At 60.1% G+C, this 55027-nt stretch carries 59 protein-coding genes (2 of these 59 cut by a window edge); 35 read left to right on the top strand and 24 right to left on the bottom strand.

Features of this window, described 5'->3' with window-relative positions:
- From L8K08_RS10415 to L8K08_RS10405, 3 genes are all read right to left on the bottom strand, one after another.
- Nucleotides 1-355: the 5' portion of a translation initiation factor 2 gene (locus L8K08_RS10415; RefSeq protein WP_145159560.1), read on the bottom strand. 53 nt of this gene lie to the left of the window's left edge; the window shows 355 of its 408 coding nt (coding positions 1-355); its start codon is at nucleotides 353-355; its stop codon lies off the left edge, out of view.
- 120 nt (nucleotides 356-475) lie between these two features.
- Nucleotides 476-775: a YciI family protein gene (locus L8K08_RS10410; protein WP_015885584.1), complete on the bottom strand. Its 300-nt coding sequence runs from the start codon at nucleotides 773-775 to the stop codon at nucleotides 476-478.
- A 1-nt stretch (nucleotide 776) separates the two neighbouring features.
- Nucleotides 777-1373 (bottom strand): septation protein A, encoded by a 597-nt coding sequence (locus L8K08_RS10405; protein WP_106578415.1) that lies wholly within the window; start codon nucleotides 1371-1373, stop codon nucleotides 777-779.
- An 87-nt stretch (nucleotides 1374-1460) separates the two neighbouring features.
- Between L8K08_RS10405 and L8K08_RS10400 the strand changes: the two genes are divergently transcribed.
- The 6 genes from L8K08_RS10400 (at nucleotide 1461) to rluB (ending at nucleotide 6473) form a co-directional block, all read left to right on the top strand.
- Nucleotides 1461-2324 carry a PHP domain-containing protein gene (locus L8K08_RS10400; RefSeq protein ID WP_242196373.1) on the top strand — a complete coding sequence of 288 codons (864 nt, stop codon included), beginning with the start codon at nucleotides 1461-1463 and terminating at the stop codon, nucleotides 2322-2324.
- Between the two features lie 13 nt (nucleotides 2325-2337).
- Nucleotides 2338-2967, top strand: coding sequence for an L-threonylcarbamoyladenylate synthase (locus tag L8K08_RS10395; RefSeq protein WP_106578417.1), 630 nt, complete (start codon nucleotides 2338-2340; stop codon nucleotides 2965-2967).
- 120 nt (nucleotides 2968-3087) lie between these two features.
- Entirely contained in the window at nucleotides 3088-3786 is a 699-nt protein-coding gene (locus tag L8K08_RS10390; protein WP_242196412.1) for a ScpA family protein, read from the top strand.
- 12 nt (nucleotides 3787-3798) lie between these two features.
- Entirely contained in the window at nucleotides 3799-4758 is a 960-nt protein-coding gene (gene scpB / locus L8K08_RS10385; protein WP_242196370.1) for an SMC-Scp complex subunit ScpB, read from the top strand.
- A 134-nt stretch (nucleotides 4759-4892) separates the two neighbouring features.
- Complete coding sequence (locus L8K08_RS10380) at nucleotides 4893-5084, top strand: DUF1289 domain-containing protein (RefSeq protein WP_242196366.1); 192 nt, start codon at nucleotides 4893-4895, stop codon at nucleotides 5082-5084.
- A 144-nt stretch (nucleotides 5085-5228) separates the two neighbouring features.
- A complete protein-coding gene (gene rluB, locus L8K08_RS10375) occupies nucleotides 5229-6473 on the top strand; it encodes a 23S rRNA pseudouridine(2605) synthase RluB (protein ID WP_106578420.1) in 1245 nt (414 codons plus the stop codon).
- Between the two features lie 192 nt (nucleotides 6474-6665).
- On the opposite strand, the gene L8K08_RS10370 is transcribed toward rluB, so the two are convergent.
- Both L8K08_RS10370 and L8K08_RS10365 read right to left on the bottom strand, forming a co-directional pair.
- On the bottom strand, nucleotides 6666-7625 hold the full coding sequence (locus L8K08_RS10370; protein WP_145159546.1) for a leucyl aminopeptidase: 960 nt from the start codon (nucleotides 7623-7625) through the stop codon (nucleotides 6666-6668).
- Between the two features lie 73 nt (nucleotides 7626-7698).
- Nucleotides 7699-7836: a hypothetical protein gene (locus L8K08_RS10365; RefSeq protein WP_003237751.1), complete on the bottom strand. Its 138-nt coding sequence runs from the start codon at nucleotides 7834-7836 to the stop codon at nucleotides 7699-7701.
- Nucleotides 7837-8483: 647 nt separating this feature from the next.
- On the opposite strand from L8K08_RS10365, the gene L8K08_RS10360 reads away from it, so the two are divergent.
- The 3 genes from L8K08_RS10360 to arfB all read left to right on the top strand — a co-directional run bounded on the left by L8K08_RS10360 (nucleotide 8484) and on the right by arfB (nucleotide 11120).
- Nucleotides 8484-9905 (top strand): amino acid permease, encoded by a 1422-nt coding sequence (locus tag L8K08_RS10360; protein WP_242196363.1) that lies wholly within the window; start codon nucleotides 8484-8486, stop codon nucleotides 9903-9905.
- A gap of 105 nt (nucleotides 9906-10010) precedes the next feature.
- A complete protein-coding gene (locus L8K08_RS10355; RefSeq protein WP_242196360.1) occupies nucleotides 10011-10694 on the top strand; it encodes a pentapeptide repeat-containing protein in 684 nt (227 codons plus the stop codon).
- Nucleotides 10695-10706: 12 nt separating this feature from the next.
- Nucleotides 10707-11120: an alternative ribosome rescue aminoacyl-tRNA hydrolase ArfB gene (arfB, locus tag L8K08_RS10350; protein WP_034109044.1), complete on the top strand. Its 414-nt coding sequence runs from the start codon at nucleotides 10707-10709 to the stop codon at nucleotides 11118-11120.
- Here arfB and L8K08_RS10345 read toward each other — a convergent pair.
- The 3 genes from L8K08_RS10345 to L8K08_RS10335 all read right to left on the bottom strand — a co-directional run bounded on the left by L8K08_RS10345 (nucleotide 11117) and on the right by L8K08_RS10335 (nucleotide 13321).
- Nucleotides 11117-12313 carry an MFS transporter gene (locus L8K08_RS10345; RefSeq protein ID WP_145159540.1) on the bottom strand — a complete coding sequence of 399 codons (1197 nt, stop codon included), beginning with the start codon at nucleotides 12311-12313 and terminating at the stop codon, nucleotides 11117-11119. The genes arfB and L8K08_RS10345 overlap by 4 nt on opposite strands.
- A gap of 103 nt (nucleotides 12314-12416) precedes the next feature.
- Nucleotides 12417-12599, bottom strand: coding sequence for a hypothetical protein (locus tag L8K08_RS10340; protein WP_242196357.1), 183 nt, complete (start codon nucleotides 12597-12599; stop codon nucleotides 12417-12419).
- Nucleotides 12600-13009: 410 nt separating this feature from the next.
- The gene (locus tag L8K08_RS10335) at nucleotides 13010-13321 is read right to left on the bottom strand and encodes a DUF962 domain-containing protein (protein ID WP_124418341.1); all 312 of its coding nucleotides are present in this window, start codon (nucleotides 13319-13321) and stop codon (nucleotides 13010-13012) included.
- A gap of 159 nt (nucleotides 13322-13480) precedes the next feature.
- Here L8K08_RS10335 and L8K08_RS10330 point away from each other — a divergent pair, with 159 nt between their 5' ends.
- Nucleotides 13481-14539 (top strand): AraC family transcriptional regulator, encoded by a 1059-nt coding sequence (locus tag L8K08_RS10330; protein WP_242196354.1) that lies wholly within the window; start codon nucleotides 13481-13483, stop codon nucleotides 14537-14539.
- On the opposite strand, the gene L8K08_RS10325 is transcribed toward L8K08_RS10330, so the two are convergent.
- The 7 genes from L8K08_RS10325 to L8K08_RS10295 all read right to left on the bottom strand — a co-directional run bounded on the left by L8K08_RS10325 (nucleotide 14496) and on the right by L8K08_RS10295 (nucleotide 22016).
- A complete protein-coding gene (locus L8K08_RS10325) occupies nucleotides 14496-15950 on the bottom strand; it encodes a TrkH family potassium uptake protein (RefSeq protein ID WP_106578429.1) in 1455 nt (484 codons plus the stop codon). The two genes, L8K08_RS10330 and L8K08_RS10325, sit on opposite strands and share 44 nt — an antisense overlap.
- A gap of 173 nt (nucleotides 15951-16123) precedes the next feature.
- Nucleotides 16124-17467 (bottom strand): imelysin family protein, encoded by a 1344-nt coding sequence (locus L8K08_RS10320; RefSeq protein WP_145159538.1) that lies wholly within the window; start codon nucleotides 17465-17467, stop codon nucleotides 16124-16126.
- Between the two features lie 126 nt (nucleotides 17468-17593).
- A complete protein-coding gene (locus tag L8K08_RS10315; RefSeq protein ID WP_145159537.1) occupies nucleotides 17594-19645 on the bottom strand; it encodes a GGDEF domain-containing phosphodiesterase in 2052 nt (683 codons plus the stop codon).
- A gap of 200 nt (nucleotides 19646-19845) precedes the next feature.
- On the bottom strand, nucleotides 19846-20085 hold the full coding sequence (locus L8K08_RS10310; protein WP_145159536.1) for a hypothetical protein: 240 nt from the start codon (nucleotides 20083-20085) through the stop codon (nucleotides 19846-19848).
- A 149-nt stretch (nucleotides 20086-20234) separates the two neighbouring features.
- Entirely contained in the window at nucleotides 20235-20831 is a 597-nt protein-coding gene (locus L8K08_RS10305) for a Fe-Mn family superoxide dismutase (RefSeq protein WP_003212997.1), read from the bottom strand.
- Nucleotides 20832-21009: 178 nt separating this feature from the next.
- The gene (locus L8K08_RS10300; RefSeq protein ID WP_145159534.1) at nucleotides 21010-21609 is read right to left on the bottom strand and encodes a LysE/ArgO family amino acid transporter; all 600 of its coding nucleotides are present in this window, start codon (nucleotides 21607-21609) and stop codon (nucleotides 21010-21012) included.
- A 5-nt stretch (nucleotides 21610-21614) separates the two neighbouring features.
- A complete protein-coding gene (locus L8K08_RS10295) occupies nucleotides 21615-22016 on the bottom strand; it encodes an ACT domain-containing protein (RefSeq protein WP_242196351.1) in 402 nt (133 codons plus the stop codon).
- Nucleotides 22017-22116: 100 nt separating this feature from the next.
- Here L8K08_RS10295 and L8K08_RS10290 point away from each other — a divergent pair, with 100 nt between their 5' ends.
- The 10 genes from L8K08_RS10290 to L8K08_RS10245 all read left to right on the top strand — a co-directional run bounded on the left by L8K08_RS10290 (nucleotide 22117) and on the right by L8K08_RS10245 (nucleotide 33365).
- The gene (locus tag L8K08_RS10290; RefSeq protein WP_242196349.1) at nucleotides 22117-23013 is read left to right on the top strand and encodes a LysR family transcriptional regulator ArgP; all 897 of its coding nucleotides are present in this window, start codon (nucleotides 22117-22119) and stop codon (nucleotides 23011-23013) included.
- 97 nt (nucleotides 23014-23110) lie between these two features.
- Nucleotides 23111-24109 carry an NAD-dependent epimerase/dehydratase family protein gene (locus L8K08_RS10285; protein ID WP_145159528.1) on the top strand — a complete coding sequence of 333 codons (999 nt, stop codon included), beginning with the start codon at nucleotides 23111-23113 and terminating at the stop codon, nucleotides 24107-24109.
- A gap of 127 nt (nucleotides 24110-24236) precedes the next feature.
- Nucleotides 24237-25064, top strand: coding sequence for an ATPase (locus L8K08_RS10280; RefSeq protein WP_242196346.1), 828 nt, complete (start codon nucleotides 24237-24239; stop codon nucleotides 25062-25064).
- A 255-nt stretch (nucleotides 25065-25319) separates the two neighbouring features.
- Nucleotides 25320-26579 carry an AGE family epimerase/isomerase gene (locus L8K08_RS10275; RefSeq protein ID WP_242196342.1) on the top strand — a complete coding sequence of 420 codons (1260 nt, stop codon included), beginning with the start codon at nucleotides 25320-25322 and terminating at the stop codon, nucleotides 26577-26579.
- 104 nt (nucleotides 26580-26683) lie between these two features.
- Complete coding sequence (locus tag L8K08_RS10270; RefSeq protein ID WP_106578439.1) at nucleotides 26684-27970, top strand: ABC transporter substrate-binding protein; 1287 nt, start codon at nucleotides 26684-26686, stop codon at nucleotides 27968-27970.
- A 92-nt stretch (nucleotides 27971-28062) separates the two neighbouring features.
- Nucleotides 28063-28971 (top strand): sugar ABC transporter permease, encoded by a 909-nt coding sequence (locus L8K08_RS10265; RefSeq protein WP_053257700.1) that lies wholly within the window; start codon nucleotides 28063-28065, stop codon nucleotides 28969-28971.
- On the top strand, nucleotides 28964-29809 hold the full coding sequence (locus L8K08_RS10260; RefSeq protein WP_106578440.1) for a carbohydrate ABC transporter permease: 846 nt from the start codon (nucleotides 28964-28966) through the stop codon (nucleotides 29807-29809). Before L8K08_RS10265 ends, L8K08_RS10260 begins: the two co-directional genes overlap by 8 nt.
- A gap of 2 nt (nucleotides 29810-29811) precedes the next feature.
- Nucleotides 29812-30972, top strand: a complete 1161-nt coding sequence (ugpC, locus tag L8K08_RS10255) for a sn-glycerol-3-phosphate ABC transporter ATP-binding protein UgpC (RefSeq protein WP_242196339.1) — start codon at nucleotides 29812-29814, stop codon at nucleotides 30970-30972.
- 97 nt (nucleotides 30973-31069) lie between these two features.
- Complete coding sequence (locus L8K08_RS10250) at nucleotides 31070-32416, top strand: carbohydrate porin (RefSeq protein ID WP_145159521.1); 1347 nt, start codon at nucleotides 31070-31072, stop codon at nucleotides 32414-32416.
- Between the two features lie 103 nt (nucleotides 32417-32519).
- On the top strand, nucleotides 32520-33365 hold the full coding sequence (locus L8K08_RS10245) for a D-hexose-6-phosphate mutarotase (RefSeq protein ID WP_124418336.1): 846 nt from the start codon (nucleotides 32520-32522) through the stop codon (nucleotides 33363-33365).
- Between the two features lie 43 nt (nucleotides 33366-33408).
- Here L8K08_RS10245 and L8K08_RS10240 read toward each other — a convergent pair whose 3' ends face one another.
- Nucleotides 33409-34269, bottom strand: coding sequence for a MurR/RpiR family transcriptional regulator (locus L8K08_RS10240; RefSeq protein ID WP_170039859.1), 861 nt, complete (start codon nucleotides 34267-34269; stop codon nucleotides 33409-33411).
- A 219-nt stretch (nucleotides 34270-34488) separates the two neighbouring features.
- Between L8K08_RS10240 and zwf the strand changes: the two genes are divergently transcribed.
- Genes zwf through L8K08_RS10225 form a run of 3 tightly spaced genes read left to right on the top strand, consistent with a single transcriptional unit; the run spans nucleotide 34489 to nucleotide 37338 of the window.
- Nucleotides 34489-35955, top strand: coding sequence for a glucose-6-phosphate dehydrogenase (gene zwf / locus L8K08_RS10235; protein ID WP_106578444.1), 1467 nt, complete (start codon nucleotides 34489-34491; stop codon nucleotides 35953-35955).
- On the top strand, nucleotides 35942-36655 hold the full coding sequence (gene pgl, locus L8K08_RS10230) for a 6-phosphogluconolactonase (protein ID WP_145159519.1): 714 nt from the start codon (nucleotides 35942-35944) through the stop codon (nucleotides 36653-36655). Before zwf ends, pgl begins: the two co-directional genes overlap by 14 nt.
- Nucleotides 36656-36672: 17 nt before the next feature.
- On the top strand, nucleotides 36673-37338 hold the full coding sequence (locus L8K08_RS10225) for a bifunctional 4-hydroxy-2-oxoglutarate aldolase/2-dehydro-3-deoxy-phosphogluconate aldolase (RefSeq protein ID WP_106578446.1): 666 nt from the start codon (nucleotides 36673-36675) through the stop codon (nucleotides 37336-37338).
- A 202-nt stretch (nucleotides 37339-37540) separates the two neighbouring features.
- Here the strand turns inward: L8K08_RS10225 and L8K08_RS10220 are convergent, their stop codons facing one another.
- Nucleotides 37541-38716, bottom strand: coding sequence for an aminotransferase class V-fold PLP-dependent enzyme (locus tag L8K08_RS10220; RefSeq protein WP_242196336.1), 1176 nt, complete (start codon nucleotides 38714-38716; stop codon nucleotides 37541-37543).
- Between the two features lie 10 nt (nucleotides 38717-38726).
- Nucleotides 38727-38963, bottom strand: coding sequence for a DUF3820 family protein (locus L8K08_RS10215; protein ID WP_017139191.1), 237 nt, complete (start codon nucleotides 38961-38963; stop codon nucleotides 38727-38729).
- A 205-nt stretch (nucleotides 38964-39168) separates the two neighbouring features.
- Here L8K08_RS10215 and L8K08_RS10210 point away from each other — a divergent pair, with 205 nt between their 5' ends.
- On the top strand, nucleotides 39169-39636 hold the full coding sequence (locus tag L8K08_RS10210; protein ID WP_145159513.1) for a PA2169 family four-helix-bundle protein: 468 nt from the start codon (nucleotides 39169-39171) through the stop codon (nucleotides 39634-39636).
- 68 nt (nucleotides 39637-39704) lie between these two features.
- On the opposite strand, the gene L8K08_RS10205 is transcribed toward L8K08_RS10210, so the two are convergent.
- Entirely contained in the window at nucleotides 39705-40175 is a 471-nt protein-coding gene (locus L8K08_RS10205; protein WP_003175719.1) for a MaoC family dehydratase, read from the bottom strand.
- 71 nt (nucleotides 40176-40246) lie between these two features.
- Nucleotides 40247-41191 carry an alpha/beta hydrolase gene (locus tag L8K08_RS10200; RefSeq protein ID WP_145159511.1) on the bottom strand — a complete coding sequence of 315 codons (945 nt, stop codon included), beginning with the start codon at nucleotides 41189-41191 and terminating at the stop codon, nucleotides 40247-40249.
- A gap of 222 nt (nucleotides 41192-41413) precedes the next feature.
- On the opposite strand from L8K08_RS10200, the gene fadD2 reads away from it, so the two are divergent.
- A complete protein-coding gene (fadD2, locus tag L8K08_RS10195) occupies nucleotides 41414-43102 on the top strand; it encodes a long-chain-fatty-acid--CoA ligase FadD2 (protein ID WP_242196333.1) in 1689 nt (562 codons plus the stop codon).
- Nucleotides 43103-43491: 389 nt separating this feature from the next.
- On the top strand, nucleotides 43492-45183 hold the full coding sequence (gene fadD1, locus L8K08_RS10190; protein ID WP_242196330.1) for a long-chain-fatty-acid--CoA ligase FadD1: 1692 nt from the start codon (nucleotides 43492-43494) through the stop codon (nucleotides 45181-45183).
- 166 nt (nucleotides 45184-45349) lie between these two features.
- Here fadD1 and L8K08_RS10185 read toward each other — a convergent pair whose 3' ends face one another.
- Complete coding sequence (locus L8K08_RS10185; protein WP_106578452.1) at nucleotides 45350-45727, bottom strand: hypothetical protein; 378 nt, start codon at nucleotides 45725-45727, stop codon at nucleotides 45350-45352.
- Nucleotides 45728-45925: 198 nt separating this feature from the next.
- On the opposite strand from L8K08_RS10185, the gene L8K08_RS10180 reads away from it, so the two are divergent.
- From L8K08_RS10180 to def, 3 genes are all read left to right on the top strand, one after another.
- Nucleotides 45926-46111: a CsbD family protein gene (locus L8K08_RS10180; RefSeq protein ID WP_076015848.1), complete on the top strand. Its 186-nt coding sequence runs from the start codon at nucleotides 45926-45928 to the stop codon at nucleotides 46109-46111.
- Between the two features lie 181 nt (nucleotides 46112-46292).
- Nucleotides 46293-47261: a YihY/virulence factor BrkB family protein gene (locus L8K08_RS10175; RefSeq protein WP_242196327.1), complete on the top strand. Its 969-nt coding sequence runs from the start codon at nucleotides 46293-46295 to the stop codon at nucleotides 47259-47261.
- Nucleotides 47258-47797 (top strand): peptide deformylase, encoded by a 540-nt coding sequence (gene def / locus L8K08_RS10170; RefSeq protein ID WP_145159503.1) that lies wholly within the window; start codon nucleotides 47258-47260, stop codon nucleotides 47795-47797. The genes L8K08_RS10175 and def overlap by 4 nt, the downstream gene beginning before the upstream one ends.
- A 136-nt stretch (nucleotides 47798-47933) precedes the next feature.
- Here def and L8K08_RS10165 read toward each other — a convergent pair whose 3' ends face one another.
- Together L8K08_RS10165 and L8K08_RS10160 are read right to left on the bottom strand one after the other, a co-directional pair.
- Nucleotides 47934-48752 (bottom strand): methyltransferase, encoded by an 819-nt coding sequence (locus L8K08_RS10165; RefSeq protein WP_242196324.1) that lies wholly within the window; start codon nucleotides 48750-48752, stop codon nucleotides 47934-47936.
- Between the two features lie 65 nt (nucleotides 48753-48817).
- Complete coding sequence (locus L8K08_RS10160) at nucleotides 48818-49249, bottom strand: GNAT family N-acetyltransferase (protein WP_145159499.1); 432 nt, start codon at nucleotides 49247-49249, stop codon at nucleotides 48818-48820.
- Nucleotides 49250-49550: 301 nt separating this feature from the next.
- Between L8K08_RS10160 and L8K08_RS10155 the strand changes: the two genes are divergently transcribed.
- The 6 genes from L8K08_RS10155 (at nucleotide 49551) to L8K08_RS10130 (ending at nucleotide 54858) form a co-directional block, all read left to right on the top strand.
- Nucleotides 49551-50480 (top strand): fatty acid desaturase, encoded by a 930-nt coding sequence (locus tag L8K08_RS10155; RefSeq protein WP_242196321.1) that lies wholly within the window; start codon nucleotides 49551-49553, stop codon nucleotides 50478-50480.
- A 9-nt stretch (nucleotides 50481-50489) separates the two neighbouring features.
- Nucleotides 50490-51281: a PhnD/SsuA/transferrin family substrate-binding protein gene (locus tag L8K08_RS10150; protein WP_242196318.1), complete on the top strand. Its 792-nt coding sequence runs from the start codon at nucleotides 50490-50492 to the stop codon at nucleotides 51279-51281.
- Between the two features lie 108 nt (nucleotides 51282-51389).
- The gene (locus L8K08_RS10145) at nucleotides 51390-52193 is read left to right on the top strand and encodes a sigma-70 family RNA polymerase sigma factor (protein WP_242196315.1); all 804 of its coding nucleotides are present in this window, start codon (nucleotides 51390-51392) and stop codon (nucleotides 52191-52193) included.
- A 65-nt stretch (nucleotides 52194-52258) separates the two neighbouring features.
- Entirely contained in the window at nucleotides 52259-53263 is a 1005-nt protein-coding gene (locus L8K08_RS10140) for an ABC transporter substrate-binding protein (RefSeq protein WP_242196312.1), read from the top strand.
- Nucleotides 53263-54189, top strand: a complete 927-nt coding sequence (locus L8K08_RS10135) for an aliphatic sulfonate ABC transporter substrate-binding protein (RefSeq protein ID WP_242196309.1) — start codon at nucleotides 53263-53265, stop codon at nucleotides 54187-54189. Before L8K08_RS10140 ends, L8K08_RS10135 begins: the two co-directional genes overlap by 1 nt.
- A gap of 282 nt (nucleotides 54190-54471) precedes the next feature.
- Complete coding sequence (locus L8K08_RS10130; protein ID WP_242196306.1) at nucleotides 54472-54858, top strand: hypothetical protein; 387 nt, start codon at nucleotides 54472-54474, stop codon at nucleotides 54856-54858.
- Nucleotides 54859-55024: 166 nt separating this feature from the next.
- Here the strand turns inward: L8K08_RS10130 and gstA are convergent, their stop codons facing one another.
- Nucleotides 55025-55027, bottom strand: partial view of a glutathione transferase GstA gene (gstA, locus tag L8K08_RS10125; RefSeq protein ID WP_242196303.1) — the end only. The gene runs 600 nt beyond the window's last position; the window shows 3 of its 603 coding nt (coding positions 601-603); the start codon falls outside the window, past its right edge; it ends in the stop codon at nucleotides 55025-55027.

Genomic DNA, 55027 nt, shown 5'->3' with positions numbered 1-55027 from the left:
ACAGCAGGGCGATCAGTGCGACGGCCCCGCCGGTGACAAACCACTGTTGTTGCTCGGTCAGCCAGCGGGTCAAGGCGCCGCCTTGTGATTCTTTGAGTTGCTGGGCCAGGCGTTGGTTCTCTTGGCGCAAGCGATTCAGTTGGGCACTTTCGCGGGCAGTGTCTGCGCTTTGCAGTTGCTTGCTCAGTTCTTCACGCAGCCGTTCGCTTTCTTTCAAACGTTGCTGCAACTCGGTGATCTGGCTGGCGGCACTCACGGACAGGGGCGTGGAACTGCCGGTGTTCGAGGTTTCTTCAGCGTGGGCCGTAGCCCCGATCGTTAACACTGCCAACAGACACAACTGAGGTAAGCGCATCGGAACTCCTGATTCCACACGAATATTCAGAACGTTGTCGGCAGGTTACCGAGAATAATGAGCCATTAGGAGCGCGCCGAACCGATTAGGTTCGGCCCAGCTTTATTAAACAAAGCGGGTTCAAGGCAGGACTTGCTTGAACGGCTTGATCACCACATCGGCGTAGACGCCTGCTGCTACATACGGGTCGGCCTTGGCCCAGGCTTGGGCGTCGGCCAACGAGGCGAACTCGGCGACGATCAGGCTGCCGGTGAAGCCGGCGTCGCCCGGGTCGTTGCTGTCCACTGCCGGGTGTGGGCCGGCCAGCACGATGCGGCCTTCGGCTTGCAGCTGTTTCAGGCGTTCGACGTGGGCCGGGCGCACGGACAGGCGTTTTTCCAGCGAGTTGGCGACGTCGGTAGCAATGATGGCGTAGAGCATGTCAGTCCTCGGTTTTCGGCGTGGTAGGGGCGGTGTCATGCAGGTGGCGCGACAGGTAGATACCCTGGCCGATCAGGAACAATACGGTCATGCCCAGGCTGCCGAAGACCTTGAAGTCGACCCAGTAGGCCTGGAAGGTAAAGGCCACGAACAGGTTGGCGGCGCCGCAGAACAGGAAAAACACGATCCAGGCCACGTTCAAGCGTGTCCACACCGGGTCCGGCAGGGTCAGTGCATGGCCCATGATGCGCTTGATCAGCAGGCGATCACCGATGAAGTGGCTGCCGATAAAGACCAGGGCGAACAGCCAGTTCACCACGGGGGCTTTCCATTTAAGGAAGGTTTCGCTGTGAAAGGCCAGGGTCAGGCCACCGAATACCAGGCAGGCAATCAGGGTCAGCCATTGGCTTTTTTCCAGCTTGCGCTGGGAGATGAAGATGGCGCCGTAGACCACGATCGAGCTGATGATCAGCACGGCGGTGGCGCTGTAGATGCCCCCGAATGTCAGCTCGTGACCGGCGATATCAATGACCCTGGGGTCGAGTTTGGTAACGATGAAAAACAGCAACAGCGGGATGAAGTCGATGAATTGTTTCACAGTAAGAGCCAGAAGCTGGATGTGGCGGCATAATAACAAACATCCTTGGTTGCGATAGCGCCAGCTGACTTGAGGTTACACACCCCCGTGAATGTTGATTTGCACTGCCACAGCACGGCCTCCGACGGCGCCCTGGCGCCCGCGGTACTGGTTGCGCGTGCGTTTGAAAAAGGCGTGCGAGTCCTGTCTTTGACCGACCACGACACCCTCGAAGGCCTCGACGAAGCCCGTACGACCGCGCATGCGCTGGGCATGCAACTGGTCAACGGCGTGGAATTGTCCTGCACCTGGGGCGGCGCCACCATTCATGTGCTCGGTTACGGTTTTGATCAGAACGCCGCGCCGTTGGTCGAGGCCATTGCCCAATTGCACGATGGCCGCTGGCTGCGGTCCGAAGAAATAAGCCGCAAGCTCAGCCTTAAAGGCATGCCCAACGGCCTGGAAGGCGCCCGCGCCATCCAGCAGGAACTGGGCGACAGCGGCAACGCACCGGCCCGTCCGCACTTTGCCGACTGGATGGTGCGTGAAGGTTTTGTAAAGGATCGCGCCGAGGCGTTCCGCAAATGGCTGGGCGCCGGCAAGTTGGGTGACGTCAAGCAACACTGGCCGACCCTGGAAGACACCGTCGGCACGCTGCGGGCCGCTGGGGCCTGGGTCAGCCTGGCGCATCCGTGGCATTACGATTTCACCCGCAGCAAGCGCCGCAAGCTGATTGCCGACTATATTGGAGCGGGCGGCCACGCTATCGAAGTGGTTAACGGGCACCAACCCGCCGATCAGGTGGGCAGCCTGGCGATACTTGCTCGCGAATTTGGTCTGCTGGTCAGCGCCGGCAGTGACTTTCATGGCCCAGGCGGCTGGTCCGAGATTGGCGAGTATCGCCAAGTACCGGAAGATCTGCCGCTGTTGTGGGGGCGATTCAAGCATGACCCCATTATTGCCACCGTCTGAACAGGTAGAACACGTGAGTCAATTCTTCCAGATTCATCCGGAAAACCCTCAAGCGCGCCTGATTAAACAGGCCGTGGAGATCATCCGCGCCGGCGGCGTGGTGATCTACCCAACCGACTCGTCCTACGCCATTGGTTGCCAGATCGGCGACAAGAACGCGGTTGAACGGGTCAGACGCCTGCGTGACCTGGACAAGAATCACAACTTCGCACTGATTTGCAGCGACCTGTCCCAGCTTGGGCTGTTTGCGAAGGTCGACACGGGCACCTTCCGCCTTCTTAAGGCCCACACGCCTGGGCCCTACACCTTTATCCTCAACGCCACCCGCGAAGTGCCGCGCCTGTTGCTGCACCCGAAAAAGCGCACCATCGGCCTGCGTGTGCCGGAGCACCCGATTGCCCTGGCGTTGCTGGCTGAGCTGGGCGAGCCGCTGATGAGTGTGTCGTTGATCCTGCCCGGTGAAGAAGAGCCGCTGTACGACCCTTACGAAATGCGGCGCCTGCTGGAAAAACACGTCGACTTGATCATCGACGGCGGCTACGGCGGCAACAAGGCCTCCACCGTGATCAACCTGGCCGACGGCGAGCCGGAAGTGGTGCGTGTGGGTTGCGGCGATCCGACGCCGTTCATGGTCGAGGCCTGAATGTCGGTCGTCGAAACCGTCGACAGCCAGGCCGGCGCCCAGCAGGAACTGCCCTTTGCCATGGTCTATGGCCAGGCGGTCCTGGAAATGCCGCTGGACCTGTACATCCCGCCGGACGCCCTGGAAGTGTTCCTTGAAGCCTTCGAAGGCCCGCTGGACCTGCTGCTGTACCTGATCCGCAAGCAAAACATCAATATCCTCGACATCCCGGTGGCGGAAATCACCCGCCAGTACATGGGGTATGTCGAGCTGATGCAGACCGTGCGCCTGGAGCTGGCCGCCGAGTACCTGGTGATGGCCGCGATGCTCGCCGAGATCAAATCGCGCATGCTGTTGCCGCGCTCGGAGACCATCGAAGCCGAAGAGGATGACCCGCGCGCCGAACTGATCCGCCGCCTGCAAGAGTACGAACGTTTCAAGGCCGCCGCCGAAGGCATCGACAACCTGAGCCGTGTGGGCCGCGATGTGGTGGTGCCCAAGCTCGACGCCCCGGAAGCCCGGGCGCGCAAGCTGTTGCCGGATGTGAGCCTGGAAGAATTGCTGATGTCCATGGCCGAAGTGCTGCGCCGGGGCGACATGTTTGAAAGCCACCAGGTCAGTCGCGAGGCACTTTCGACCCGTGAGCGTATGAGCGATGTGCTCGAACGCCTCAAGGGCGGCGGGTTTGTACCCTTTGTCGAGTTGTTTACCAAAGAAGAAGGGCGCCTGGGGGTGGTGGTGACCTTTATGGCAATCCTTGAGCTGGTCAAGGAGTCCTTGGTCGAGCTGGTCCAGAATGAGCCTTTTGCGGCTATCCACGTGCGGGCGCGAGCCGAATAACGAGCTGAATCGATGAATTTGACTGAACCCCGCGAACTGGCGCCGCTGCTGGAAGCCTTTCTTCTGGCCTCGGGTAAACCGCAATCCCTTGAGCGCCTGTTCGAGCTCTTTGAAGAGGCCGAGCGCCCTGAGCCACCGGTGTTCAAGAAGGCATTGGAGATCCTGCGCAAGTCCTGCGATGGCCGCGCCTTTGAGCTGCGCGAAGTGGCGTCGGGTTATCGCCTGCAGATCCGTGAGAAGTTTTCCCCGTGGGTCGGCCGTCTGTGGGAAGAGCGCCCGCAGCGTTATTCGCGAGCGATGCTTGAGACCATGGCGCTGATCGCCTATCGCCAGCCGATCACCCGGGGTGAAATCGAAGACGTGCGCGGTGTGGCGGTCAACAGCCATATCGTCAAGACATTGCTTGAGCGCGAGTGGATCCGCATCGTCGGCTACCGCGACGTGCCCGGCAAACCGGCGATGTTTGCCACCACCAAGGTGTTCCTCGACCACTTCAACCTGAAAAACCTGGATGACCTGCCGCCGCTCGCCGAACTGCGCGAGATGGAGGCCGAGCCGGTATTGGATTTCGACGACGCACCAGTTCCCGCCAGCCTGCAGGAACTCGCCGACGCCACGGCCGAGCCGGAAGAGCCGAAGGACGAGACCAGTTTCCATACCTTGTTGCTCGAATTGGACGACATGGAACAGGGGATCAAGACCGATTTCGACGACTTGCTGCGTGACGGCGCGAGTGAACCGCAAACCCAGGTGAACGGTGAAACCGCGCCCGAGGTCGAAGAAGTTGAACCGGAACCGGAAGCCGAGTCAGAACCGGAGCCCGAGGAAGACATTCTTGGCGTGGCTGAAGCCCGCGAGAAACTCCTGGCCGCCGTCGCCGCCCTCGAACAACCGCCGTTGAGCGACGAGGAAGACGAAGCCCGGGCCCTGGCCGAGGCCATCGAAAACGAACGCCGCCAACTCGAAGACTGACGCAATTGGATGTGGGAGGGGGCTTGCCCCCGATAGCAGTGCCCCAGTGACAAAAATGTAGGCTGACACCCTGCATCGGGGGCAAACCCCCTCCCACATTGGATCTGCATTGTCTGGGTTGTCTGGGAGAAAACATGAGCTCCAGCAAAGACCCGTGCATCAGCATCTGCAAATTCAGCGACGATATCTGCGTCGGCTGTGGCCGCAGCAAGCGCGAAATCCGCGCCTGGAAGAAACTCGACAAGGTCGACAAACGCGCAGTGCTGGCCGAAGCCGAGCTGCGCCTGTTGGCCCTGGGCGCCACCGGTCGGCGGAAAAGCAAATGACTGCGGCTTAATCGACTAGTCTGTGATGCGTAACGCGCGCCATGCGCGTATGATTCGCGACCCTTTGGCGACGTATTCGCCCAAAGCCCCGCTTTCAACACTCTTCAGGCCACGCCTGAATCGACCCACCGGGAGGTGCTTAAGATGAACGACCAAGACCAGAACGACAGCCAGGAAATCGGCCCAGCAGGCGAAAAACTGCAAAAGGTGCTGGCGCGTATCGGCGTGGGCTCGCGCCGCGACGTCGAAGCCTGGATCACCCAGAAGCGCATCAAGGTCAACGGCGTTGAAGCCACCCTTGGCCAGCGTGTCGACCTGCACGATGCAATCACCATTGATGGCAAGGTCATCAAGCGTGAAGAGGCCGCCGAATCGGTGCGCCGCGTCATCATGTACAACAAGCCCGACGGCGAGATCTGCACCCGTGACGACCCGGAAGGCCGTCCGACCGTGTTCGACAAGATGCCCAAACCTAAAGAAGGCCGCTGGATCAACATCGGCCGTCTGGACATCAACACCACCGGTTTGCTGATGTTCACCACCGACGGCGAGCTGGCCAACCGCCTGATGCACCCGTCCTACGAAATGGACCGTGAATACGCCGTGCGTGTACGCGGTGAAGTCGATGACGAGATGATCGAGCGCTTGAAAGCGGGCGTCGTCCTTGAAGACGGCCCGGCCAAGTTCACCGACATCAAGCAGGCGCCAGGCGGCGAAGGTTTCAACCATTGGTACCACTGCGTGGTGATGGAAGGCCGTAACCGTGAAGTGCGTCGCCTGTGGGAATCCCAGGGCCTGGTGGTCAGCCGCCTGAAACGCGTGCGTTTCGGCCCGGTGTTCTTGAACTCCGACCTGCCGATGGGCCGCTGGCGCGAAATGAGCCAGTACGAGGTCGATATCCTCAGCGCTGAAGTTGGCCTGACGCCGGTTGCCATGCCGCAGATGAACGCCAAGAGCAAAGACAAGCTTGAGCGTATGCAGCGTAAATCGTCGCGTCCTGTGGCCCGTACCGAACGTGTTGCCCGCACCCTGCGCCCGGCGCTGAATGCACCGGCCACCGGCGGTCGCATTTCGCGTGAGCCACACATCGAAGGCGAACGTCGCCCAACCGCCCCGTCCCGCCAGGAAGGCGAACGTGGCCCTCGCACCCCGCGTCCTGCGCGTGGCGGCGAAGCACCAAGCGGCGGCCGCGGCAACCGTGGTGAAGGCCGTGGTGCTCCGGCATCCGACCGCCCAGCCGACAGCGCCAGCACCAAGCGTCCAGCCAAGCCGGCAGCGAACAAGCGTCCTGGGCCGAAACTGGTCGCGGACGAGCCGTCGGGCAAGCGCCGTGGCGCCCCGGCCGGTTCTGGCCAGCGTCCTGGTTTTGGTCGCAAGAAGCCGCAGTGATGTAAGTGCTGCACAAAAAAACGCCAACCCTCGGGTTGGCTTTTTTTTTGGGCATGAAATACGGTCAAAAATGTGGGAGCGGGCTTGCTCGCAAAAGCGGTGGATCAGTCAGTACATCGGGTGACTGACACTGCGCATTCGCGAGCAAGCCCGCTCCCACACTTGGATCTCCAGTGTTTCTGAATTTTGTGCTCAGAACGCAAACCTACCATCAAACACCGGCTTGTCATCCAGCGCCAACACCCCGCTGGCAAAGATCAAATCCAGGTGATGACTGCCTTTCTGCCCGCCGCCCAAGCCCAGGTGCAAGCCGCAATGGCGCTCCTCGAACCCGGCATTGCGCGCGTACAAATCCTTGACCCCTTCATTGGTGCCAATCCCCAGCTCTTCCACGCGACGGTTGGACGGGTTGGCATTCAAGTACTTGTTGAAATCGTCCGCCAGGCCCGGCACATCACTGGCCACGCTGCAAATGGTCGAGTTCTCGATCCACAGCTCCAGCGGTGATTGCAGTACGCCGTATTTGCGCGCAAACGGGATGGTGCTGAGGAAGGTGCCGACAAACCGCACCTGGCCGTTGATGGCCTCGCTGTGCGTGGCGATCTCGCCCGGCGCCAGGTCATGGTTGCCGACGCCATTGATATTGGTCCACTTCTTGATGCTGCTCATCGGCGCTTCCAGGCGCGAGCCGTGTTTGTCGGTAAAGCTCAGCACGTTGGCCTGGGACATGCGCCGGATCAGCGTGGCATTGAGGTCGGCGATGCGTTGCGGCTCGACGCTGAAGGTGTCGTAGAAATAGTCGCCGTAATCCTTGAACAGCAGGGATTTCTTCCAGTGCTCGGCCATCACCCCCTGCAGGGCGCGGATAAAGTCCGGGCCTTCGGCGCGTGGGTTGGGCAGGGTCGAGGAATCGTAGAGAAACAGATACAGGTCAGAGGTTTCGATGGCCTGGGCCAGGGTGTCGCTGGCGGCCAGGTCCAGGCGCTGCAGCTGGAAATTGAATCGGGCGGCGCTGCCGTGAGTGATTGCCTGGGCAATGGCGTCGTAGCGCTCGGTGTGGCCCAGCAGCACGGTGGGGCGGCTCAGGCCGTTGAGGGCCGGGTGATGCGCAAGGTAGTAGAGAAAATGTTCGACGGCGCGGGCCTTGTCCATGACGTGTGTCCTTCTGTGCCTGGGGTAAGGGGGCAGGTGCCGTGCACAACACCTGCCGGTTGCCTGCCGGGTGTTAGAAAGGCCACATCGCGGTGCCAAAAGGCACAACGGCATCAGCTTGCATCATTTCAACGGCGGCCTCATGGGTCGGCGCTTCAAACCAATCGTCGAGTTGCAGTTCGGTTTCCAGGTCTTTTTCCAGTGCTTGCATGGTGTATCTCCTAGAGGACGTTGTTTGAGAACGGCTTGCCAACGGGCTTCGCTGGCAAGTGAAAGAACCTAGGAGAGTGTGTTTCAGAATGCAAAATATTTATTGACACGGTCTCATTTGGATTTTTTCTTCTGTTTTTTCGCGGTGGTTTTTTATTGAGAAAAAACAACGGACTGGCGAAGCTAATTTGTAGGATTTTTCATACTGACATTTTTCCGTTTTCTGACGGATCAAGCGCGCCTGTAACGCTTATTTTCCGGGCTGTAACGATTAATTTACGCTAAAAGCGCGCTGTCATTGAGCGACCCGGCGCTGTAAGGAATGCCTGACAGATTGTCACAGGCGCTCCCCAGTGGCGGCCCGAAGCTGTCGAGCGGTGTACAATGCGCCGCGTTTTACTGTGACTCCCTTGCGTACCTACGCAAAAGGCCAAGACCTCAGGGTTTATCCACCCTGATCACTCCGCCTGGCCACGAGCCGGACGGGTTCGATTTCGTCACAGATAAAAACAAACAGGTGACGCATGACCGTTAGAAAGACGCTGTACTCCTGGTGCCTGCGCTGGGGTTTGAGCGGCGCTGCTTGAGTCGAGATTCAAGGCAGCAACGTGCATTCAACATCATCAAACCTTGCGTGAGACCCTTTTCATGAGTGGACCCCATTCCTCATCAGGCGAGCTGAAACGCGGCCTGAAAAATCGGCATATCCAGTTGATCGCCCTCGGTGGCGCCATCGGCACCGGCCTGTTCCTGGGCTCGGCCGGGGTGCTTAAATCAGCCGGGCCGTCGATGATCCTAGGCTATGCCATCTGCGGCTTCATCGCCTTCATGATCATGCGCCAGCTCGGCGAAATGATCGTCGAAGAGCCGGTCGCCGGTTCCTTCAGCCACTTTGCCCATAAGTACTGGGGCGGTTTTGCCGGCTTCCTGTCGGGCTGGAACTGCTGGATTCTGTACATTCTGGTGGGCATGTCGGAGCTGACGGCGGTCGGCAAATACGTGCACTACTGGTGGCCGGAGATCCCGACCTGGGTCTCGGCGGCAGCGTTCTTCGTGCTGATCAATATGATCAACCTGGCCAACGTCAAAGTCTTCGGTGAGGCCGAGTTCTGGTTTGCCATCATCAAGGTGGTGGCCATCGTTGGCATGATCGCCCTGGGCAGCTACCTGCTGGTCAGCGGCAGTGGCGGGCCGCAAGCCTCGGTGAGCAACCTGTGGGACCACGGCGGTTTCTTCCCGCATGGCGTCAACGGTTTGGTGATGGCCATGGCGATCATCATGTTCTCGTTCGGCGGCCTGGAAATGCTCGGTTTTACCGCGGCCGAAGCCGACCAGCCGCGCACCGTGATCCCCAAAGCGATCAATCAGGTGATCTACCGCATTCTGATTTTCTACATCGGCGCGCTGGTGGTGCTGTTGTCGCTGACGCCGTGGGACAGCTTGCTGGCAACCCTCAACGCGTCCGGCGATGCCTACAGCGGCAGCCCGTTCGTGCAGGTGTTTTCGATGCTGGGCAGCAACACTGCCGCGCACATCCTCAACTTCGTGGTGCTGACCGCAGCGCTGTCGGTGTACAACAGCGGCACCTACTGCAACAGCCGCATGCTGCTGGGCATGGCTGAGCAGGGCGATGCGCCCAAAGCCCTGGCGAAGATCGACAAGCGTGGCGTACCGGTGCGTTCGATCCTCGCGTCGGCGGCGGTCACCCTGGTGGCGGTGCTGATGAATTACCTGATCCCGCAACACGCGCTCGAGCTGTTGATGTCGCTGGTCGTGGCCACGCTGGTGATCAACTGGGCGATGATCAGCTTCTCGCACGTGAAATTCCGCCAGCACATGGACCGCACCGGCCAGGTGCCGCTGTTCAAAGCGCTGTGGTACCCGTACGGCAACTACATTTGCCTGGCGTTCGTGGCGTTTATCCTGGTGATCATGCTGATGATTCCGGGCATTCAGGTCTCGGTGTACGCGATTCCGGTATGGGTGGCGTTCATGGGGCTGTGCTACTGGATCAAGAACAAGCGCAGCGCTGAAGCGGCGTTGACCACGGCGAGTGCGGCGTTGAAGTAAGTCGTCTTGCCTCAACAGAAAACCCGGCGCCTTGCCGGGTTTTTTGTCGGCGCCGACAGGGTAGACTCGCGCCTTCTTTTTTATCGACCCTTGCCCGGAGGCTTCATGCAGCACATCGATATCGACGGCGGCAGCTTGCAGCGCGATGAGGTGCAAGACCTGATCGACCAGCACCGCGGGCCGTTGCGCTTGATCGGCGTCGATTTGAGCGGGGCAGACCTGTCGCGGAGGGTGCTGGAGCATTGGGAGTTCGAGCGCTGCACACTGGCGCAAACGTCCTTTCTCGGTGCGCGCCTGGAAGGCACGCAATGGAAAAGTTGCCGGGCCGGGCACGCCGTATTCGAGGCGGCCAACCTGCTCGAGGCGCAATTCATCAGCTGCGACCTGAACAACACCCGTTGGCAGCGCAGCAAGTTGTCCCAAGCCCATTTCACGCAGTGCAAACTGACGGGCGCCAACTTCACCCATTGCGCGTCCCTGGGCCTGAGCTTCAGCGAGACCTTGCTCAACAGTGCGTTCTTGTCCGGCCTGTCGTTTGCCCGAACCGTGCTCAATAATCTGGATTTTTCCGACAGCGACTTGTCGGATGCAGACTTTCGCAAGGCCGAACTGATCGACTGCAGCCTCGCCCACGCCCGCATCAACGGTGCCAATTTTGCCGGCGCTGACTTGCGGGGCGCGGATTTGAGCGGCTTTCGCCTCAATGATGCCAAACTGTTCAAAGGCGCCGTGATTTCCAAAGCCCAGGCGTCGATGTTGTTATCCGAGTTGGGCTTGTCCGTTGCCTAAGGTTTTTGAGTGATGCTGGTAATTTCCAACAACGTGCACCTGCCCGATGCCGAGATCGAGCTGACCGCCATTCGCGCCCAAGGCGCCGGTGGGCAGAACGTCAACAAGGTATCGAGCGCGGTGCACCTGCGGTTTGATATTCCGGCGTCGTCGTTGCCGGACTTTTACAAGGAACGGCTGCTGGCGCTGCGCGACAGCCGTATCACCAGTGAAGGCGTGCTGGTGCTCAAGGCCCAGCAATACCGGACCCAGGAACAGAATCGCGCGGATGCGCTGGAGCGCCTGGTGGAGTTGATCCTCAGCGCCACCAAGGTCGAGAAGAAGCGCCGCCCGACCAAGCCCACCCTGGGCTCGAAAAAGCGCCGCCTGGAATCCAAGACCAAGCGCGGCAGCATCAAGGCCGGGCGCGGTAAGGTCGACTTTTAAGCGTCGCGCGCCTCGCGGGCCTTGGGCGCTTGCCGGTACAGGTACAGGCTCAGCAGTAAGCCACCGGCGGCGGCGAGCGCAGCGAACAGGAAGATTGAGGCAAAGCCGAACCCCGCCGCCACCGCACCTGCCAGCGGGCCGGTGATGCCCAACGACAAGTCGATAAACAGCGAGTAAGCCCCCACCGCCGAGCCCCGGCTGGAGGCCGGCACCAGGTTGACCGCCTCCACCCCCAGCGCCGGAAACACCAGGGAAAAGCCGAACCCGCTCAACGCCGCACCGGCCAGGGCGAGGTGGGCGTCGGGCGCCAGCCACAGCAACAGCAACCCGAGGATTTCCACGGACAGGCAGGCAATCGCCACGCGAAAGCCGCCGATGCGGTTGATCAAATTGCCGAACAGCAGGCGCGCGCCGATGAAGCTGGCGCCGAACAGGCTCAATGCCCACACGGCGTTGTCCCAGTGCTGGGTGGTGTAATACAGGGTAATAAAGGTGGCGATGGTGCCAAAGCCGATCGAGCCCAGGGCCAACGCGCAGCCGTGGGGCAGCACGCGGCCCAGCACATTCATGAACGGCAGGCGCACACCGGCCACAATCGGCGCTGCGACCTTGTTCCAGGCCAGAAACACGCCGAGCACCGCCAGCAGAATGATGCTGACGCCCATGCTCCACAATCCGAAATGGCTGACCAGCACCACCCCAAGTGGTGCGCCGATGGCCAGTGCGCCGTAACTGGCGATGCCGTTCCATGAAATGACTTTGGCGGTGTTGGCCGCGCCGACCCGGCCAATGCCCCAGCCGATGGCGCCCGAACCCACCAGGCTTTCGGCGCTGCCGAGCACCAGTCGGCCGATGAGCAGGCTGATCAGGCTGACGGCCGGCAGGCTGGAAAACCACGCGGCCAGCAACATGAACACGCCACTCAGGCCGCAGCCCGCCAGGCCGATCAACACCGCGCGCTTGCTGCCCAGGTTGTCGATGATTTTGCCGGCATACGGGCGGCTCAGCAGCGTGGCCAGGTACTGCACGCTGATCACCAGGCCGGCAATCACCGCGCCGTAGCCCAGTTCACTGTGGACATAGCCCGGCAACACGGCCAGGGGAATGCCGATATTGAGGTAACCGATAAAGGTGAACAGCACGATGGAAACGACTTGCAGCGTGACCGCCATGGGGCGCTGGGTATCTGGCATGGGAGAGGTCCACTGTCGCAGCAGGTAAAGATAGGCTGCTAATGATACCGGCGCTTACGCCTCGCGGGGCGGCAAAACGTAAAAACTTCAGATTACCGACAGATCAGGGTTTGGCCGGTGCCAGCATTTGCGTGGTCACCAGGGCGGCCAGGGCGTTTTCCTGGGTGCCGAAGCGCTTGAGCAGGAGCGCCTGTTTTTCAGGGCTGAGGCGGTTCCACACGTCGATCATTTGCAGGGCTGCGTCGAGTACAGCGGCGTCGGGGGTGTCGGGGAGGGTATCAGTCATGGCGGGCATCTCGGGGTGATTCAGGCAGTGTGGAAAGCGCTCAAAGGTGCGCTTTCCACACGGTCTGGTACGGCGTCAGTCCTGGCTTTTGCTGTCGACTGGTTGTGCTTCTTTGGTCTCAGGCCGGTTGTCGCTGGCCTGCTGCGGTGTTGGCTGCTCTGTTGGGTGCAGGCTTGGGAAGGGGAGATTAGGTATCTCGTGCATCGTCGTCGCTCCTCGCAAGGTCTGTTTTATCAATCGCAGTGTGATTGCGCGCTCTCAAAAAGCCTTGGCAGGATACAGCACTGAAAATGACAAAAAGAATTTTATGTCGACGTATGTACGAATTTTCATTGTTTAGGCAAGTGACAAGAGGTCACACTTTCAAGGACGCCCCCTTAAAAGGCGCCCTGTTCAAAAAAGCGTCCTGTTTAAAAAGGGACCTTGCCCAAGATCATGTCGCGGTACATCACAAAGTCGCCCAAGAGGCTGTAGAGCGGATGTTGAAACGTCGCCGGGCGGTTCTTTTCGAAGAAGAAGTGGCCGATCCAGGCGAAGCTGTAACCGGCGATGGGCAAAGCCAGCAGCAGCCCCACCGAACCTTTGCCGATGGCGTACGCCAGGATGCCAATCACCAACGTGGTGCCGATGAAGTGCAAACGCCGGCATGTGCTATTGCCGTGTTCACTCAGGTAGTAAGGATAGAACTCGGCGAAGCTATTGAATTGTTTGACGTTTTCCACGTTGGCCGGCCCTTGGGTGGTTGTACCGCCTAACAGATGTTCGGCGGGGAGCTTATTTGAGTCTAGAGTGATCAGTGGTAACAGCCAGTGACAATAGATGCCACTTTAGTATCCTTGGCTTCCTGGCTGCCGTTAAGCCTGCTTTTTTAAGAAGACGCCATGAGCGAACGAACAACTTCTGCAAGCTGGGCGATGGGGATAGTCAAGGCGTTGGAAATGGACGGCCTGGACTGCCGTGTGCTGTTCAAGCAATTGGGCCTGGACTACGCCGCCCTCAGTGACCCTGACGCGCGTTTTCCTCAGGACTCGATGACGCGGCTTTGGCAACGGGCAGTTGAGCTGTCGGGCAACCCGGCGATCGGCCTGAACATGGGCAAGGTTGTTCGCCCGGCGTCGTTTCATGTGGCCGGTTATGCGCTGATGTCCAGCAACACGTTGGCCGAGGGCTTTATGCGCCTGGTGCGTTATCAGCGCATCATCGCCGAAAGCGCCGACTTGAGCTTCCGACTCTTACCTGAAGGCTACGCGCTGATTCTGACAGTGCACGGCGACCACTTGCCACCGACCCGCCAGAGCGCCGAAGCCTCGCTGGCCAGTGCTTTGGCGTTGTGCGGCTGGCTGACCGGCCGCACCTTGCAACCGCGCAAAGTGGTGCTGCAAGGCGATCAACCGGCGGACCTGACGCCTTACAAACAAGCCTTCCATGCGCCCCTGGAATTCAATGCACCTTATGACGCGCTGATTTTTGAGCAGGCCGACATGGACGCGCCGTTGCCCACAGCGAACGAAGCCATGGCGTTGCTGCATGATCGGTTTGCCGGTGAATACCTCGCGCGTTTTTCCGAGAGCCGCGTGACCCACAAGGCGCGGCAAGTGCTGTGCCGTCTGCTGCCCCAGGGCGAACCCAAACGCGAAGTGGTCGCCCAGACCTTGCACCTGTCCCAGCGCACCTTGCAGCGGCGCTTGCAGGAGGAGGGCACCAGTTTCCAGACATTGCTCGACGACACCCGCCGCGAACTCGCCGAGCAGTACCTGGCGCAGCCCAGCATGACCCTGCTGGAGATTGCCTACCTGTTGGGGTTTGCCGACCCGAGCAATTTTTTCCGCGCGTTCCGCCGTTGGTTCGATGCCACGCCCGGCGAATACCGGGCGCGGTTGCTCGAAGCGTCGACGGTCAGTGCCGCCAAAACGCCGGAATGCACAGAACAAAGACTGTAATGATCTCCAGTCGGCCCAGCAGCATGCCGAACGACAGGATCCACTTGGCCGCATCCGGCAGGCTGGCGAAGTTACCGGCCGGGCCGATGGTTTCGCCCAGGCCCGGGCCCACGCCGGAAACGGTGCTGGCCGCGCCGGTCAATGCGGTCATCCAGTCCAGCCCCAGCAGCGACAATGCCAGGGCAATGGCGCAGATGGTGATGGCGAAGAAGAACGAAAAGGTCAGAATCGAACGCACGATCTCTTCGTCGAGGCGGTGGCCGTTGTACTTCTGCTTGATCACCGCGCGTGGGTGAATCAGCTGGTTCAGGTTGGCCTTGAGCAGGATATAGGCGACCTGGAAACGGAAGATCTTGATCCCGCCCGCCGTGGAGCCCGAGCAGCCGCCAACAAAGCCCAGGTAGAAGAACAGCATCAGTGAGAAGTTGCCCCAGATGCTGTAGTCCCCGAGTGCAAAACCGGTCGTCGTCACCACCGACGTGACGTTCACCGCCACATGACGCAGCGCATCGAACCACGGCAGGTCGGTGGTCCACCAGTACCAGGTGCCCAGTACCAGCCAGGTCACTAGCAGCAACCCGAGCAAGCCTTGCACCTGTTGATCCTTGATCAGCGCCCGACGGTTGCCGCGCAAGGTGGCGACATACAGGGTGAACGGCAAGCTGCCGAGGATCATCACCACCACGGCGACCCAGTGCACCGCCGGTTGTTTCCAGTGCGCCAGGGATTCATCAGAGGTGGAAAACCCGCCGGTGGAAATGGCCGACATCGCGTGGTTGATCGCATCAAACAGCCCCATCCCGGCCCACCAGAACGCCAGGCTGCCGAGGATAGTGATGCCCACATACGCGGCCACAATCAGGCGCGCCACCATGTGCGAGCGCGGCATGACTTTTTCAGAGCGATCCGAGGACTCGGTCTGGAACAGGCGCATGCCACCAATGCGCAGCAGTGGCAGGATCGCCACCGCCATGCCGATAAAGCCGATGCCGCCGAGCCAGTGCAGCAGCGAGCGCCACATCAGGATGCCCGGTGACATGCTGTCCAGCCCGCTCAAGACGGTGGAGCCGGTGGCGGTAATGCCCGACATGCTTTCGAAGAAGGAGTCGGTGTAGCTGATGTGCTGGGTCAGTAAAAACGGCAGCGCGGCGAACACGCAGACTACCAGCCAACTGCTGACGGTCAGCAGGTACATGTCTCGGGGGCGCAGGTGTACGTGTTCGGGGCGGCCAGGAATGACCAGCGCCAGGCCGGCGAGAAAGGTGATCAGGCTTGCCCACAGGAACGAGGGCAGGTCGCTGGTGCGTTCGAAAATCACCAGGGTGGCCATCGGGATGACCATGGCGATCGCGAGGGTGATCAGGAAGATGCCGATGATGAAACCGATGATGCGTAAGGTCGGCAACGCCATGAAGAAAGCTCGGGTGTTGGGAGAGTGGCGCCATTCTACCCGCGGTGCAGGGCTTGTAAACCGGGGCTTGGGAGCGACGTCGATCAAATGTGGGGTTTGTGGTGGTCATCGGGCTCCACTAGGCGGGCATAAAAAAGGCGACCCGAAGGTCGCCTCATTCAACGCGGCGCGGATCAGAACTCGTGATCAGCGTTATCCGGGTTCAAGTCGCTGATACCCAGCTTGCCCGCCGCGGCCTCGATCGAACCGGTCTGCTTGACCAGCGCGGCGATGGCGTCACGCACGATCTGGTTGCCCGCGTCATTACCTGCAGCGATCAGTTGGTCGTAGTGCTCGCCCTTGTTGGCGTGGTCAACCATGACCTGGATCTTCGCTTCGGTCGACGCCAGGTCAGCCTTGAGCGCGGTGTCGGCGGCCGGATCAGCTTTGGCCACCAGGGATGACAAGCTCGGCCCCGTCATCTTGGTGCCGTCAGTGCGGGTGTACTCGCCCAGGTAAACGTTACGAATACCCTTGGCGTCGTAGAAATGCGAGTTGTGGGTGTTGTCGCTGAAGCAGTCTTGCTCGTCTTCCGGCGAGTTGGCTTCCAGGGACACCTTCATGCGCTCACCGGCCAGCTCGCCGAGGGACAGACTGCCCATGCCGAACAACATTTTGCGCAGGCCGTCGGTGGCCGGTTCGGCCTCCAGGGTGGCGCGGTAGTTGTCTTCGACGTTGGGTTTCCAGTTGCCGACCATTTCTTCCAGGTCGCTGACCAGCAGCTGAGTCACCGCGCGCAGGTAGGTGCGACGACGCTCGTTGTTGCCGCCGGTGGCACCGTCACCGGTCATGTAGTCCGACGCAGGGCGGTTGCCCGCGCCTGGGCCGGTGCCGTTGAGGTCCTGGCCCCACAGCAGGAATTCGATGGCGTGGTAGCCGGTGGCGACGTTGGCCTCGGAACCGCCCAGCTCATTGAGGCTGGCGAGTTTTTCCGGGGTGATTTCTTTCACGTCGACCTTGTCTTCGCCCACCTGGATCTCGGTGTTGGCGATGATGTTGGCGTTGGCGCCTGGGTTACCCAGGGCGTGCTCGTAGGATTTGTCGACGTAGTCGATCAGGCCTTCGTCCAGCGGCCAGGCGTTAACTTGGCCTTCCCAGTCGTCAATGATGGTGTTGCCGAAGCGGAACACTTCGCTCTGCAGGTACGGTACGCGCGCGGCGATCCAGGCGGTACGGGCCGCTTTGAGGGTGTCGTCGTTCGGGTTGGCGAGGAAGGTGTCGATTGCGGTTTGCAGGGTTTTTGCGGTGGATTCGGCATCGCTGTACACCGCGAACACCATGTCAGCGTAGTGCGCGACCACGGCCTTGGCGGCCGCTTCGTCGACCTGGCCTGCCGGGGTGGCAGCCGCTGGAGCGGTGGTGCTGGCAGCCGGGGTCGGCGCTTGGGGCGCGGCGGCCTTGTCTTTACCTTCGCCGCAACCGGCGAGAGAAATGGCGATGGCCAGCAGACTGGCGGTGGCCAGGGGCATACGAATCATGGCGAACATCCTGCTTCGGTTGTTGATGGGGCGCGCGGGGAGCGCAAAAACTGCGACATAATGCGAAAGATTTGCATTTTGTGTAAAGGTTTATACGAGGGAAATATTTAGTATTGTTTTCAGCGTTCAGAGAATCGCCGCGTTGTCGCGCTCGGACTGTTTCAGATACGCCGCCAACTCCCGGGCCGGCAGCGGTTTGCTGTAGTGGTAGCCCTGGCCCTCGTGGCAGCCCTCGGAAATGATGTAGGCCTCCTGCTCGGCGGTTTCTACGCCTTCGGCGATCACCTGCATGCCCAGGCTTTTGCCCAGTTGGATAATGGCGCGCACGATGGTTGCGTCGTCGTCGTCATCGAGCAGGTCCTGGACGAAGCTCTTGTCGATCTTGATCTTGTCCAGCGGCAGGCTTTTCAGGTAGCTGAGGGACGAATAGCCGGTGCCGAAGTCATCAATCGCGATCAGCGCCCCGGAACGGCGCAGGCTCAGCAAGTGCTGGGCGGCGGTGCTGATGTCTTCCATCAGGCCGGTCTCGGTCACTTCCAGTTCAAGGCTGCGCGGCGGCAGGCGGTAAATCTGCATGAGGTTGTTGACCACCCGCGGCAGCTCGGTGTGGTGCAACTGCACGGTGGACAGGTTGACCGCCATGCGCAGGGTGGTGAAGCCCAGGTCATGCCATTCGCGCAATTGCCGGCAGGCCTGGTCGAGTACCCATTCGCCAATCGGAATAATGGTGCCGTTCTGTTCGGCCAACGGGATGAACAAATCGGGCGGCACCAGGCCGTGTTCCGGATGCTGCCAGCGGATCAAGGCTTCCACGCCCACCACGCGGTGGTCGCGGTAGCTGATCTGCGGTTGGTAGACCAGGTGAAACTGGTCGCGGCTGAGGGCGTCGCGCAGGTCTTTTTCCAGCTCGCGGCGCCGGCGCATTTCACTGTCGACGCTGGCGATATAGAACTGATAGCGGTTGCGCGAGCGGCTCTTGGCCAGGGTCATGGTCTGTTCGGCTTTTTGCAGCAGCTTCTCGGTGCTGTCGCCGTCTTCCGGGAACAACGTGATGCCGATGGTCGCGCGCAGGCGAATCTGCTCATGCTCGAGGGCAAATTCGGCTTCCAGGTCATCCAGGATGCTTTGTGCCAGTTCGGCGGCTTCGTAAGGTTGGTCGATATCCGCCTGGACCAGCGCGAACTGATCGCCGCCCAGCCGGGCCAGGGCGCCGAGGCGGCCACTGTGGGCGCGCAAGCGATCGGCCAGGGCCAGCAGCAGTTTGTCACCGGCCTGATAAGTGAACTGTTCGTTGACGCTTTTGAAGTCATCCAGGCCGACGCACAACACCGCAACGCGGCGCTGTCGGCGGCCGGCGTCGATCAGGATCTTGTCCAGTTGCTCCTGCAGTTTCTGGCGATTGGGCAGGCCGGTGAGGAAGTCGTACTGGGCCATGCGCAGCAGGCTCGATTCTGCCTCGTGCCGCAGGTGAGTATTGCGTTCGATGGATTCGAGCAACTCGTTGGCGGTGTTGATCCACAGCCCCAGCTCGTTGCGTTCGTGGCCCTTGATTTGGGGGATCTTGTGTTCGCTGGGCCGGTCCGGGTTGATCGACGTCAGGTGCTCGATAATCCGTGACAACGGCTTGGTCAGCAGCCAGTGATAAACCAGGTACAACACCAGCCCCATGGCCAGCGCGCGCAGTACGCCGGAAATAAAGATGATCACCGAGCTGACCAGAAAACCTTTGCCATAGGTGGCCGTGTCCAGGGTGATGCTCAGGTCACCGTAATACTCGCTGTAGGGGCCTTTGCCGACCAATGAGGTGGTGAAGGTGCGCTCCTGGCCAAGAATCAGGTCGGTCAGCCAGCGGGTGGGCGATTGCTGTAATGCGCGGCTTTTCTCCGCGAGCATGGTTTCGTTGGGATGGCCGATGGAGGCCATGCGCACGGCATCGTCCTGAAACAGGCCTTCGATTACCTGCATGCCCATCTCGCGGTCCAGGCTGTAGACGGCCTGTGTCGAGGGGTCGCGAAACATGTCGAGGATGCGCTGAGCATCGCCGGCCACGGCCTGGCGCGTCTTGTAGGCATCGAAAACGATCTGCGCCACGCTCAGCGCTACTCCCACGATCAATGCCGACAGCAGCACCACCCGTAGCAACTTCACCGACAAGCTGTTTTTGAGTTCCAGCTTCAAAGGGGCATTCCTTGTTCCATGCGGGTGGCCTCAATATGCCATGAGTATTGGCAATCTCGTGATGGCAGTCAAAGGAACATTAGGGCATCGGCAGGTTTGACGAGGAACTTGAGAGGGGCGCCGGGGCGAGGCGGACATGGATCCGCCTGCCTTGAGCAATTCCCGTGGGCGCAGTGGATGCGCTGGGAACTGACGCTTTTTTACGCGACGTTGATGTTGACGGTGCTGTTGGTGGATTCGTTGTTCGAAAAATTCACACGTTCCTTGTTGTGCATGTCTTCATGCGCAATCTTGTTTTGATCACCTTCACCTTGCTTGTTGCCAGATTGCGACTGAGCCATTTGACCGGCCGCTTTGGCGAGCTCGGTCACAGCTTTGAGGCCCTCTTGGGCCAAACCGGCAACCATAGGGAGCATGGATGTTATTGCGCCGATGGTCATAGTAATTTCTCCGACAGGTACGAGAGGCGAATTCCTCACACTGTCTACGTGGCAAGATCCGCGCACCGAGTTCCAGCCACCAGAGCACAATTCGCTGCCCATAAAAAAGCCCGGCACGATGGCCGGGCTCTCTTTACCGCGAGCGTTGCTTAGGCAGTGAAGGTCTTGCCTTCGAACTGCTCAGCCACGAACTTCCAGTTGACCAGGTTCCAGAACGCTTCCACATACTTTGGACGCACGTTGCGGTAGTCGATGTAGTAAGCGTGTTCCCAGACGTCGCAGGTCAGCAGCGGGGTGTCGCCGCTGGTCAGCGGGTTGCCGGCGCCGATGGTGCTGGCCAGGGCCAGGGAACCGTCAGCCTTTTTCACCAGCCAGCCCCAACCGGAACCGAAGGTGCCGACGGACGTCTTGGTGAACTCTTCTTTGAACTTGTCGAACGAACCGAAAGCGGCGTTGATAGCCTCAGCCAGTGCGCCGGTAGGTTGGCCGCCGGCGTTTGGCGCCAGGCAGTTCCAGTAGAAAGTGTGGTTCCAGACCTGAGCGGCGTTGTTGAAGATGCCGCCTGAAGAAGACTTGACGATTTCTTCCAGGGTCTTGCCTTCGAACTCGGTGCCTGGCACCAGGTTGTTCAGGTTCACGACATAGGTGTTGTGGTGCTTGTCGTGGTGGTATTCCAAGGTTTCCTTGGAAATGTGCGGCTGCAGGGCATCGTGTGCGTAGGGCAGCGGCGGCAATTCGAAAGCCATGATGATTCTCCTAATCAGGTCAGTTGCGGTGAGCGCAAGGCCGATCACGGGCGGCCAAACAAGCGCCGGGGAGTTTGTACTCTTTGCGGCGCAGGGTCCGGATCATAGCACCGGGGGTGCGGCAAAACCACGCAACAACTGTGTGGGATAGAGGTTCCAGAGCGTTTTGGAATATTCATCAAGCACTGATCAATTGATACGCCACGCTGAACATCATCGCCGCCACCAGAAAGTCCAACAACCGCCACGTAGCGGGGCGCGCGAGCCAGGGTGCCAGCCACGCAGCGCCCAATGCCAGTGTGGCAAACCACAGGAATGACGCGCTGGCGGCACCGGCTACATAGGCGCCGGGTTCAGTTTGTTGAGCGCCCAATGAGCCAATCAACAGCACGGTGTCCAGGTACACATGCGGGTTGAGCAGGGTCACCGCCAGGGCGCTGAGCAACACCGCGCGCAGCGAGCGCACCTTGAGGTTTTCGCCCTGTTCCAGACTTTGCCTGGAACACGCTCGGCGCAGCGCCAGGGTGCCGTACCACAGCAGGAATGCCGCGCCACCCCAGCGGGCGATTGCCAGCAGCAGCGGGTTCTGCGCCAGCACCGTGGCCAGGCCGAATACCCCGGCAGCTACAAGTATTGCATCGCACACGATGCACAGCGCGGCCACTGGCAAGTGGTGTTCACGGCGCAGGCTTTGCGCCAGCACGAACGCATTCTGGGTGCCGATCGCCATGATCAGGCCGAGGGCCACCAGCAGCCCGTTCACATAGCTTTGCCACATAAGGGTTACTCCGCGTTTGCTGCCAATTGGCGCAATACATCCATGGCCCGCTCAGCATCGCTGCGGCCGACAAACAGGTGGTCGTGGTAGTAACCGGCGATCACGTTGCAACTGATGCCGGCTTGGCCCAGCGCGCTGGCAAAGGCCGCGGTTAAACCCACGGCTTCCAGGGCGGAGTGCACGTTCAAGGTGATCCACGCAGCTACATAGTCAAACGCCAGCCCGGCGTGCTCTGCCTGTTGGCGCTCTAGAATCAGCGTCAACCCTTCCTGTTCGCGAAAGCTGCCGATCACGTCGCACCCCTCCGGCACGCGCTGATCGGGCAGGGTGCAGAACACATAATCGCCGTCATTGAGGTGCGGGCTCATGCTGCGCAGCAGGATTGCCAGGGCGGTTTCACCGGCCATGTGAGAATTCCTTGATAGAGAGAGAAGCAATGCTGGTCATTCTCACGGGCTACGCTGTATAAGAAAAACCAATATTGCTGATCGCTCATTAGAGAAACTGATGTTCGACTATAAATTGCTGTCCGCATTGGCCGCGGTGGTAGAACAGGCCGGCTTTGAACGCGGCGCCCAGGTGCTGGGGCTTTCGCAGTCGGCGATTTCTCAACGCATCAAGTTGCTTGAGGCGCGCATCGGTCAGCCGGTGTTGGTGCGGGCCTCGCCGCCGACGCCCACCGACATCGGCCGGCGCCTGCTCAACCACATGCAACAAGTGCGCTTGCTGGAGCGCGACCTGCAAAGCCAGGTGCCGGCACTGGACGAGGAGGGCATGCCCGAGCGTTTGCGCATCGCGCTGAATGCCGACAGCCTTGCCACCTGGTGGGCTGAGGCCGTCAGCGACTTTTGCGCCGAGCAGCATTTGCTGCTGGACCTGGTGGTGGAAGACCAGACCGTCGGCCTCAAGCGCATGCGCGCCGGTGAGGTGGCGGCCTGTATTTGCGCCAGCGAGCGTCCCGTGGCTGGGGCGCGCAGCCTGTTGCTCGGCGCCATGCGTTATCGCGCGTTGGCCAGCCCTGCGTTTATTGCCCGGCATTTCCCTGACGGTGTGCGTGCCGATCAACTGGCACGAACACCGGCGCTGGTGTTCGGCCCGGATGATTTCCTGCAACACCGTTACCTGGCGTCCCTGGGAGTAGATGGCGGTTTCGAGCACCATTTATGCCCGTCGTCCGAAGGCTTTATCCGTTTGACCGAAGCCGGCCTGGGCTGGGGGCTGGTACCCGAATTACAGGTGCGCGACCAACTGCAAACCGGCGTATTGGTCGAGTTGTTGCCAGATAAGCCCATCGACGTGCCGTTGTACTGGCATCATTGGCGCAGTGGCGGGCAACTGTTGGGCTTGTTGACCGACCATTTGGCCCAGGCATGTGGCCAATGGTTGGTGCCCTATCAGCAGTAACAAGCGTCAAGCTGCAAGCTGCAAGAGAAAGCTTGCGGATCGTTTTTAACTTGTGGCTTGAAGCTTGACGCTGGCAGCTGCATCCGTAGGAGGCTACATGAAGATTCTGGTCACCGGCGCAAGCGGCTTCATCGGCGGGCGCTTCGCGCGGTTCGCTCTGGAGCAAGGCCTGGACGTGCGGGTCAACGGGCGGCGCGCCGAAGGTGTGGAACACCTGGTACGGCGCGGTGCCGAGTTTATCCAGGGTGATTTGAATGATGCCGACCTTGTGCGCGATCTGTGCCGAGACGTCGAAGCCGTGGTGCATTGCGCCGGTGCCGTCGGGCTGTGGGGCAAGTATCAGGACTTCCATCAAGGCAATGTGCTGGTCACTGAAAACGTCGTCGAAGCCTGTCTCAAGCAGCGCGTCGGCCGGCTGGTGCACCTGTCGTCGCCGTCGATCTACTTCGACGGGCGTGATCACCTGGGGCTGACCGAAGAGCAAGTGCCAAAGCGCTTCAAGCACCCGTATGCCGCTACCAAGTACCTGGCGGAGCAGAAGGTGTTCGGTGCTCAGGAATTCGGCCTGGAAGTGCTGGCCTTGCGCCCGCGCTTTGTCACGGGCGCCGGTGACATGAGCATTTTTCCGCGCCTGTTGAAAATGCAGCGCAAGAACCGCCTGGCCATCGTCGGCGATGGCCTGAACAAGGTCGATTTCACCAGCGTGCACAACCTCAACGAAGCGTTGCTCAGCAGCTTGCTGGCGACCGGCTCGGCGCTGGGCAAGGCCTACAACATCAGCAACGGCGCGCCTGTGCCGGTGTGGGACGTGGTCAACTACGTGATGCGCCAGATGGACATGCCCCAGGTCACGCGTTATCGGTCTTACGGCTTGTCCTACAGCGTGGCGGCGTTGAACGAGGCATTCTGCGCGATGTGGCCGGGGCGTCCGGAGCCAGCGTTGTCGCGCCTGGGCATGCAGGTGATGAACAAAGATTTCACCCTCGACATCAGCCGCGCGAGGCATTATCTCGACTACGAGCCCAAGGTCAGCCTGTGGACCGCCCTCGACGAATTCTGCAGTTGGTGGAAAGCTCAGGATCCGGGGCTCAAGTAAGTTCACAAGCGGCAATACATCGGGAACCGAATGTGCGGTTCCGGGTCGATCAGTGCGGCGCGAACGCGGTTTATACTGCCGTCGCTCGGCTTTTCAGGTAGCCATCTCACCGATTCAGGGTTGATTCATGCGTAACGATGCTAAAGACGATTTCGACAACGTTCCCAGCCTGCGGGCGGACATCGGGGACGATGATGATTTCGAGCTGACACCTGCTACCTCCGTGCGCTCGCGCAATACGCCGGTGGTCAAGGTCAAGAGTGCCACGACCGGCCCGTTGTGGGCACTGGTGGGCGCGCTGCTGATCGCCTTTGCGGGCCTTGCCTGGTGGAGCTTTCAGCAGATCTCCCTGATGGGTCAGCAATTGGTTGCCACGCAAGAAAGCTTTGCGCGCATCAGTGAAGAAGCGGCGGGGCGTTTGCAGGACATATCCGGCAAGGTGGTCGCCAGCGAAGCCAACGTGAACAACGGCAGCGAAGCGCTCAAGTTGCAAATCAAGCAGCTGGAAGCGCAGTTGCAGGAGCAAGGCAAGCAGCAGGTCGGCGTCGCCGGCCAGGCGAGCGAGCTGGACCAGCGCCTGGCGCAAATGACCGCCAGCACGACCGACCTGGCCAATGCGAATGCCAAGTTACAGGGCCAGGTGCAGGCGTTGACCGACGCGGTGGCAACGCTCAAGGCGGCGCAAGGCGAAATCAAGGACCTGTCTGCCGACGTGGCTGCCCTGAAAAAACAGGGCAACCCGAGCGCGGCGATTGCGCGCCTGGAGCAGGACCTGGTGGTACTCAAAAGCGCTCAGGAAAACCAGCCCGCCAACAGCGATGCGCCGACCAATAAAGAGTTCGACGTGTTCCGCATCCAGACCACGCGCAACATCACCACGTTGCAGAGCCAGGTGCAGAACCTGCAGCAACAGCTCAACGAGCCGGCGAAAGTCAGGCCTCTAGGAGGGCAGTGATAGTCGGAGTGAGCCGGTTTTAACTGTGGGAGCTGGCTTGACTGCGATAGCGGTCTGTCAGCTCATGCTTTGTAACTGACCCACCGCTGTCGCAGGCAAGCCAGCTCCCACAATCAGATGGGGGCCAGAGTTGGACGCAGGGCTCGCGTCTGAATTGTCACCGGCTGGTGACATTTCCAGCCCCCTTCGTTACTTGCCCTCATCGCACCCTTGTTTAGACTCCGGTCATCCCATAAAAAATAATAAGGGCTACCCATGACCATGCAACCACTGCCTGCCAGTAGTTGGCTGAACGCACCTGCCCATCACAGCTGGCTCGCCACCGAAGGCCAGCGCCTGCTGGCATTCGCCAAGGCCTCGCGCCTGCCTGACGGTTTTGGCAACCTCGATGATCAAGGCCAATTGCCGGCCGATGCCCACGCCGAAACCATGAACACCGCCCGCATGACCCACAGCTTCGCCATGGCCCACGCCATGGGCCTGCCCGGTTATGCCGACCTGGTGGCGCACGGCGTCGCGGCCCTGAGTGGCCCATTGCGTGATAGCGAGCACGGCGGTTGGTTCGCCGCGGCCCACGCCGTCGATGGCAACCGTGGCAAGGCCGCTTACCTGCATGCTTTCGTTGCCCTTGCCGCGAGTTCGGCGGTGGCAGTGGGCGCGCCCGGTGCTCAGAATCTGTTGAACGACGCCGTGCACATCATCGACCAGTTTTTCTGGAGCGAGGAGGAGGGCGCCATGCTCGAGTCCTTTGCCCAGGACTGGACCGGTGTGGAGGCTTACCGCGGCGCCAACAGCAACATGCACGCTACCGAAGCGTTTCTGGCGCTGGCCGATGTCACCGCAGACACGCGCTGGCTGGACCGCGCACTGCGCATTGTCGAGCGCGTTATTCACACCAGCGCCGCCGGCAACCAGTTCATGGTCATCGAGCATTTCGACGCCCAGTGGCAACCGCTGCTGGGCTACAACGAAGACAATCCCGCCGACGGCTTTCGCCCTTATGGCATCACCCCCGGCCACGGTTTTGAGTGGGCACGGCTGCTGCTGCACCTGGAGGCCGCCCGCCTGCAAGCCGGGCTGACGACCCCGAACTGGCTGGTCACCGATGCCAAGGGCTTGTTCGCCAGTGCCTGCGAATACGCCTGGGCCGTGGACGGTGCGCCGGGCATTGTCTACACGCTCGATTGGAACCACCGCCCGGTGGTGCGCGAGCGCCTGCACTGGACCCATGCCGAAGCCAGCGCCGCTGCCCAAGCGCTGCTCAAACGCACCGCAGAGCTGCATTACGAAACCTGGTATCGGCGGTTCTGGGAGTTTTGCGAAAACCACTTTATCGACCGTGTCCATGGCAGCTGGCACCACGAGCTGAGCCCGCACAACCAGCCCAGCAGCAGGATCTGGGGCGGCAAGCCGGACCTTTATCACGCCTGGCAAGCGGTGGTGCTGCCTGCGCTACCCTTGTCACCCAGCATAACCAGCGCTTTGGCACAGGGTTGTTATGTCACCAAATGGTGACATTTGTACGTCCCTTTGTTACCTGCGCCTTGAAAATCCCTGTTTAAACTCCGTGCAGCGCAAGCTCTAGACTTGCATGCATAACAACAAGAAAAGGTACTCAGATGAACGCGATTAATCGCCTCGCCGTAGCTATTTCCATTGCCTCGTTGTTTCCCCTCAGTGCATTTGCCGCCGACTCGAAAGGGACGGTTGAAGTTGTGCATTGGTGGACCTCGGGCGGTGAAAAAGCGGCTGTAGATGTCCTGAAGGCCCAAGTTGAGAAAGACGGCTTCACCTGGAAAGACGGTGCTGTCGCAGGCGGCGGTGGTGCCACGGCCATGACCGTGCTGAAAAGCCGCGCAGTTGCCGGCAACCCGCCTGGCGTTGCCCAGATCAAAGGCCCCGACATCCAGGAATGGGCGTCCACTGGCTTGCTCGACACCGACGTGCTCAAAGACGTCGCCAAAGAAGAAAAGTGGGACTCCCTGCTCGACAAGAAAGTCTCCGATACCGTGAAGTACGAAGGTAACTACGTTGCCGTACCGGTCAACATCCACCGCGTCAACTGGCTGTGGATCAACCCGGAAGTCTTCAAGAAAGCCGGTATCACCAAGAACCCGACCACCCTCGAAGAATTCTACGCAGCCGGCGACAAGCTCAAAGCCGCGGGCTTCATTCCGCTTGCCCACGGTGGCCAGCCTTGGCAGGACAGCACCGTATTCGAAGCGGTCGTACTGTCGGTGATGGGTGCCGACGGCTACAAGAAAGCCCTGGTTGACCTGGACAACGGCGCGCTGACCGGTCCTGAGATGGTCAAGGCCCTGACTGAGCTGAAGAAAGTCGCGACCTACATGGACGTCGACGGCAAAGGCCAGGACTGGAACCTGGAAGCAGGCAAAGTCATCAACGGCAAGGCCGGCATGCAGATCATGGGTGACTGGGCCAAGTCCGAGTGGACCGCCGCCAAGAAAGTCGCCGGTAAGGATTACGAGTGCGTAGCCTTCCCGGGCACCGACAAAGCCTTCACCTACAACATCGACTCCCTGGCGGTGTTCAAGCAGAAAGACAAAGGCACTGCTGCCGGTCAGCAGGACATCGCCAAAGTCGTGCTGGGTGAAAACTTCCAGAAAGTCTTCAGCATCAACAAGGGCTCGATCCCTGTGCGCACCGACATGCTCAACGAAATGGACAAGCTCGGTTTCGACTCCTGCGCCCAGACCGCTGCCAAAGACTTCCTGGCTGACGCCAAGACGGGCGGCCTGCAGCCAAGCATGGCGCACAACATGGCCACCACCCTGGCCGTGCAAGGTGCGTTCTTTGATGTCGTGACCAACTACATCAACGACCCGAAAGCCGACCCGGCCGACACCGCCAAGAAACTCGGCGCTGCGATCAAGTCTGCGAAGTAACGGTTAGCACGGCTGATCCTTGTGAGGGGAAACCCCCTGACCCCTCACAAGGTTTGTTCCTGTAGTCCTTTTTCCCTGTACTGGATTTTCCCATGAGTTCTGTTGCTGTGTTCAGCAAGGCCTCGCCGTTCGATGCACTGCAGCGCTGGCTCCCTAAACTGGTGCTGGCGCCCAGCATGTTCATCGTGCTGGTGGGCTTTTATGGCTACATCCTGTGGACGTTCGTGCTGTCGTTCACCACATCCACCTTCCTGCCAAGTTACAAATGGGCCGGCCTTGCGCAATACGCGCGGTTGTTCGACAACGACCGCTGGTGGGTAGCGAGCAAGAACCTGGCTGTTTTTGGCGGGATGTTTATCGGTATCACCCTGGTGATTGGCGTGACCCTGGCGATTTTCCTCGACCAGAAAATCCGTCGCGAAGGTTTTATCCGCACCATTTACCTGTACCCGATGGCGCTCTCGATGATCGTCACCGGTACCGCCTGGAAATGGCTGCTCAACCCGGGCATGGGCCTGGACAAACTTCTGCGTGACTGGGGCTGGGAAGGCTTCCGCCTGGACTGGCTGATCGACCCCGACCGCGTCGTGTACTGCCTGGTGATTGCCGCCGTGTGGCAAGCCTCGGGCTTCATCATGGCGATGTTCCTCGCCGGCCTGCGTGGCGTTGATCAGTCGATCATCCGTGCCGCGCAGATCGACGGTGCGAGCCTGCCGCGCATCTATTGGAGCGTGGTGCTGCCCAGCCTGCGTCCGGTGTTCTTCAGTGCGGTAATGATCCTGGCGCACATCGCTATCAAGAGCTTCGACCTGGTGGCGGCAATGACCGCCGGCGGCCCGGGCTACTCCTCCGACCTGCCTGCGATGTTCATGTACTCGTTCACCTTCAGTCGTGGCCAGATGGGCATGGGCTCGGCCAGTGCAATCCTGATGCTCGGCGCGATCCTCGCGATCATCGTGCCTTACCTGTACTCCGAGCTGAGGACCAAGCGTAATGACTAGTCTCGCTTCCAAACCGACCATCAGCCTGAGTCGCGTCGCGATCTACGCGGTGCTGATCCTCGCGGTGCTGCTGTACCTGGTGCCGCTGGTGGTGATGCTGCTGACCAGCTTCAAAACCCCGGAAGACATCAGCACCGGCAACCTGCTGAGCTGGCCGACCGTGGTCACCGGCATCGGCTGGGTCAAGGCCTGGGCCACTGTAGATGGCTACTTCTGGAACTCGATCAAGATCACCGTTCCGGCCGTATTGATCTCCACCGCCATCGGCGCGTTGAATGGCTATGTGCTGTCGTTCTGGCGCTTCAAAGGCTCGCAGTTGTTCTTCGGCCTGTTGTTGTTCGGCTGCTTCCTGCCGTTCCAGACCGTACTGCTGCCGGCCTCGTTCACCCTCGGCAAAATGGGCCTGGCCAGCACCACCACCGGCCTGGTGTTTGTGCACGTAGTCTACGGGTTGGCGTTTACTACACTGTTCTTTCGTAACTACTACGTGAGCATTCCGGATGCGCTGATCAAGGCGGCACGACTGGACGGTGCGGGTTTTTTCACCATCTTCCGTCAGATCATTCTGCCGATGTCGACGCCGATCATCATGGTCTGCCTGATCTGGCAGTTCACCCAGATCTGGAACGACTTCCTGTTCGGTGTGGTGTTCTCCAGCGGCGACTCGCAGCCCATCACGGTGGCGCTGAACAACCTGGTCAACACCAGCACCGGGGCCAAGGAATATAACGTGGATATGGCGGCGGCGATGATCGCCGGGCTGCCGACCCTGCTGGTCTATGTGATCGCAGGCAAGTATTTCGTGCGCGGCCTCACGGCCGGCGCGGTCAAGGGGTAATCATGGCTACGCTTGAACTTCGCAATGTAAACAAGACCTATGGCGCCGGCCTGCCCGACACCTTGAAGAACATCGAACTGTCGATCAAGGAAGGCGAGTTCCTGATCCTGGTCGGCCCTTCGGGTTGCGGCAAATCCACGCTGATGAACTGCATCGCCGGGCTTGAAACCATCACCGGCGGCGCGATCATGATCGGTGATAAAGACGTCAGCGGCATGAGCCCCAAGGATCGCGACATCGCCATGGTGTTCCAGTCCTACGCGCTGTACCCGACCATGAGCGTGCGCGAGAACATCGAGTTCGGCCTGAAGATTCGCAAAATGAGCCAGGCCGATATCGACACCGAAGTGGCGCGGGTGGCCAAGCTGCTGCAGATCGAACACTTGCTCAACCGTAAACCGGGACAACTGTCCGGTGGCCAGCAACAGCGTGTGGCCATGGGCCGTGCCCTGGCACGTCGGCCGAAGATCTATCTGTTCGACGAACCGCTGTCCAACCTCGACGCCAAGCTGCGCGTCGAGATGCGCACCGAAATGAAACTGATGCACCAGCGTCTGAAAACCACCACCGTCTACGTCACCCACGATCAGATCGAAGCGATGACCCTGGGCGACAAAGTGGCGGTGATGAAGGACGGCATCATCCAGCAGTTCGGCACGCCAAAAGAGATCTACAACAACCCGGCCAACCAATTTGTGGCGAGCTTCATTGGTTCGCCGCCGATGAACTTCGTGCCGCTGCGCCTGCAACGCAAGGACGGTCGTCTGGTGGCGCTGCTCGACAGCGGCCAGGCGCGCTGCGAGCTGGCGCTTAACGTGTCGGACGCCGGCCTCGAAGACCGCGACGTGATCCTGGGCCTGCGCCCGGAGCAGATCATGCTGGCGGCAGGCGAGGGCGACAGCGCATCGAGCATTCGTGCCGAAGTCCAGGTCACCGAGCCGACTGGTCCGGACACCCTGGTGTTCGTGCAACTGAACGACACCAAGGTCTGCTGCCGCCTGGCGCCCGACGTGGCGCCGCAGGTGGGCGAGACCCTGACCCTGCAATTCGATCCAGCCAAGGTGCTGCTGTTTGACGCCAACACCGGCGAGCGCCTGGGCACTGCCGCTTCATTGCCAGCACAGGACCGTGCGGATAATGTGGCCAAATTCAAGGGACGCTGAGTGTTGCGCCTGAATGGATAACTTGTTGTTTTGGTTAAAAAAAGTAACCCGCGTTAGATAAAAACAGTTTAATAACAATAAAGACGAGGATGTAGGGATGAAAAAGCAACACAACAACACCCGGCTGATCTGCCAACTGTCAGCGGCAGCAGCCCTGGTATTGTCCGCCAATGCGATGGCGGACGATGCTTTCAGTGCCGATTCCAAGTGGATGACCGGCGATTGGGGCGGTGAGCGTACCAAGCTGATCGAGCAAGGTATCGATATCAAGGCTGACTACGTTGGGGAAGTCGGTGGCAACCTGAGCGGTGGCTACAACAACGACAAAACTGCCCGTTACGCTGACCAGTTCGGTCTGGGCGTAGCACTGGATCTGCAAAAGCTGTGGGGCTGGGATAACACCCAGGCCAAGATCCAACTGACCAACCGGAACGGCGCAAACATCTCCAATGACCGTATTGGTGACCCGCGTGCCGGCACTTTGAGTTCGTCTCAAGAAGTTGATGGCCGAGGCCACATGGTGCGTCTGACCCAGTTCTGGATTCAGCACCAGATGTTCGACAACAAGTTGGACGTGAAGCTCGGTTACTTCGGTGAAGGCGAAGACTTCAACACCTTCCCGTGCGACTTCCAGAACCTGTCGTTCTGCGGCTCGCAAGTGGGTAACTACGTCAACACCTGGTACAACTGGCCTGTCAGCCAGGCGGCGATCCGCGTGAAGTACAACATCACGCCTGAGCTGTATGCGCAAATCGGTGCGTACAACCAGAACCCATCGCAGCTGGAGCACGGCAACGGCTTCAAACTCAGCGGCAGCGGCACCAAGGGCACCGTATTGCCGGTGGAATTGGTCTGGTCGCCGAAGGTCAATGGCCTGCCGGGCGAATACCGTGTGGGTTACTACAAGAGCACCGCTGACGCTACCGACGTACGTGAAGACGTCAACGGTAACGATGCGGGCACCACCGGTGCAGCGTTCCGTGTGCGCAGCAGCAAAAGCGGCTACTGGGGCGTTCTGCAACAGCAACTCACCACGCACAATGGCGATGCTTCGCGCGGCCTGAACATTGCGGCCAACGTGACTTTCCACGACAAAGACACCAACCTGGTCGACAACTACCAGTCGCTGATGCTTGTGTATAAAGGGCCATTCGACGCACGTACCAAAGATGACGTCGGTATCGGTGTTTCCCGCATCCATGCCAACAGTGACGTGAAGAAAAACGCTGAGCTGCTCAACGCGGCCGGTGGCTTCACCGACTACGACCAGTCCGGTTACGCACCGCTGCGTAACACCGAGTACAACGTCGAACTCAACTACGGCATCCACGTCACCAACTGGCTGACCGTGCGTCCTAACCTGCAATACATCGCCAACCCAGGTGGTGTGAAACAAGTCGACAACGCGGTAGTAGCGGGCCTGAAAATTCAGTCTACGTTCTAACGCTGTTGCGATAAGCTCCTTCTCTCTGTGCGCATTTTGCGGATAGCCATGGCTATCCGCTTTTTTTTGGATTGCACTGTGAAGAACTTCAGGACCGTGGCACATGCATGAGCATCCGCTGCAACGCTTTTTCAAATCCCTGCGCGAGCGTCCGGTGTTCGCCTGGGAACGCTTTCAGATGCGCGACGTGTTGGTCATCGACCATCCGTTGTGTCAGGCAGTGTTCAGCCGTCAGGGCGCGCAATTGCTGCACTTTCAACCGCGTGGCCAGAAACCCTGGCTGTGGTGCGCGGCCAAGTGGCCGCAAGTCGGCGCCATCCGAGGCGGCGTGCCGGTGTGCTGGCCGTGGTATGGGCGCCATCCGAGCGAAAACGCGTGGCCTTCCCATGGGTGGGCGCGGCTGATCGACTGGAAACTGCTCGACAGCAGCACCGACGACGACGGCGTGCGCCTGCACTGGCAATTGCAGCTGTGCGACTGGCAGGTCGACCTGCATGCACACCTGGGTGAAACCCTGGAACTGCGCCTGTGCACCGAGCATCAGGACGAGTTGCCGTGCCAATTGAGCCATGCTTTGCACGCCTATTGGCGTATTGGTCACGTGGATGAGATAGCGCTGTCTGGGCTTGATGGCGCGCAAGGTTACGACCAGCTCAATCGCCAGGCTTGCCAGCAGGAAGGCGAGCTGCGCGTGGATGGCGGGTGCCAACGGGTGTTCCAGCACGAGGGCGAATTACACCTCAAGGACCACGCCTGGCAACGCGAATTGTGCATCGACACCGGCGACAGCGCCGACACCGTGGTGTGGCACCCGGGCAGCCGGCCGTTGTTGGGCGTGAGCTTTAACGAGGCGTCAGGGTTTGTGTGCGTGGAGTCGGCGATGGCCGGTGCGAGCTTGGCACCGGGGGAGAGGGCGCATTTGAGTTTGCAGGCCAGGGCAGGGGCTTAGTGGTGCCCCCGATGAGGCCAGTGAAGCCAGCACACAGGCTGGCTTAGTTGAACTCATCCCCCACCGGATACCGGCTGTCATTCAGGCTCTCTTTGATCTTGCGCAAATGCGGCTGGAAATCCACCCCACGGCGCAAGGTCATGCCGGTCGCCAGCACATCCAGCACGGTGAGCTGGATGATCCGCGAGGTCATTGGCATGTAGATGTCCGTGTCTTCGGGCAGCGGAATGTTCAGGCTTACCGTACTGGCCTTGGCCAGTGGCGAGTTCTCGGCGGTCACGCCCAGCACTGATGCACCGTTTTCCCGGGCGATGCGCGCCACTTCCACCAACTCACGGGTACGCCCGGTGTAGGAAATAATCACGAACAGCTCGCCCGTATGCGCCACAGACGCGATCATGCGCTGCATCAGCACGTCGGCATGGGCAGTCACGGCCAGGTTGAAGCGGAAAAACTTGTGCAGCGCATCCATGGCCACCGGGGCCGAAGCGCCAAGGCCGAAGAAGTGGATCTGCCGCGCCTGGATCAACAGGTCCACGGCCTTGCTGATCAGGGCCGGGTCCAGGGCCTGGCAGGCGCTGTCCAGCGAGGCAATCGCGCTGCCAAAGATCTTCTGCGTGTAGGCCTCAGGGTTATCATCGGCTTCCACGGCGCGGCTGACATACGCTGCGCCACTGGCCAAACTTTGCGCCAGCTGCAATTTAAGTTCAGGGTAACCGCTGACGCCGAACGAACGGCAGAAACGGTTGACCGTCGGTTCACTGACCGAGGCGGCTTGGGCGAGGGCGGCGATAGAGAAGCGGGTCGCCTGCTGCGGGTTGAGCAGGATAACCTCGGCGACTTTTTTCTCGGCCTTGTTCAATTCTTCGAGGCGGTTCCGGATCTGTTCCAGAAGATTTCGCACGCGGTCCATTCAGTCTTTCCTTCGGGCGACGATGCAAATTAAGGGCGGTAACCAATCGACGAGTGGTTCTTTGCGGTGGCCTATCCTACTGAGGGTAGCTGAACACCACCACTCGGAATGCGTATTTCGGGAAAATGTTGTGGTTATTACTACATTTTTCCTTGAGTGATGCCTTGAAAAAAGGTATTTGTAGCTTAACTTGATAAAAGAACAAACATCATGCCTTCGATAACCGTAGAACCCTGCACCTTTGCCCTGTTTGGCGCGTTGGGTGATCTGGCGCTGCGCAAGTTATTTCCTGCTCTCTATCAACTCGATGGCGCGGGCCTCCTGCACGACGACACGCGCATTCTGGCCCTGGCCCGTGAGGCCGGCTCCGAACAGCAACACATGGCCCACATCGAGAAAGAACTGCGTAAGTACGTCGGCAAGGAACTTGATGAAGCCGTGGCCACACGCTTCCTCGCGCGCCTGGCCTATGTGCATGTCGATTTCATGAAAGCCGACGATTACGTCGGCCTGGCCGAGAAGGTCGGTAGCGACCAACGCCTGATCGCCTATTTCGCCACCCCGGCGGCTGTTTACGGGGCGATTTGCGAAAACCTGGCCAAGGTCGGCCTGGCGGAAAACACCCGCGTCGTGCTGGAAAAACCCATCGGTTCGGACCTGGAGTCCTCGCGCAAGGTCAACGACGCCGTGGCGCAGTTTTTCCCGGAAAACCGCACCTACCGTATCGACCACTACCTGGGCAAAGAGACGGTCCAGAACCTGATCGCGTTGCGTTTTGCCAACAGCCTGTTCGAAACCCAGTGGAACCAGCACTACATTTCCCACGTGGAAATCACCGTGGCCGAGCAAGTGGGTATCGAAGGCCGCTGGGGTTACTTCGACAAGGCCGGCCAGCTGCGCGACATGATCCAGAACCACCTGTTGCAACTGCTTTGCCTGATCGCCATGGACCCGCCGGCCGACCTGTCCGCCGACAGCATCCGTGACGAGAAGGTCAAGGTGCTCAAGGCGCTGGCGCCGATCAGCCCGGAAGGCCTGACCACCCAAGTGGTGCGCGGCCAGTACATCGCCGGCTACAGTGCTGGTAAACCGGTGCCGGGTTACCTGGAAGAAGAGAACTCCAACACCCAGAGCGACACCGAAACGTTTGTCGCCCTGCGTGCCGATATTCGTAACTGGCGTTGGGCCGGGGTGCCGTTCTACCTGCGTACCGGCAAGCGCATGCCGCAAAAGCTGTCGCAGATCGTCATCCACTTCAAGGAACCGTCCCACTACATCTTCGCCCCCGAGCAGCGCCTGCAGATCAGCAACAAACTGATCATCCGCCTGCAGCCGGACGAAGGTATTTCCTTGCGTGTGATGACCAAGGAGCAGGGTCTGGACAAGGGCATGCAACTGCGCAGTGGCCCGCTGCAACTGAATTTTTCCGACACCTATCGCAGCACCCGTATTCCGGATGCCTACGAGCGGTTGTTGCTGGAAGTGATGCGCGGCAATCAAAACCTGTTTGTTCGCAAAGATGAAATCGAAGCCGCGTGGAAGTGGTGTGACCAGTTGATCGCCGGGTGGAAAAAATCCGGTGATGCGCCCAAGCCGTACGCGGCGGGCTCCTGGGGGCCGATGAGCTCAATTGCACTGATCACGCGGGATGGGAGGTCATGGTATGGCGATATCTGAATTGAAACTGCCTCAGGGCGTAACTGCTCATGAGTACCGCACGCCTGTATTGCTGGCCGATGGCCTGGCCAATGACGTGGCCGAGCAACTGCGCGCGGCCATCAGTGCCCGTGGCGAGGCGACCCTGGTGGTGTCCGGCGGCCGCAGCCCTGTGGCGTTTTTCCAGAACCTGGCCAAACAGGGGCTGGACTGGTCCAAGGTCACCATCACGCTGGCCGACGAACGTTGGGTGCCGGTGGAGCACGCCGACAGCAATGCCGGCCTGCTGAAGAAATACTTGCTGCAAGGTCCAGCGGCCAAGGCCAAGTTCCTCAGCCTGTATCACGTTGCGGCCACGCTTGAAGATGCCGCCGAACTGGCCGATCGCCAGTTGGCAGAGTTGCCCGCCATCGACGTGCTGGTACTCGGCATGGGCGATGACGGCCACACCGCGTCGCTGTTCCCCAACAGCCCGAACCTGGCTGAAGCACTCAAGGCCGACGGTACCCGCCGTTGCTGGCCGATGCTTGCGCCGACCGTGCCGCACCAGCGCCTGACCATGAGTCGCGCGTTGCTGGCCACGGCCCACTACACCGTGCTGTCGATTTCCGGCAGCGCAAAATTGACCACCTTGAGCGCCGCGCTGGCCAGTGACGACGTTGCTGCCATGCCGATTCGCGCGTTTTTGCAACCTACTTTAGAGATTTACTGGTGCCCATGAGCCAAGGATCAGCCGCTATGAAAAGCCCTCAACCGACCGTGTCCATGGCGGATAAAGTTGCCTTGATCGACAGCCTCTGCGCCAAGGCGCGGATCCTGCCGGTGATCACCATCGCCCGCGAACAGGACATTCTGCCGCTGGCCGATGCCCTGGCAGCTGGCGGTTTGACCGCATTGGAAGTGACCTTGCGTTCCGAGTTCGGCCTCAAGGCGATTCAAGTGCTGCGCGAGCAACGCCCTGAATTGTGCACCGGTGCCGGCACCGTGCTCGACCGTCACATGCTCGAAGCCGCCGAAGTGGCCGGCTCGCAGTTTATCGTCACGCCAGGCATTACCCGTGACCTGCTGGAAGCCTCGGTGCACAGCCCGATCCCGTTGCTGCCAGGCATCAGCAATGCCTCCGGCATCATGGAAGGCTATGGCCTGGGTTATCGCCGCTTCAAGCTGTTCCCGGCAGAAGTGAGCGGCGGCGTTGCTGCGATCAAGGCGCTGGGTGGTCCGTTCGGCGAAGTGAAATTCTGCCCAACCGGCGGCGTTGGCCCGGCCAACATCAAAAACTACATGGCGTTGAAAAACGTGATGTGCGTGGGCGGTAGCTGGATGCTTGATCCGGAGTGGATCAAGAACGGCGACTGGGCCCGCATCCAGGAAGTCACCGCACAGGCGCTGGCACTGCTGGATTGAGCTGATTTACCGAATCGTTGTTGCTGTGCTTAACGGCATTTTTGCGGCGCACTTGGTCGGTGTGCCGCTTTTTTTTGCCTGTAGAAAACCTCAAATCTAACGCTGAGCAATGTGGGAGCGGGCTTGCTCGCGAATGCGCTGGTTCAGTTGGCCTATTCGTCGACTGACCCAGCCTATTCGCGAGCAAGCCCGCTCCCACATTTCAGTCCGCGCTTAGCTCGGTTATTGCTTTGACCAAGGCATCGATGTCCGCCGCGGAAGTCACCAACCCCGGCGTCACCCGAATGCAGCTGCCAAAGGCCGCGCCGACACGGGTGGTGGTAAACAGGTCGTAGTCCTTGAGCAACCGATCCGCCATCACCTGCTGATCACGTCCGGTGAACTTGAACCCCGTGATCCCGCAATACAGCCGTGGGTCATCCGGCGTCAGCACCTCGATGCCCGGCAACTGACGCACCGGGTTCACCCACAGATCCCGCAGGTAATTGACCCGTGCGCCCTTGGCCGCCGAGCCACCCAGTGCACGGTGCTCTTCCAGCACCAGCGGCAAGGTCATCAGCGTCGGGAAATTCGGTGTGCTGTAGGGCGTACGCGCGCGAACATCGGTGGCCGGGTAATGACACTCGCCCATGTCCGGGTCGATATCGGCCAGGCGCTCCGGGGCGATGTACAGAAAGCCCAGGGTCAGCGGCGCGCCGATCCATTTGTGCAAATTGAAGCCGGCGAACTGGATGCCCAGTTGGGCGAGGTTGAATTCGATCTGGCCCAGGGCATGGGCGCCATCGAGGATCACATCCACGCCGTGCTCACGTGCGGCTGTGGCAATCGCCTCGACGGGCATTACCAGGCCGGTGCGGTGGGTCACGTGGGTCAGGGCCATCAACTTGAGGCGCGGGTACTGCACAAACGCAGTGCGATAAGTCTGCACCAGGCTGTCGAAACTGGCCGGGTGAGTGTGGGATAACTCGATCACCTCCACGCCGCGATAGCCCGCCAGCCAGCGCATCGCGCCTTTGACCGTGTCGTACTCCAGGTCGCTGATCAGCACTTGGTCGCCCGGTTGCAGGTTGTTGTAGTTGCGGATCAGTGACTGCAAAGCTTCTGTGGCATTGCGGGTGAACGCAATCGACTCCGGGTCGGCGTCGATCAGTCCGGCCAGTTGGCGGCGCACCTTGTCGTTTTCACCCTGCTCAAAGCGCTGGCGCACATACAGCGAGTTGCTGCGGTTGATAAACGCGACGTGCTCCAGGTACTGCGCCCGTACCGCGTGGCTCATACGCCCGAAGTAGCCGTTTTCCAGATTGATCGGGCCAGGTTCCAGCTCATAGCGCTGGGCAATGGCCTGCCAGTGACGTTCGTTATCTGCATTCCTTGGCATGGGGAGGCTCTCAGTGGCGGGGGGCAGGTTTGCCGTGCTTTACGCGCAGCGGTTCCAATAGTTCGGACAGGCCGTTGTGGTCGATTTCCTGCATCAACGCCAGCAAGCCGCCCAACTCGCCGTGAGGGAAACCCTCACGGGCAAACCAGTTCAGGTAGGGGCCGGGCAAGTCGGCGATGATCCGTCCCTTGTATTTGCCGAAGGGCATTTCGCGGGTGATCAGCAATTCAAGTTTTTCGGGGTTCATGGGCTTCAAGCGTTCAAGTCGAGACCTTGGAAAATACAGGCATTCTGCATGAAGGCCAAATGACAGATCATGCAAATAACTCGCATACAGATGGTTCAATAATTTTTATCTTGTTGAAAAATAAGGGAAAAGTTGTTTTTTAAAACTTGGCACGGGCGCTGCAATCATTAATACACGTTTCTTAACCCGCACAAGGAATTGAAAAATGACTGACATCAACAAAGAATCGATCTCTGTACTTAACGACCTGATCGAGACCAGCAAAGACGGCCAGAAAGGCTTCGCAACTTGTGCTGAAGACATCAAGCATCCAGAGCTCAAAGCGCTCTTCCAGAAACGTGCCGCCGATTGCGCCAGCGCTGCCGCTGAGCTGCAAACCGCTGTGAAAGCCCTGGGTGGCGATCCGGAAAATTCCGGTTCGGTTGCCGGCGCACTGCACCGTGGTTGGGTCGACGTGAAATCGATGGTTACCGGCAAAGATGAAGAAGCCGTGCTGAACGAAGCTGAGCGCGGTGAAGACCACGCACTGAAGGCTTACAAAGAAGCGATCGAGAAGATCAACAAGCACAACCTGCTGGGTATTCGTGACCTGGTTGAGCGTCAGTTCCACGGCGCCCAACGTAACCACGATCAGGTGAAAGCCCTGCGTAACCAGGCTCGCGCTCAGTCTTGAGTAGCGCCTGATTAGAAAAAGCCCCGCTGATGCGGGGCTTTTTTATGGGCGATTTTTATACCCGGGTATCAGCCGATGCTGATCGGCGGCAGTTCGGTCAATGTCACCACCTGCTGCTTGCGGGGTGCGAGGATTTCCGCCTCACCGTCCACTACCAGCTCATCACGCTGGTTGAACACGCGAGTGGCGATGCGCACGCGAAACTTGGGCAGCTTCTCGAGGATTTCCAGACGCACGGTCAAGGTGTCGCCGATTTTCACTGGCTTCTGGAAGCTCATCTGCTGGCCGATATAGATAGTGCCCGGCCCAGGCAGCTCGCAGGCAACGGCCGCGCTGATCAGGGCGCCGCTGAACATGCCGTGGGCGATACGCTCCTTGAACATGGTCGCCTTGGCGTACTCGGCATCCAGGTGCACCGGGTTGTGGTCGCCGGACATCGCGGCAAACAACTGGATATCACGCTCTTCGACGGTCTTGCTGTAGCTGGCGGTCTGACCGACTTCGAGGGCTTCGTACGGGGTGTTGGTAACCTGAGTCATCTCGGGGTGCATCCTGTGGCTAATCGGTAATTAAATAGTATGATTTTAAGCGTTTGATTTTAAACGAAAAATTATTCGCAGCGGGTCGGCCTGCGCAAGGTCAGAGCCTGTTGCAACCACGCCAGTACATCCGCTGTGACTTCATCACGGTTGGTTTCGTTGAACACTTCATGACGCGCCTGCGGGTAGATATTCAATTGCAGGTGCTGACAGCCGGCCTCACGCAACGCATGGGCCAGGCTTTTGAGACGCTTGCCTTCACTCACCGGATCACATTCGCCGCCCATCACCAGGATCGGCAGGCCCGGATCGATCTGCGCGAGATTGGACGCTTTGCTGATTTGCTGCAAGCCGCCCAGCAGGTCGATCCACAACTGGTTGGTGCAACGAAAGCCGCAAAGCGGGTCGGTGATGTACTGGTCGACCTCGACCGGGTCGCGACTGAGCCAATCAAACGCCGTTCGGTTGGGCTTGAAGGCTTTATTGAACGAGCCGAACGACAGGAACTCGATCAGCGCACTGCGCCCGCGCAAACCCTGGCGTGCCCGCTCGATACGAGCAATCACCGCCGCCGCGCGGTACAGCGCAATCGGCTGGAAATTCGAACCGCTGAGAATCGCGCCATTCAGGCTGGCGCTGTGGTGCAGCAGGTAGGCCTGGGCGATGTAGCTGCCCATGCTGTGGCCCAGCAGAATAATGGGCAGCCCCGGCTGCTGCTGGCCGATGTGCTGGTTGAGGCTGGCCAGGTCGCCCACCACTTTGTTCCAGCCGTCCTTTTCGGCGTACAGCCCCAGCGTGCCTTCATCGGCGGTGCGGCCATGACCGCGCTGGTCCAGCGCATACAAGCCGTAACCGGCACCGCACAGGGCTTGGGCCAGGCGTGAATATCGACCACTGTGCTCGGCCATGCCGTGGGACAGCATGATAATTGCCCGGGTTTCGCCTTCCGGCAGCCATTGATTGACGTACAGGCGGCTGCGGTCATTCGCGGTCAGCCAGAAGGTGCTGTGGTTCATGGCGCTTCCTTTGCTCAGGGTCGTTGCAGTGTATAGCTCATCCTCGGGCTTGCGTCTGATCAGTGCAGGCCCTTGTAGGAAGATTCACGCAATTAATGACGCTCTTTCCTGTATTTGCCTGTTTGGCCATAGCTGCTAACGTCCCCAAAGCTCCGCTTTTTATAGCAGCACGTTTTTTATCGCTGCAGCGGTCGGACACACTCAGGTAAGAGGACAAGAATAATGCAACCTGATTTCTGGAATGACAAACGCGCCGCGGGCGTTCCCAGCGACATCGATCTCACCACGTACAAGTCGGTGATCGAAGTCTTCGAACGTTCCTGCAAGGCCTTTGCCGACCGTCCGGCGTTCAGCAACATGGGCATCACCCTGACCTACGCCGAGCTTGAGCGCCAGAGTGCAGCGTTCGCCGGTTACCTGCAGCAACACACCGACCTCAAGCCGGGCGAGCGTATCGCGGTGCAGCTGCCCAACGTGCTGCATTACCCGATTGCCGTGTTCGGCGCACTGCGCGCCGGGCTGATCGTGGTCAACACCAACCCGTTGTACACCCCGCGCGAGATGCGTCACCAGTTCAAGGATGCCGGCGTGCGTGCGCTGGTGTACCTCAACCTGTTTGGTGCGAGGGTGCAGGAGGTGTGCGCCGACACCGAGATCGACTACCTGATCGAAGCCAAAATGGGCGACTTCATGCCGGCTGCCAAGGGCTGGTTGATCAACACCGTGGTCGACAAAGTCAAGAAAATGGTCCCGGCCTACCACCTGCCACGGGCGGTGTCGTTTAAACGCGCGTTGCGCATGGGCGCGGGGCAGGGGTTGATCCGGCATCCGGTCACGCTGGATGACATCGCCGTGCTGCAATACACCGGCGGCACCACTGGCCTGGCCAAGGGTGCGATGCTCACTCACGGCAACCTGGTTGCGAATATGCAGCAGGTCCGGGCGTGCATGTCCCAGGTCACCGACGATGGCCAGCCGTTGGTAAAGGAAGGGCAGGAGGTGATGATCGCGCCACTGCCGCTGTACCACATCTATGCCTTCACGGCGAACTGCATGTGCATGATGGTGACCGGCAACCACAACGTGCTGATCACCAACCCGCGCGACATCGGCGGGTTCATCAAAGAGCTGAAAAAGTGGCGGTTCTCCTGCCTGCTGGGGCTCAACACCCTGTTTGTGGCACTGCTGGACCACCCCGACTTCAAGACCCTGGATTTCTCCCACCTCAAGATCACCAACTCCGGCGGCACCGCCCTGATCAAGGCCACGGCCGAGCGCTGGAAGGCGGTGACCGGGTGTTCCATCGGCGAAGGCTACGGCCTGACAGAAACCTCACCCGTGGCCAGCACCAACCCGTACGGCAGCCAATCGCGCCTGGGCACGGTGGGGATTCCAGTGCCGGGTACAGCGATGAAGGTGATCGACGATGACGGGCACGAGCTGCCATTGGGTGAGCGCGGCGAGCTGTGCATCAAGGGCCCACAGGTGATGAAGGGTTACTGGCAGCAGCCGGCCGCTACCGCCGAGGCGCTGGACGCCGACGGTTGGTTCAAGACGGGTGACATTGCGGTGATCGACAACGATGGCTTCGTCAGCATTGTTGATCGCAAGAAAGACCTGATCATCGTTTCGGGCTTCAACGTTTATCCCAACGAGATCGAAGACGTGGTGATGGCCCACCCGGCGGTGGCCAACTGCGCGGTCATCGGCGTGCCGGATGACCGCACCGGGGAGGCGGTGAAGCTGTTTGTCGTGGCGCGTACCCAAGGCGTGAGCCTTGAAGAACTGAAGGCGTACTGCAAGACCAATTTCACCGGGTACAAAGTGCCCAAGCATATTGTGTTGCGCGACTCGCTGCCGATGACGCCGGTGGGCAAGATTTTGCGCAGGGAGCTTCGCGACATCGCCTGACCCTGATTGAAATCCACTCAAAATGTGGGAGGGGGCTTGCCCCCGATGGCGGTGTATCAGTCAGCAGATGTGTTGGCTGAAACACCGCCATCGGCGGCAAGCCTCCTCCCACATTGTTATTTACTGCCCTGAAAACCCTATTCCAGAGCCTTTTGCTGGGATATTTCATCGCTGCTTAAAGTGTGACCAAATATTGTAGGACAGTCATGTTTATGACCGTAGGGGCCCCTTTTGGCTCTAGGCGGCCCTTGGCAAAGCTGCTACTCTCGGCGCGCTTTGTGACTTCTCGGCCTGCTTGAAAGCGCCAGACTCACCTTTAAAAAAACATACACCAATAATAATCGCATCAAATGCGATGATGAATTCGCGTCGCTGAGGAGTGGGCTTCCATGAACGAAGACTTTTGGAAGGATAAGTACCCCGCCGGGATTGCTGCAGACATCAATCCAGACGAGTATCCAAATATTCAGGCGGTACTGAAACAGTCCTGCCAGCGCTTCGCCGACAAGCCGGCTTTCACCAACCTGGGCAAAACAATCACCTACGGTGAACTGTACGAATTGTCCGGTGCTTTCGCCGCTTACCTGCAACAACATACCGACTTGAAGCCTGGCGATCGCATCGCCGTGCAACTGCCCAACGTCCTGCAATACCCGGTTGCGGTGTTCGGCGCCATCCGTGCCGGCCTGATCGTGGTCAACACCAACCCGCTGTATACCGCGCGGGAAATGGAACACCAATTCAATGATTCCGGGGCCAAGGCCCTGGTCTGCCTGGCGAACATGGCGCACCTGGCTGAAAAAGTCGTGCCCAAGACCGCCGTCAAACACGTGATCGTCACCGAAGTCGCCGACCTGTTGTCGCCGTTCAAGCGCCTGCTGATCAACAGCGTCATCAAGTACGTGAAGAAAATGGTCCCGGCCTATCACTTGCCCAAGGCGATCAAGTTCAACGACGTGCTGGCCAAGGGGCACGGCCAGGCGGTCAATGATGCCAGCCCGGCCAGCAGCGATGTTGCCGTGCTGCAATACACCGGCGGCACCACCGGCGTGGCCAAGGGCGCGATGCTCACCCACCGCAACCTGGTCGCCAACATGCTGCAGTGCAAGGCGCTGATGGGCTCCAACCTCAACGAAGGTTGCGAAATCCTGATCACGCCGCTGCCGCTGTACCACATCTATGCCTTCACCTTTCATTGCATGGCGATGATGCTGATCGGCAACCACAACATCCTGATCAGCAACCCGCGCGACTTGCCGGCGATGGTCAAGGAACTGTCGAAGTGGAAGTTCAGCGGCTTTGTCGGCCTCAACACGTTGTTCGTGGCGCTGTGCAATAACGAAGGTTTCCGCAAGCTGGACTTCTCTGCGCTGAAAGTCACCCTGTCCGGCGGCATGGCCCTGCAACTGGCTGCGGCCGAGCGTTGGAAAGACGTGACCGGTTGCAACATCTGCGAAGGCTACGGCATGACCGAAACCAGCCCGGTGGCGACGGTCAATCCGATCCAGAACATCCAGATCGGCACCATCGGCATTCCAGTGCCATCGACTGTGTGCAAAGTCATCACCGACGACGGCGTCGAGCTGGCCCTCGGTGAAATCGGCGAACTGTGCGTCAAAGGCCCGCAAGTGATGAAGGGCTACTGGCAGCGCGAAGACGCTACCGCCGAAATCCTCGACAGCGAAGGCTGGTTGAAGACCGGTGACATCGCGATCATCCAGCCTGACGGCTACATGCGCATCGTCGACCGCAAGAAAGACATGATTCTGGTCTCTGGCTTCAACGTCTATCCCAACGAGCTGGAAGACGTGCTGGCAACCTTGCCGGGCGTGCTGCAGTGCGCGGCCATCGGCGTGCCGGATGAAAAATCCGGTGAGCACATCAAGATCTTCATCGTGGTCAAGCCGGGTGCCACCCTGACCAAAGACCAGGTGATGGAGCACATGCGCGCCAACGTCACCGGCTACAAGGTGCCCAAGGCCGTTGAGTTCCGTGATGCGTTGCCGACCACCAACGTGGGCAAGATCCTGCGACGTGAGTTGCGTGATGAAGAGCTGAAGAAGCTTGGCTTGAAAAAGTAACCCAATAAAAACCCCGCAATTGCGGGGTTTTTTATTGGCCTGGATTGGAATGCAATCCAAATGTGGGAGCGGGCTTGCTCGCGAAAGCGGTGGATCAGTAACACATCCGGCGACTGACACACCGCATTCGCGAGCAAGCCCGCTCCCACATTGTTGATCTGCGTCTTTACACCGCAAACTGCGCGAAGCTCACACCCGCACCTGCCGGGCGCACATCGGTAAGGAACGAATCCTTGTCCGCGCTCAGCTCCAGAGTGATCTCCGGGCTGCGCTTGCCTGCATTGCGCACCACCAGGCCTTCAAGTTTTTCACGCAAAAATGCTGTCGGCACCTTCAGGTGCAGCAACTGGTCGGACTCGGCGTTGTGCATCAACAGGTGAATCCACTCGTACTGGCCCACGGCAATACGGCCCACCGGCAGGTCGAACCACCAGATGTTGCGTTTGCGGTCCAGGTCGGTGAAGTGGCAGTTGTTGAGGCCGAGTACGGCACCGCCCAGTTCCTGGTTTCTGCGGGCGATAGCCTGTGCTTTATTGAGTTTCATAACCTTCCTACGGGATCTGTTATTCAGCGTTATAGCCTGAATGTGCGGGGCATTCTCGTGGGTTGGCTGCAAAACATAAAGCCAAACCTGCAGGCGGCGATGAAATGCCGGTCGAAAAATAATTGAAACTCTGCCGAACAGCCTCGGGTCAATCTCTACGTAATGACCAAAAACCTCGATTGTTCCAGGAGAAATACCATGAGCAGCACATCGGATAAGGCAAAAGGTTTGGCTAACGAAGCCGTCGGCAACGTCAAGCAAGGTGTTGGCAAAGTGACTGGCAACGACAAGCTGCGCGCCGAAGGCGTGGTTCAAGAAAAGAAAGGCGAAGTGCAGAAAGCGGTGGGCGACACCAAAGATGCGGTAAAAAAAGCCACCAAGTAAGTCTGAATCGCTGGCTGTATGCGTGCAGCCCGACGGCCATCCACGGATGGCCGTTTTTATGTCAGATGCTGCAACTAAAATCTGGTAATTGTTTCAAAGTCGCCAAGTAGGCTACTTTTGATGTAGAAAACGGCCCCTGAGTCGCCCACGACCTCACCCTTTTGCGGCGAAAGGAGACGCTATGATTTTTCCGGTATTACAAGGTTTACCCCTGCATAAGGTGCTGGTGCGCACCGTCAAGGAATTCGTCGATGACGAAATGCCCACCTATGCCTCGGCACTGGCCTACCAGATGCTGTTCTCGTTGTTTCCTTTCCTGCTGTTCCTCATCGCCCTGATCGGTTTCCTGCACCTGCCGGACTTCTTCACCTGGCTGCGCATGCAATCGGAACTGGTGCTGCCGCCCCAGGCGCTGGAGCAGGTCAACCCGGTGATCGACCAGTTGCAGCAGTCCAAAGGTGGCTTGCTCTCCGTGGGTATCGTGATCGCCCTGTGGACCGCCTCCGCCGGTGTACGGCTGATGATGAGCGCGATGAACGCCGCCTACGATGTGGTCGAAGGCCGTCCGATCTGGAAGCGCTTCCCGCTCTCGGTGTTCTACACCGTCGGCATCGCCGGCATGCTGCTCGCCGCCGCGGCGTTGATGGTGCTTGGCCCGCAGGTGATGGAGTGGCTCGCCGGGCAGATCGGCATGCAGGAATTCGTGGTGACCTTATGGACCATCCTGCGCTGGCCGCTGATCGTGATTTTGCTGATGTTCGCCGTGGCCCTCATGTATTACGTGATGCCCGATGTGGAGCAGAAATTCCGCTTCATCACGCCAGGCTCGGTGCTCGCCGTGGTGGTGTGGATCGTTGCTTCCCTGGGCTTTGGCTACTACGTTAAAACCTTCGCCGACTACAACGCCATGTATGGCAGTATCGGTGCGATCATCGTCCTGCTCCTGTACTTCTATATTTCCGCCGCGGTGCTGCTGCTGGGTGCGGAGATGAATGCCGTGATCGAACACATGTCGGCTGAAGGCAAGGACCCGGGAGAAAAAGAGTTCGATGAACCCGCCGAGCACGTTTCTGACACGGATGAAAAACAGCACGTCTCAGGCCTAGGCCGGGACCACTCCAAGCCCACACCCATTGAGCCTGATCGATGATCCGTGAAATCCTGAAAATGGGCGATGAGCGCCTGCTGCGTATTGCACCGCCGGTTCCGCCGGAAATGTTCGACAGCCCCGAGCTTTGGCAGTTGATTGACGACATGTTCCAGACCATGGAACACGTCGGCGGCGTTGGCCTGGCCGCACCGCAGATCGGCGTCGATCTGCAACTGGTGATCTTTGGTTTCGAGGCCAGCGAGCGTTACCCGGATGCGCCACCGGTGCCGCAGACCATCCTGATCAACCCGTTGATCACCCCGCTCAGCCCGGTGGTGGAAGAGGGCTATGAAGGTTGCCTGTCCGTGCCCGGCCTGCGTGGTGCGGTAGACCGTTACCAGCAGATTCGCTACGAGGGTTTCGACCCTAAAGGCGAGCCGATCACACGCATCGCCGAGGGTTTCCATGCGCGCGTGGTGCAGCATGAATGCGATCACCTGATCGGCCGGTTGTATCCCTCGCGGATTACCGACTTCAGCAAGTTCGGGTTCATTGAAGTGATGTTTCCGGACATGGATCCGAAGGCTGACGAATAGCTTTCAGGCCCAATGAGATCCAAATGTGGGAGCGGGCTTGCTCGCGAAGGCGGTGTATCAGTGACATATCCTGTGACTGATACTCCACATTCGCGAGCAAGCCCGCTCCTACCTTTGCATTGCATTTCAAAGCGGGTTATTTAGCCGGTTTCACAAACCGCAACGTCATCCGATCCGACTCGCCAATCGCCACATACTTGGCCTTGTCCTGTTCACCCAACTTCAATGCCGGCGGCAAGGTCCATACCCCACCGGGGTAATCCTTGGTGTCCTTCGGGTTGGCATTCACCTCGCTTTGCCCCGCCAGCTTGAACCCGGCGTCCGTTGCCAGCTTCACCACCTGCGCGGTGGTCAGGTAACCACTGTCCTTGATCGCTTCCAGATCCGCCCCATCCTTGGCCCGATGATCTTCCACGCCCAGCACCCCACCGGGCTTGAGCACCGTGTAGAACGCGCTGAAGGTGGCCGGCGCGGTGCCCGCGTCAACCCAGTTATGCACATTGCGAAAGGTCAGTACGGCATCGGCCGACGCAGGCTTGCCGAACACCGGCGCCTTGGGATCGAACTCGACAACCTCGGCCCTGGCATAACGCGCAGGGTCGGCGGCGAATTTGTTTTTCAGGTTCTGTTCGGACGTCGCGGCGTAAGCACTGCTGCTCGCAGCCTGCACGGCGGCGACGTAATGCCCATGGTCCTTGAGCAACGGCGCCAGCACTTCGCTGTACCAGCCGCCGCCCGGCGTGATTTCGATCACCGTCTGCTGGGCGCCCAGGCCGAAGAATTCCAACGTTTGCTGCGGATGGCGGTAAACATCGCGCGCGCTGTTGGCCGGGTCGCGCCAGCTGCCGGCGAGCACGCTGGCGTACTGCGCGGCGGTAATCGGTGAATCGGCTGCCTGGCTGAGCGTTGGAACGAGCAGGGCGGTGAGGGACAAAGCTGCAAGCGTCGTTTTCATGATCATCCTGTAAGGGGCCACTGTGCCGTCGAGGCTAGCATGGGCCTCTGCCGGGCGATCACACATTATCCGAGGTGCACCTCACCCTTGGTTATAAGCCCCATGGCGATCATGGGTTTATTGCGTTTGTAGCGCACCAGCCGCTCGCTGAGCGATTGTGGCAGCACCGTGTCCTGAGTGAAGCCCATGCGCTGGTACACACCTTCCAGATCCGGATGGCACAGCAGCCAGACTGTGCCTTCCACCTCGGCCACAGCCTGCAGAATCAGCCGCGCCGCCAACCCGTTGCCGCGATACGCGGGGTCCACAAACACCCCGGTCAGCCACTGCCCACCCACCACCGGGCTCAGGCACAACCCGGCCACGATTTCGCCGTCACGCGCCACCCATAAACGCCCACCTTTGATGGCTTTCATCGACGAATCATGGCTACGGTAAAACTTGTTGAGCAGCGGCCACAGGGGCGCTGCCAGCGGTTCGAGGTGCAGTTCGGGCATGGTCTTCAAGCGAGCAATATCAAGGGCCGGGGATTATAAGCGCCTTCTGCCCGGCAATAGGTGGTATACCCACTGTTACATCCCCTTCAGTTGAGCATGCATCATGGCCAAAGGTATGGATTCAAAGAAAGCCGCGAAGAAGAAACCGGCAAAAACCGCCGATGAAAAACGCGCCGACAAAAAAGCCAAGAAGTCCGACACAGGCCTGTTCGGTCACTGAGTTACAAGCTTAGAACCAAACGGTCTGCAAGATTTTCGAGCCTCAATGCACAGAGCAGGAAACACCTGCTCTGAGCTGCCGATGGCCAACTACCTTGATCTGACCCAGCGCCGGGAAATCGAAGCCCTGGTGCACCGTTTTACCGCCCGAACCGAATGGCCGACCTGGCTGTTGCTGATCGGCGTGTACACAGGCTGGTTCGCCGTGATGCTCGCCAGTCAATGGCTGGGCCTGTGGCTGAGCACCCTGCTGCTGATCCCGTTGGTGACGCTGTGGCTGTCGGTGCAACACGAATTGCTCCACGGCCATCCCACCCGCTCGCTTCTTGTAAACAAACTGCTCGGCTATGCGCCATTTGCCGTGTGGTATCCCTACACGCTGTACCGCGAAAGCCATTTGTTGCACCACAACGATGAAGACCTGACGCTGCCGGGCATCGACCCGGAAAGCCGCTACCTCAACCAATTGCAATGGGACAACAGCTCGTTGCTCAAACGCCGCGTGCATTGGCTGACCAAAACCGTGCTCGGCCGGTTCCTGCTCGCGGCGCCGTTGGCGATTGGCCGACTGGCGCGTCATGAGCTTCAACGCTTGCCCCACGTGTGGCCGATGTGGCTGGCCCACGGCGTGGTGACTTTATTGATGCTGAGCTTCATCGCCCACTGCAGCGCACTGCCGGTGTGGCATTACCTGCTGCTGGTCAGCGTGCCGGCCTTGTCCCTGGCGTCGATCCGTTCCTACTATGAGCACCGTCCGCACCGGCAGCCGGAACAGCGCACCGTCCTCAACGAAGCGGCCTGGCCCTGGACCTGGCTGTTCCTCAACAACAACCTGCACCTGGTGCACCATGACTTGCCGAAACTGCCCTGGTACCTGCTGCCCACCGTCTACCACGCCCGCCGCGAACAATGGGTGGCGCGCAGCGGCGGGTTTGTGGTGCAGGGCTACGGCCAATTGATCAGCCGCCACGGCCTCAAGGCCATCGACAGCCCCCGGCACCCTTTTGCCTGAGAGACGCCCATGCGTGATCACTACGCCGAATTGCTGATGTACGTCGCCCCCGAAGCGGTGCAGCGCGCCAACCAGCAGTGGTTGGCGCGGATAGTCGAGCGTCTGAACCTGAGCCGCCGCAACGCCGACCACCTCGACCTGCACGGCCTGTGGCTGGCGCCCGAACTGCTCGTCACGCAAACCTGCGGCTATCCGCTGATGACCCAACTGCGCGGCCAGGTGCGCGTGATCGGTCGCCCACGCTACGAGTTGGCTCACAGCAGCCAGGGCGAACACTGCAGCCTGCTGCTGACCCGCGACGACAACCCGCGAACCGCGCTGGCGGACTTCTACCACAGCCGTGGCGTGATCAACGGCCATGACTCCAACAGCGGCATGAACCTGCTGCGCGAACGTCTCGCGCCGTTGCAGCGCGGCGGCCGTTTCTTTGCCAGCGTCGGCATCAGCGGCGCCCACCGTGAAAGCCTGCGCTGGCTGCGCGAAAACCTTGCCGACCTCGCCGCCATCGACAGCGTCACCTACGACTACCTGGCGCGTTTTGCCCCGCAGGAAGTGGCGGGGCTGCGCATCGTCACCCGCAGCGCGCCGAGCCCGACCTTGCCTTACATTGGGCCGCTTGGACTGAGCGATGAGCACGTGGCGCAGATCCGCGAGGCGATGAACCTGGCGTTGCAGGATTTACCGCAGGTGGTCGACACGCTGGGTATCCAGCAAGTGCTGCCCGCCCGCGAAGACGACTACCGCGTGCTGTTGGATTACCAGCAACAGGCGGTCAACGCGGGTTATTCGAAGCTTCAATAAGGTTATATAAAAATACTTTTTAAATATTATTAAAGAATAAGCAGCCTTGCTAGGATCGCTCCACCGGAACACCGGACATAACGCGCAACCTACTCAGATGGAGCCACTATGTCCGGCGCCGACACTTCTCACAGCGATTACGTGGGCGGATTGTTCCGCAGTCATTACGACTGGCTGTGCAGCCGTTTGCACCGCCATCTCGATTCGCGTGCCCACGCCGAAGACATCGCCGCCGACACCTTCGTCCAACTGCTGAATTCGCCAGGCGTGGTGCCGATACGCCAGCCCCGCGCCTTGCTCACCACCATCGCCCAGCGCCTGATGTACCAGCTGTGGCGCCGGCGCGATCTGGAGCGCGCGTATCTCGATGCCCTGGACAACGACGAAGCCTGCACCGCACCGTCTCCCGAAGACCTGGCGCACATGCTCGAAGCCTTGCAGGCCATCGACCAGTTGCTCGACGGCTTGCCGGCCAAGGTCAAGGCGACGTTCCTGCTGTCGCAACTCAATGGCCTGACGTATCCCGAGATCGCCGCCGAACTGGGGATTTCCCAACGCTCGGTCAGCGACTACATGGCCCGCGCGCTCAACCGTTGCCTGCCACTCGCTGCCGGCCTTGAAGTGCATTTCGACCGTGCCGGCTTCGGCCCGGTGCGGGTCAGTTCGGCCGGCGCCACGGCGTGGATCGATGGCTTGCTGCAAGTGCGCGACCGCCCGTTGGCGGAAGTCATCGACGCGTTGCGGCCCTATCACCGTGGCGTGTTGCGCCTGGACCCGTCAGTCGCCGGCTTGCGCGTCAGCGGCCTTTATCGGCTGGACAACCCGCAGCAAATCCTCGACACCCTGGCGCGCAGCTTGCCGATCCACATCACCCGCCGCACCGGGTTGTGGGTAACCGTCAATGCGGCCTGAAGGTTTCACCCAGTGACCCTGCCCACTTTGAATGCGTTGTGAATCGAATCTCCAAGAGGCTACTCATGAAAACACTAAAAAACCTGCTCGGTGGTTCGCTGCTGGCACTGACCGTCCTGGCCCACGCCGCCGACGCCGTCAAACCGATCCACTTCGGCGACATCACCTGGGAAAGCGGCAGCCTGATCACCGAAGTGCTGCGCCTGATCGTCGAGAAAGGCTACGGCCTGCCCACCGACACCTTGCCCGGCAGCACCGTGAGCCTGGAGGCCGCGCTGGCCAAGGACGACATTCAAGTGATCGGCGAAGAGTGGGCCGGGCGCAGTCCGGCGTGGGTCAAGGCCGAAGGCGAAGGCAAAGTGTTCGGCCTGGGCGACACGGTCAAAGGCGCCACCGAAGGCTGGTGGGTGCCGGAATACGTGATCAAGGGCGACGCCGAGCGCGGCATCAAACCGCTGGCGCCGGACCTCAAGTCGGTCGCCGATCTTGCGCGTTACAAGAACGTGTTCCGCGACCCCGAAGACCCAAGCAAAGGCCGCTTTCTCAACAGCCCCACCGGCTGGACCTCGGAAATCGTCAACAGCCAGAAGCTCAAGGCGTATGGCCTGACTGACACCTTCGTCAACTTCCGCACCGGCTCCGGCGCGGCGCTGGATGCCGAAGTGGCGTCGTCGATCCGCCGCGGCAAACCGGTGTTGTTCTACTACTGGTCGCCAACCCCGCTGCTCGGCCGCTTCAAGCTGATCAAACTGGAAGAACCGCCGTTCAACGCCGAGGCCTGGAAAACCCTGGCCGACGCCAATAACCCGCACCCCATCGGCACCCGTTCGATGCCGGCGCACCTGGCGATTGGCGTGTCGGCGCCGTTCAAGGCGCAGTACCCGCAACTGGTCACGTTCTTTGAAAAAGTCGACCTGCCGATCGACCTGCTCAACGGCATCCTTGCGCAGATGAGCGAGAAACGTGAACAGCCACGCCAGGTCGCGCTGGCGTTCCTCAAAGAGCAGCCGAACGTCTGGCAGCAATGGGTGCCGGCGGATGTCGCGGCCAAGGTCAAGGGAGCCCTCTGATGCTCAAAGCCCTCGCTGTTGTGGTTCTTTCGCTGGTGGCCAGCCATGTGCTCGCCGCCGAACCTTCCACGTTGCGCATCGGCTACCAGAAAAGCTCGGTGAGCATGGTGCTGGCCCGCGAGCACAAGTTGTTTGAAGACGCGCTGCCCGGCACCCAGGTGCAATGGATCGAATTCCTTGGCGGCCCGCCGCTGATCGAGGCGCTGAACGGCGGCAGCCTGGACATCGGCAACATCGGCGACATCCCGCCGATCTTCGCCCAGGCCGCCGGCATTGATTTGCAGTACTTCGCGGTCGAGCCGAACGAGGGCAAGACCGAAGCGGTGTTGGTGCCCAAGGCCAGCACGATTCAGAGCGTGGCCGAGCTCAAGGGCAAGCGCGTGGCGCTGCTCAAGGGTTCCAGCGCACACAACCTGTTCCTCAAGAGCCTGCTGCGCGCCGGTTTGCAGTGGAAGGATGTCGACGTGGTGTACCTGTCGCCGTCCGATGGCCGTGCCGCGTTTGAACAAGGCAAGGTCGACGCCTGGGTAGTGTGGGACCCGTACTACTCCGCGGCCGTGGTCGACGGTTCCGCCCGCGTGCTGGGCGATGGCCAAGGCCTCAACCCGGCGGGCAGTTTCTTTGTGGTCAGCAGCCCGTTTGCCAAGCAGCACCCGCAAGCGGTCGGCACGATTATCAACACCCTGGCCAAGGCCCAGCGCCTGTCCCTGGACCAACCCGAGCAAAGCATTGCGCTGATGGCCAAGACCCTGGGCCTGCCACCGGCGGTGGTTAAAAGCTACTTCGAACACCGCTCACCCGCGCCGATTCGTCCGCTGGAAGCCGTCGACATCGCCAACCAGCAACGCACTGCCGACCTGTTTTTTGCCAATGGCCTGATCCCGAAGAAGGTCGATGTGCAGCAGATCGTGTTCAAGGGCCCCTGAATCCTGCGGCCAGCAAGCCTCCTGTGAGCGACCGGGCTTCCCGTGGCGAGCGGGGCTGTTGTGGCGAGCGGGCTTGCCCCGCGTTGGGCTGCGCAGCAGCCCCAAAACCATTCACCGCAGTGTGTCAGGGGACGCGCGCAGGTCTGGAATGGGGCCGCTTCGCAGCCCAACGCGGGGCAAGCCCGCTCGCCACAGGAAGCCCACTTGCCACAACAAGCCCACTTGCCACAGGAATCCCGCTCGGCACAACAAGCTCTAAAACCTCCCATCAGTGAGCAGACCATGCAACCGATCTACATCGACTTTCTCAACGGCCTGGACATCGACGCGCTCAACCTGTCCAACGAGGAAATCCTCACTGCCATCCAGGCCAGCCTGGCGCTTCAGGGCCGTGGCGAGGCGGTGATCGAGCCGCGCACTCACCTGATTTCTGGCGGCGGCATCAACGGCCACTTCACCGGGCTCGGTGCCGCGGTGGACACGCCGGTGGCCGATCGGGTGGAAGACTACGCCGGGCAGGCGCTGGCGGTGGTCGACAAGACCCGCCGGTGGACCTGCGTGGTGTATCGCGATTGGGGCAGGGTACGCGGCGGGTCCATGACGCGGTGCGCAGCGAAGTGGCGCATTTGGATCAGGACCGGTCGGGCTCGGTGGATGTGCTGGCGTTGAGTGCGTTCATCACCGATGGCAGCTTGAAACCCTTTCTTTGAAACGAAGCAGATCAACTGTGGGAGCGGGCTTGCTCGCGAAGGCGGTGTATCAGCTGATGCATGCGCTGACTGACCCACCGCATTCGCGAGCAAGCCCGCTCCCACAGGGTTGATTGCATTTCAGGTCA

It is taken from the genome of Pseudomonas sp. TREG-RG-20F-10-E-6-01, assembly GCF_022662455.1.
Lineage (GTDB): Bacteria > Pseudomonadota > Gammaproteobacteria > Pseudomonadales > Pseudomonadaceae > Aquipseudomonas.
Note: the sequence above shows the minus strand (reverse complement) of the source record. Positions and strands in the feature narration are given on the sequence as shown.

Bases quoted from the DNA above. Each gene is read 5' to 3' on its own strand.
- L8K08_RS10410 (WP_015885584.1), bottom strand. From the start codon at position 775: ATGCTCTACGCCATCATTGCTACCGACGTCGCCAACTCGCTGGAAAAA.
- scpB (WP_242196370.1), top strand. From the start codon at position 3,799: ATGAATTTGACTGAACCCCGCGAACTGGCGCCGCTGCTGGAAGCCTTT.
- L8K08_RS10380 (WP_242196366.1), top strand. From the start codon at position 4,893: ATGAGCTCCAGCAAAGACCCGTGCATCAGCATCTGCAAATTCAGCGAC.
- rluB (WP_106578420.1), top strand. From the start codon at position 5,229: ATGAACGACCAAGACCAGAACGACAGCCAGGAAATCGGCCCAGCAGGC.
- L8K08_RS10370 (WP_145159546.1), bottom strand. From the start codon at position 7,625: ATGGACAAGGCCCGCGCCGTCGAACATTTTCTCTACTACCTTGCGCAT.
- L8K08_RS10365 (WP_003237751.1), bottom strand. From the start codon at position 7,836: ATGCAAGCACTGGAAAAAGACCTGGAAACCGAACTGCAACTCGACGAT.
- L8K08_RS10360 (WP_242196363.1), top strand. From the start codon at position 8,484: ATGAGTGGACCCCATTCCTCATCAGGCGAGCTGAAACGCGGCCTGAAA.
- L8K08_RS10355 (WP_242196360.1), top strand. From the start codon at position 10,011: ATGCAGCACATCGATATCGACGGCGGCAGCTTGCAGCGCGATGAGGTG.
- arfB (WP_034109044.1), top strand. From the start codon at position 10,707: ATGCTGGTAATTTCCAACAACGTGCACCTGCCCGATGCCGAGATCGAG.
- L8K08_RS10345 (WP_145159540.1), bottom strand. From the start codon at position 12,313: ATGCCAGATACCCAGCGCCCCATGGCGGTCACGCTGCAAGTCGTTTCC.
- L8K08_RS10340 (WP_242196357.1), bottom strand. From the start codon at position 12,599: ATGACTGATACCCTCCCCGACACCCCCGACGCCGCTGTACTCGACGCA.
- L8K08_RS10330 (WP_242196354.1), top strand. From the start codon at position 13,481: ATGAGCGAACGAACAACTTCTGCAAGCTGGGCGATGGGGATAGTCAAG.
- L8K08_RS10325 (WP_106578429.1), bottom strand. From the start codon at position 15,950: ATGGCGTTGCCGACCTTACGCATCATCGGTTTCATCATCGGCATCTTC.
- L8K08_RS10320 (WP_145159538.1), bottom strand. From the start codon at position 17,467: ATGATTCGTATGCCCCTGGCCACCGCCAGTCTGCTGGCCATCGCCATT.
- L8K08_RS10310 (WP_145159536.1), bottom strand. From the start codon at position 20,085: ATGACCATCGGCGCAATAACATCCATGCTCCCTATGGTTGCCGGTTTG.
- L8K08_RS10305 (WP_003212997.1), bottom strand. From the start codon at position 20,831: ATGGCTTTCGAATTGCCGCCGCTGCCCTACGCACACGATGCCCTGCAG.
- L8K08_RS10300 (WP_145159534.1), bottom strand. From the start codon at position 21,609: ATGTGGCAAAGCTATGTGAACGGGCTGCTGGTGGCCCTCGGCCTGATC.
- L8K08_RS10295 (WP_242196351.1), bottom strand. From the start codon at position 22,016: ATGGCCGGTGAAACCGCCCTGGCAATCCTGCTGCGCAGCATGAGCCCG.
- L8K08_RS10290 (WP_242196349.1), top strand. From the start codon at position 22,117: ATGTTCGACTATAAATTGCTGTCCGCATTGGCCGCGGTGGTAGAACAG.
- L8K08_RS10285 (WP_145159528.1), top strand. From the start codon at position 23,111: ATGAAGATTCTGGTCACCGGCGCAAGCGGCTTCATCGGCGGGCGCTTC.
- L8K08_RS10280 (WP_242196346.1), top strand. From the start codon at position 24,237: ATGCGTAACGATGCTAAAGACGATTTCGACAACGTTCCCAGCCTGCGG.
- L8K08_RS10275 (WP_242196342.1), top strand. From the start codon at position 25,320: ATGACCATGCAACCACTGCCTGCCAGTAGTTGGCTGAACGCACCTGCC.
- L8K08_RS10270 (WP_106578439.1), top strand. From the start codon at position 26,684: ATGAACGCGATTAATCGCCTCGCCGTAGCTATTTCCATTGCCTCGTTG.
- L8K08_RS10265 (WP_053257700.1), top strand. From the start codon at position 28,063: ATGAGTTCTGTTGCTGTGTTCAGCAAGGCCTCGCCGTTCGATGCACTG.
- L8K08_RS10260 (WP_106578440.1), top strand. From the start codon at position 28,964: ATGACTAGTCTCGCTTCCAAACCGACCATCAGCCTGAGTCGCGTCGCG.
- ugpC (WP_242196339.1), top strand. From the start codon at position 29,812: ATGGCTACGCTTGAACTTCGCAATGTAAACAAGACCTATGGCGCCGGC.
- L8K08_RS10250 (WP_145159521.1), top strand. From the start codon at position 31,070: ATGAAAAAGCAACACAACAACACCCGGCTGATCTGCCAACTGTCAGCG.
- L8K08_RS10245 (WP_124418336.1), top strand. From the start codon at position 32,520: ATGCATGAGCATCCGCTGCAACGCTTTTTCAAATCCCTGCGCGAGCGT.
- zwf (WP_106578444.1), top strand. From the start codon at position 34,489: ATGCCTTCGATAACCGTAGAACCCTGCACCTTTGCCCTGTTTGGCGCG.
- pgl (WP_145159519.1), top strand. From the start codon at position 35,942: ATGGCGATATCTGAATTGAAACTGCCTCAGGGCGTAACTGCTCATGAG.
- L8K08_RS10225 (WP_106578446.1), top strand. From the start codon at position 36,673: ATGAAAAGCCCTCAACCGACCGTGTCCATGGCGGATAAAGTTGCCTTG.
- L8K08_RS10220 (WP_242196336.1), bottom strand. From the start codon at position 38,716: ATGCCAAGGAATGCAGATAACGAACGTCACTGGCAGGCCATTGCCCAG.
- L8K08_RS10215 (WP_017139191.1), bottom strand. From the start codon at position 38,963: ATGAACCCCGAAAAACTTGAATTGCTGATCACCCGCGAAATGCCCTTC.
- L8K08_RS10210 (WP_145159513.1), top strand. From the start codon at position 39,169: ATGACTGACATCAACAAAGAATCGATCTCTGTACTTAACGACCTGATC.
- L8K08_RS10205 (WP_003175719.1), bottom strand. From the start codon at position 40,175: ATGACTCAGGTTACCAACACCCCGTACGAAGCCCTCGAAGTCGGTCAG.
- L8K08_RS10200 (WP_145159511.1), bottom strand. From the start codon at position 41,191: ATGAACCACAGCACCTTCTGGCTGACCGCGAATGACCGCAGCCGCCTG.
- fadD2 (WP_242196333.1), top strand. From the start codon at position 41,414: ATGCAACCTGATTTCTGGAATGACAAACGCGCCGCGGGCGTTCCCAGC.
- fadD1 (WP_242196330.1), top strand. From the start codon at position 43,492: ATGAACGAAGACTTTTGGAAGGATAAGTACCCCGCCGGGATTGCTGCA.
- L8K08_RS10185 (WP_106578452.1), bottom strand. From the start codon at position 45,727: ATGAAACTCAATAAAGCACAGGCTATCGCCCGCAGAAACCAGGAACTG.
- L8K08_RS10180 (WP_076015848.1), top strand. From the start codon at position 45,926: ATGAGCAGCACATCGGATAAGGCAAAAGGTTTGGCTAACGAAGCCGTC.
- L8K08_RS10175 (WP_242196327.1), top strand. From the start codon at position 46,293: ATGATTTTTCCGGTATTACAAGGTTTACCCCTGCATAAGGTGCTGGTG.
- def (WP_145159503.1), top strand. From the start codon at position 47,258: ATGATCCGTGAAATCCTGAAAATGGGCGATGAGCGCCTGCTGCGTATT.
- L8K08_RS10165 (WP_242196324.1), bottom strand. From the start codon at position 48,752: ATGAAAACGACGCTTGCAGCTTTGTCCCTCACCGCCCTGCTCGTTCCA.
- L8K08_RS10160 (WP_145159499.1), bottom strand. From the start codon at position 49,249: ATGCCCGAACTGCACCTCGAACCGCTGGCAGCGCCCCTGTGGCCGCTG.
- L8K08_RS10155 (WP_242196321.1), top strand. From the start codon at position 49,551: ATGGCCAACTACCTTGATCTGACCCAGCGCCGGGAAATCGAAGCCCTG.
- L8K08_RS10150 (WP_242196318.1), top strand. From the start codon at position 50,490: ATGCGTGATCACTACGCCGAATTGCTGATGTACGTCGCCCCCGAAGCG.
- L8K08_RS10145 (WP_242196315.1), top strand. From the start codon at position 51,390: ATGTCCGGCGCCGACACTTCTCACAGCGATTACGTGGGCGGATTGTTC.
- L8K08_RS10140 (WP_242196312.1), top strand. From the start codon at position 52,259: ATGAAAACACTAAAAAACCTGCTCGGTGGTTCGCTGCTGGCACTGACC.
- L8K08_RS10135 (WP_242196309.1), top strand. From the start codon at position 53,263: ATGCTCAAAGCCCTCGCTGTTGTGGTTCTTTCGCTGGTGGCCAGCCAT.
- L8K08_RS10130 (WP_242196306.1), top strand. From the start codon at position 54,472: ATGCAACCGATCTACATCGACTTTCTCAACGGCCTGGACATCGACGCG.